Origin of the sequence: Paenibacillus ottowii (assembly GCF_006874425.1) — a bacterium.
Lineage (GTDB): Bacteria > Bacillota > Bacilli > Paenibacillales > Paenibacillaceae > Paenibacillus > Paenibacillus ottowii.
The window spans coordinates 460927-518597 of the sequence record NZ_VIJZ01000002.1 but is presented as its reverse complement, the minus strand read 5'-3'; the positions used below and the strand labels follow the sequence as shown (position 1 = coordinate 518597).

General features: G+C 44.9%; 49 protein-coding genes and 1 pseudogene (2 of these 50 only partly in view). 40 read left to right on the top strand and 10 right to left on the bottom strand.

Features of this window, described 5'->3' with window-relative positions; translation table 11 throughout:
* From fmt to spoVM, 8 genes are all read left to right on the top strand, one after another.
* On the top strand, positions 1-449 hold the 3' end of the coding sequence (gene fmt / locus FKV70_RS06660; RefSeq protein WP_063213623.1) for a methionyl-tRNA formyltransferase. 511 nt of this gene lie to the left of the window's left edge; 449 of the gene's 960 nt are visible here — the last part of the coding sequence; its start codon lies beyond the left edge, outside the window; the stop codon is at positions 447-449.
* Positions 446-1861, top strand: a complete 1416-nt coding sequence (gene rsmB / locus FKV70_RS06655) for a 16S rRNA (cytosine(967)-C(5))-methyltransferase RsmB (RefSeq protein WP_142612180.1) — start codon at positions 446-448, stop codon at positions 1859-1861. The genes fmt and rsmB overlap by 4 nt, the downstream gene beginning before the upstream one ends.
* A gap of 186 nt (positions 1862-2047) precedes the next feature.
* On the top strand, positions 2048-3088 hold the full coding sequence (gene rlmN / locus FKV70_RS06650; RefSeq protein WP_063213707.1) for a dual-specificity RNA methyltransferase RlmN: 1041 nt from the start codon (positions 2048-2050) through the stop codon (positions 3086-3088).
* Positions 3089-3094: 6 nt separating this feature from the next.
* On the top strand, positions 3095-3871 hold the full coding sequence (locus FKV70_RS06645; protein WP_063213621.1) for a Stp1/IreP family PP2C-type Ser/Thr phosphatase: 777 nt from the start codon (positions 3095-3097) through the stop codon (positions 3869-3871).
* A complete protein-coding gene (gene pknB / locus FKV70_RS06640; protein WP_064796313.1) occupies positions 3868-6147 on the top strand; it encodes a Stk1 family PASTA domain-containing Ser/Thr kinase in 2280 nt (759 codons plus the stop codon). The genes FKV70_RS06645 and pknB overlap by 4 nt, the downstream gene beginning before the upstream one ends.
* 73 nt (positions 6148-6220) lie before the next feature.
* Positions 6221-7138, top strand: a complete 918-nt coding sequence (gene rsgA / locus FKV70_RS06635) for a ribosome small subunit-dependent GTPase A (RefSeq protein ID WP_063213619.1) — start codon at positions 6221-6223, stop codon at positions 7136-7138.
* Positions 7139-7142: 4 nt separating this feature from the next.
* A complete protein-coding gene (rpe, locus tag FKV70_RS06630) occupies positions 7143-7811 on the top strand; it encodes a ribulose-phosphate 3-epimerase (protein ID WP_063213618.1) in 669 nt (222 codons plus the stop codon).
* A gap of 390 nt (positions 7812-8201) precedes the next feature.
* Positions 8202-8282 (top strand): stage V sporulation protein SpoVM, encoded by an 81-nt coding sequence (spoVM, locus tag FKV70_RS06620; RefSeq protein WP_010345573.1) that lies wholly within the window; start codon positions 8202-8204, stop codon positions 8280-8282.
* 223 nt (positions 8283-8505) lie between these two features.
* Here spoVM and rpmB read toward each other — a convergent pair whose 3' ends face one another.
* On the bottom strand, positions 8506-8694 hold the full coding sequence (gene rpmB, locus FKV70_RS06615; RefSeq protein WP_013310881.1) for a 50S ribosomal protein L28: 189 nt from the start codon (positions 8692-8694) through the stop codon (positions 8506-8508).
* A 499-nt stretch (positions 8695-9193) separates the two neighbouring features.
* On the opposite strand from rpmB, the gene FKV70_RS06610 reads away from it, so the two are divergent.
* From FKV70_RS06610 to FKV70_RS06595, 4 genes are all read left to right on the top strand, one after another.
* Positions 9194-10978 (top strand): DAK2 domain-containing protein, encoded by a 1785-nt coding sequence (locus FKV70_RS06610; protein ID WP_142612178.1) that lies wholly within the window; start codon positions 9194-9196, stop codon positions 10976-10978.
* Between the two features lie 49 nt (positions 10979-11027).
* Positions 11028-11897, top strand: coding sequence for a DegV family protein (locus tag FKV70_RS06605; protein WP_142612177.1), 870 nt, complete (start codon positions 11028-11030; stop codon positions 11895-11897).
* A 1-nt stretch (position 11898) separates the two neighbouring features.
* The gene (gene recG, locus FKV70_RS06600) at positions 11899-13947 is read left to right on the top strand and encodes an ATP-dependent DNA helicase RecG (RefSeq protein WP_142612176.1); all 2049 of its coding nucleotides are present in this window, start codon (positions 11899-11901) and stop codon (positions 13945-13947) included.
* 110 nt (positions 13948-14057) lie between these two features.
* Complete coding sequence (locus tag FKV70_RS06595; RefSeq protein ID WP_063213614.1) at positions 14058-14345, top strand: stage VI sporulation protein F; 288 nt, start codon at positions 14058-14060, stop codon at positions 14343-14345.
* Positions 14346-14598: 253 nt separating this feature from the next.
* Here FKV70_RS06595 and FKV70_RS06590 read toward each other — a convergent pair whose 3' ends face one another.
* Positions 14599-15963 carry a glycoside-pentoside-hexuronide (GPH):cation symporter gene (locus FKV70_RS06590; protein WP_142612175.1) on the bottom strand — a complete coding sequence of 455 codons (1365 nt, stop codon included), beginning with the start codon at positions 15961-15963 and terminating at the stop codon, positions 14599-14601.
* 280 nt (positions 15964-16243) lie between these two features.
* Here FKV70_RS06590 and FKV70_RS06585 point away from each other — a divergent pair, with 280 nt between their 5' ends.
* Positions 16244-17083: an AraC family transcriptional regulator gene (locus FKV70_RS06585; protein WP_142612174.1), complete on the top strand. Its 840-nt coding sequence runs from the start codon at positions 16244-16246 to the stop codon at positions 17081-17083.
* Between the two features lie 136 nt (positions 17084-17219).
* Positions 17220-18077 carry a GRP family sugar transporter gene (locus FKV70_RS06580; protein ID WP_142612173.1) on the top strand — a complete coding sequence of 286 codons (858 nt, stop codon included), beginning with the start codon at positions 17220-17222 and terminating at the stop codon, positions 18075-18077.
* Between the two features lie 112 nt (positions 18078-18189).
* On the opposite strand, the gene FKV70_RS06575 is transcribed toward FKV70_RS06580, so the two are convergent.
* Positions 18190-19494 carry a DNA polymerase IV gene (locus FKV70_RS06575; protein WP_142612172.1) on the bottom strand — a complete coding sequence of 435 codons (1305 nt, stop codon included), beginning with the start codon at positions 19492-19494 and terminating at the stop codon, positions 18190-18192.
* A gap of 181 nt (positions 19495-19675) precedes the next feature.
* Between FKV70_RS06575 and FKV70_RS06570 the strand changes: the two genes are divergently transcribed.
* Complete coding sequence (locus tag FKV70_RS06570) at positions 19676-22201, top strand: transglycosylase domain-containing protein (RefSeq protein ID WP_142612171.1); 2526 nt, start codon at positions 19676-19678, stop codon at positions 22199-22201.
* A 297-nt stretch (positions 22202-22498) separates the two neighbouring features.
* On the opposite strand, the gene FKV70_RS06565 is transcribed toward FKV70_RS06570, so the two are convergent.
* Positions 22499-22912, bottom strand: coding sequence for a YhjD family protein (locus FKV70_RS06565; RefSeq protein WP_142612170.1), 414 nt, complete (start codon positions 22910-22912; stop codon positions 22499-22501).
* A 305-nt stretch (positions 22913-23217) separates the two neighbouring features.
* Here FKV70_RS06565 and FKV70_RS06560 point away from each other — a divergent pair, with 305 nt between their 5' ends.
* Both FKV70_RS06560 and FKV70_RS06555 read left to right on the top strand, forming a co-directional pair.
* Positions 23218-24144: a DMT family transporter gene (locus tag FKV70_RS06560; RefSeq protein ID WP_142612169.1), complete on the top strand. Its 927-nt coding sequence runs from the start codon at positions 23218-23220 to the stop codon at positions 24142-24144.
* Between the two features lie 421 nt (positions 24145-24565).
* Entirely contained in the window at positions 24566-25270 is a 705-nt protein-coding gene (locus FKV70_RS06555) for a YitT family protein (RefSeq protein ID WP_064796321.1), read from the top strand.
* 91 nt (positions 25271-25361) lie between these two features.
* Here the strand turns inward: FKV70_RS06555 and FKV70_RS06550 are convergent, their stop codons facing one another.
* Positions 25362-25553 carry a DUF2188 domain-containing protein gene (locus tag FKV70_RS06550; RefSeq protein ID WP_142612168.1) on the bottom strand — a complete coding sequence of 64 codons (192 nt, stop codon included), beginning with the start codon at positions 25551-25553 and terminating at the stop codon, positions 25362-25364.
* A gap of 150 nt (positions 25554-25703) precedes the next feature.
* Here FKV70_RS06550 and FKV70_RS06545 point away from each other — a divergent pair, with 150 nt between their 5' ends.
* Positions 25704-26507 (top strand): lipid II flippase Amj family protein, encoded by an 804-nt coding sequence (locus tag FKV70_RS06545; RefSeq protein WP_142612167.1) that lies wholly within the window; start codon positions 25704-25706, stop codon positions 26505-26507.
* A 95-nt stretch (positions 26508-26602) separates the two neighbouring features.
* Here FKV70_RS06545 and msrA read toward each other — a convergent pair whose 3' ends face one another.
* Both msrA and FKV70_RS06535 read right to left on the bottom strand, forming a co-directional pair.
* Complete coding sequence (gene msrA / locus FKV70_RS06540) at positions 26603-27574, bottom strand: peptide-methionine (S)-S-oxide reductase MsrA (protein WP_064796324.1); 972 nt, start codon at positions 27572-27574, stop codon at positions 26603-26605.
* A gap of 187 nt (positions 27575-27761) precedes the next feature.
* Positions 27762-28373, bottom strand: a complete 612-nt coding sequence (locus tag FKV70_RS06535; RefSeq protein WP_142612166.1) for a TVP38/TMEM64 family protein — start codon at positions 28371-28373, stop codon at positions 27762-27764.
* Positions 28374-28720: 347 nt separating this feature from the next.
* Here FKV70_RS06535 and FKV70_RS06530 point away from each other — a divergent pair, with 347 nt between their 5' ends.
* The 5 genes from FKV70_RS06530 to FKV70_RS06510 all read left to right on the top strand — a co-directional run bounded on the left by FKV70_RS06530 (position 28721) and on the right by FKV70_RS06510 (position 33091).
* The gene (locus tag FKV70_RS06530; protein ID WP_142612165.1) at positions 28721-29410 is read left to right on the top strand and encodes a TerC family protein; all 690 of its coding nucleotides are present in this window, start codon (positions 28721-28723) and stop codon (positions 29408-29410) included.
* A gap of 168 nt (positions 29411-29578) precedes the next feature.
* Complete coding sequence (locus FKV70_RS06525; RefSeq protein ID WP_142612164.1) at positions 29579-30523, top strand: Gfo/Idh/MocA family protein; 945 nt, start codon at positions 29579-29581, stop codon at positions 30521-30523.
* 54 nt (positions 30524-30577) lie between these two features.
* Positions 30578-30898: a hypothetical protein gene (locus tag FKV70_RS06520; protein WP_142612163.1), complete on the top strand. Its 321-nt coding sequence runs from the start codon at positions 30578-30580 to the stop codon at positions 30896-30898.
* A 103-nt stretch (positions 30899-31001) separates the two neighbouring features.
* Complete coding sequence (locus FKV70_RS06515) at positions 31002-31280, top strand: DUF6171 family protein (protein ID WP_142612162.1); 279 nt, start codon at positions 31002-31004, stop codon at positions 31278-31280.
* A gap of 326 nt (positions 31281-31606) precedes the next feature.
* On the top strand, positions 31607-33091 hold the full coding sequence (locus FKV70_RS06510; RefSeq protein ID WP_142612161.1) for an alpha-N-arabinofuranosidase: 1485 nt from the start codon (positions 31607-31609) through the stop codon (positions 33089-33091).
* Between the two features lie 77 nt (positions 33092-33168).
* Here FKV70_RS06510 and FKV70_RS06505 read toward each other — a convergent pair whose 3' ends face one another.
* The gene (locus FKV70_RS06505) at positions 33169-33987 is read right to left on the bottom strand and encodes an AraC family transcriptional regulator (protein WP_142612160.1); all 819 of its coding nucleotides are present in this window, start codon (positions 33985-33987) and stop codon (positions 33169-33171) included.
* Between the two features lie 483 nt (positions 33988-34470).
* Here FKV70_RS06505 and FKV70_RS06495 point away from each other — a divergent pair, with 483 nt between their 5' ends.
* The 6 genes and pseudogenes from FKV70_RS06495 (at position 34471) to FKV70_RS06465 (ending at position 39922) form a co-directional block, all read left to right on the top strand.
* The gene (locus tag FKV70_RS06495) at positions 34471-35238 is read left to right on the top strand and encodes a sugar phosphate isomerase/epimerase family protein (protein ID WP_142612159.1); all 768 of its coding nucleotides are present in this window, start codon (positions 34471-34473) and stop codon (positions 35236-35238) included.
* Positions 35231-36313, top strand: coding sequence for a Gfo/Idh/MocA family protein (locus tag FKV70_RS06490; RefSeq protein ID WP_142612158.1), 1083 nt, complete (start codon positions 35231-35233; stop codon positions 36311-36313). The genes FKV70_RS06495 and FKV70_RS06490 overlap by 8 nt, the downstream gene beginning before the upstream one ends.
* Before the next feature lie 78 nt (positions 36314-36391).
* Entirely contained in the window at positions 36392-37360 is a 969-nt protein-coding gene (locus FKV70_RS06485) for a sugar phosphate isomerase/epimerase family protein (protein ID WP_064796332.1), read from the top strand.
* A 20-nt stretch (positions 37361-37380) separates the two neighbouring features.
* Positions 37381-38112, top strand: a complete 732-nt coding sequence (locus FKV70_RS06480; RefSeq protein WP_063213593.1) for a ThuA domain-containing protein — start codon at positions 37381-37383, stop codon at positions 38110-38112.
* A 241-nt stretch (positions 38113-38353) separates the two neighbouring features.
* Positions 38354-38698, top strand: coding sequence for a winged helix-turn-helix transcriptional regulator (locus FKV70_RS06475; protein WP_013371810.1), 345 nt, complete (start codon positions 38354-38356; stop codon positions 38696-38698).
* A 625-nt stretch (positions 38699-39323) separates the two neighbouring features.
* A pseudogene (locus FKV70_RS06465) lies at positions 39324-39922 on the top strand (DODA-type extradiol aromatic ring-opening family dioxygenase).
* A gap of 113 nt (positions 39923-40035) precedes the next feature.
* On the opposite strand, the gene FKV70_RS06460 reads toward FKV70_RS06465, so the two are convergent.
* A complete protein-coding gene (locus FKV70_RS06460; RefSeq protein WP_014599995.1) occupies positions 40036-40752 on the bottom strand; it encodes a Crp/Fnr family transcriptional regulator in 717 nt (238 codons plus the stop codon).
* Positions 40753-41010: 258 nt separating this feature from the next.
* Between FKV70_RS06460 and adhE the strand changes: the two genes are divergently transcribed.
* The 8 genes from adhE (at position 41011) to FKV70_RS06420 (ending at position 53841) form a co-directional block, all read left to right on the top strand.
* Positions 41011-43623, top strand: a complete 2613-nt coding sequence (gene adhE / locus FKV70_RS06455; protein ID WP_063213592.1) for a bifunctional acetaldehyde-CoA/alcohol dehydrogenase — start codon at positions 41011-41013, stop codon at positions 43621-43623.
* A gap of 345 nt (positions 43624-43968) precedes the next feature.
* Positions 43969-46230 (top strand): formate C-acetyltransferase, encoded by a 2262-nt coding sequence (gene pflB / locus FKV70_RS06450; protein WP_063213591.1) that lies wholly within the window; start codon positions 43969-43971, stop codon positions 46228-46230.
* 66 nt (positions 46231-46296) lie between these two features.
* Positions 46297-47043, top strand: a complete 747-nt coding sequence (gene pflA / locus FKV70_RS06445; protein WP_063213590.1) for a pyruvate formate-lyase-activating protein — start codon at positions 46297-46299, stop codon at positions 47041-47043.
* A gap of 230 nt (positions 47044-47273) precedes the next feature.
* A complete protein-coding gene (locus FKV70_RS06440) occupies positions 47274-49496 on the top strand; it encodes a copper amine oxidase N-terminal domain-containing protein (protein WP_142612157.1) in 2223 nt (740 codons plus the stop codon).
* Positions 49497-49751: 255 nt separating this feature from the next.
* The gene (locus FKV70_RS06435) at positions 49752-50243 is read left to right on the top strand and encodes a Fur family transcriptional regulator (RefSeq protein WP_142612156.1); all 492 of its coding nucleotides are present in this window, start codon (positions 49752-49754) and stop codon (positions 50241-50243) included.
* A 2-nt stretch (positions 50244-50245) separates the two neighbouring features.
* Positions 50246-50536 carry a membrane protein insertion efficiency factor YidD gene (yidD, locus tag FKV70_RS06430; protein ID WP_142612155.1) on the top strand — a complete coding sequence of 97 codons (291 nt, stop codon included), beginning with the start codon at positions 50246-50248 and terminating at the stop codon, positions 50534-50536.
* A gap of 411 nt (positions 50537-50947) precedes the next feature.
* Entirely contained in the window at positions 50948-52966 is a 2019-nt protein-coding gene (metG, locus tag FKV70_RS06425; RefSeq protein WP_142612154.1) for a methionine--tRNA ligase, read from the top strand.
* A 158-nt stretch (positions 52967-53124) separates the two neighbouring features.
* Positions 53125-53841, top strand: coding sequence for a cytochrome c biogenesis CcdA family protein (locus FKV70_RS06420; RefSeq protein ID WP_167669716.1), 717 nt, complete (start codon positions 53125-53127; stop codon positions 53839-53841).
* Here FKV70_RS06420 and splB read toward each other — a convergent pair.
* Positions 53834-54898, bottom strand: a complete 1065-nt coding sequence (gene splB, locus FKV70_RS06415; protein ID WP_142612152.1) for a spore photoproduct lyase — start codon at positions 54896-54898, stop codon at positions 53834-53836. The genes FKV70_RS06420 and splB overlap by 8 nt on opposite strands.
* Positions 54899-55150: 252 nt before the next feature.
* Here splB and mntR point away from each other — a divergent pair, with 252 nt between their 5' ends.
* The 3 genes from mntR to FKV70_RS06400 all read left to right on the top strand — a co-directional run.
* Positions 55151-55576 carry a transcriptional regulator MntR gene (mntR, locus tag FKV70_RS06410; RefSeq protein WP_007430946.1) on the top strand — a complete coding sequence of 142 codons (426 nt, stop codon included), beginning with the start codon at positions 55151-55153 and terminating at the stop codon, positions 55574-55576.
* Positions 55577-55712: 136 nt separating this feature from the next.
* Positions 55713-57461, top strand: coding sequence for a family 10 glycosylhydrolase (locus FKV70_RS06405; protein ID WP_142612151.1), 1749 nt, complete (start codon positions 55713-55715; stop codon positions 57459-57461).
* A 95-nt stretch (positions 57462-57556) separates the two neighbouring features.
* Positions 57557-57671: the 5' end (the start) of a patatin-like phospholipase family protein gene (locus tag FKV70_RS06400; protein WP_063213582.1), read on the top strand. It continues 875 nt past the right edge of the window; the window shows 115 of its 990 coding nt (coding positions 1-115); it begins with the start codon at positions 57557-57559; its stop codon lies beyond the right edge, outside the window.

Sequence of the window (57671 nt, the reverse complement as noted above, 5' to 3'; positions counted from 1 at the left end):
AGCTAAGCGTAGCCGGAGCTAGACTTTTGCAGGACGAACTGCCCAAGTTGCTGGCAGGGCAATCAGACCGGACGCCGCAAAATGAGGACGAGGCGACCTATGCCCCGAACCTGACCCGTGATGATGAGCGCATTACCTGGAGTGATCATGCGCAGCAAATATACAACCGGATTCGCGGCCTGGTTCCTTTCTCCGGCGCGTTTACACTCTGGGAGAATAATGTTTTTAAAATATGGGCTGCGGAGCAGCCTTCCATAAATAATGAAGCAAGTGGCTCAAATACTCCAGCACCCGGTACGGTTCTTCAATTAACTGCTCGTGGTATTGAGGTGCAGACAGGTGAAGGCACCCTCTGGCTGACTCAGGTTCAACCGGCAGGCAAAAAGGTTATGGAAGCTGGCACCTTTGCACGCGGCGGACAGATGAAGCCCGGCATGGTGCTCGGGTGAGCGGGGGACACTCCCGTCAGGGAGACCAACGCAAGGGTGTAGGGGCCAGATCCGGCAAGACTCGTAAACAGACGGCACGGGAAGTTGCACTTGATGTGTTGATCGGTGTAGAGCAAGAGGGCGCGTATAGCAATCTCGAGCTCAATCGTCGGCTTCAGCAGGCGGGCCTATCTGCAAGTGACGCTGGTTTGACGACAGAACTTGTATACGGTACAGTCGCACGCCGAAACACTCTGGATTATTTTCTGAATAAATTTGTTCAAAAAGGAACGGCCAAGCTTCAGCCATGGGTACGTTCATTGCTGCGGATGAGCGTATATCAGCTAGTGTATCTGGATCGGGTTCCGGACCATGCAGTGGTTAGTGAAGCAGTGACCATTGCCAAGCGGCGCGGACATCAGGGGATATCCGGTATGGTCAATGGCGTGCTTCGCAGCATGCTGCGTGAGCCGGACAAGCTGCGTATTCCTAATGATTTGTCGGCAGAGGAACGGATTTCGTTGGAACATTCCCATCCACAGTGGCTAGTTAAGCGCTGGATCAAGCAATACGGTGCGGAGACAGCTGAGGCTATATGCAGGGCTAATAACGAGCCCCCTGCGGTTAGCGTACGAGTGAATACGACGATGATCAGTCGTGACCAGCTGCTGGACGAGATGGTTGCAAAAGGGATTGATGCCGTTCCTTCGTCTGTTAGCCCCTATGGGATTGTTGTTCGTAGCGGCGGAAATATGGCGCTTACCTCTTGGTATACGGATGGATTATTATCTATACAGGATGAAAGCTCCATGCTTGTTGCCGAAGCGGTCGCTCCTGAGCCCGGCATGACAGTGCTGGATTGCTGCGCGGCTCCAGGCGGCAAAACATCTCATATGGCTGAGCTGATGAAGGATCGCGGCCGGATCGTTGCGAACGATCTGCATGCCCACAAGCATCAATTAATCCGTGAGCAAGCGAATCGGCTTGGTCTGGATGCCGTGGAGACGGTTACTGGCGATGCTTTGGACTTAAAGGAACGATATGCTCCCGCTTCTTTTGATCGTATTTTGCTCGATGCGCCTTGCTCTGGCTTTGGAGTGATTCGCCGTAAACCCGATCTGCGTTGGAGCAAAACTGCAGAGGATGTGCGCGACATTACTCAACTGCAGCATGAGTTGCTGGATAATGTGGCCGGACTGTTGAAGCCGGGTGGTATTCTGGTATACAGCACTTGCACGATTGAGCCTGACGAAAATGAAGGGCAATTGGCTCGGTTTTTAAGCGAACATCCAGAGTATGAGTTGGCAAAGGATCATTCTTTTCCAGACATGAGTCACGAGAAGGACAATATGCGGAAAGGCTCGGTACAGCTATTGCCGCAGGATTTCCATAGTGACGGATTTTATATCGCGCGTCTGCGCCGGGTAAAGTAGCTCGAAAGAGAATTTCAGGTAGCTGCCCACCAGTATTTCCACAATCCGCCGGATACCTCCGGCGGTTTTTTGCATGAAGACGAAAAATTTTTACCCCCTCGGGGATTTGTGCTAAAATAGGAAGAATGAAAAATACGATCTGCGATCAAACAGAACTTAACAAAGAAGGAACGGGTGCAAATATTGATGAAACCTTTTATATATGATTTAACACTGGAAGAGCTTCAGGACTGGGCCAAAAATAATGGCGAGCCTGCCTTTCGGGGAGGACAAATTTTTGACTGGCTGTATGTAAAGCGGGTCAATAACTTCAGTGAGATGACGAATTTGTCCAAGGCGCTGCGAGAGAAGCTGGAGGAGCAATTCAGTTTTGTGACACTGCACGAAATTACAAAGCTGGAATCGAAAGATGGTACTGTTAAATTTCTGTTTGGTTTACACGATGACCATGCGATTGAGACGGTTATCATGAGACACAATTACGGAAACAGTATTTGTGTAACGACTCAAGTGGGCTGCCGGATTGGCTGCACTTTTTGTGCCTCGACGCTGGGAGGTCTCAAACGAAACCTGACGGCTGGCGAAATTACGGCACAGGTGGTGCAGGCTCAGAAAATTTTGGATAAAACGAATGAACGAGTGAGCAGCATTGTGATTATGGGCTCAGGCGAGCCCTTTGAGAATTATGACGCGACGATGACATTTTTGCGGACAATGATTCATGAGAAGGGTCTGAATATTGGTCAACGTCATATTACGGTGTCAACCAGTGGCATTGTACCGAATATTTATAAATTTGCTGACGAGGATACACAAATTAATCTGGCCATATCCATTCATGCGCCTAATGATGCGCTTCGTTCGAAGCTGATGCCTGTCAATCGGCGTTATCCTTTTAAGGATGTTATGGATTCTCTTCGTTATTATCTTGCTAAGACAGGACGAAGAATTTCGTTTGAATATGCCTTGATCGGTGGGGTAAACGACCAGGCGGAACATGCTGAAGAGCTTGCGGATGTGTTGAAGGACATGCTGTGTCACGTCAATTTGATTCCAGTCAACCATGTGCCTGAGCGTAAATATGTACGCACATCGCGCAGCGATATTTTTAATTTTCAACGTATTCTTGCCGAAAAAGGCGTCAATGTGACGATCCGGCGTGAACAGGGTCACGATATTGCCGCTGCCTGCGGCCAGTTGCGTGCAAAGCATATGGAGTTGGGGTGAAACCATTTGATCAATACAGTTCATGTCAGCCATGTCGGACGCGTGCGTTCGGTAAATGAGGATTCTGCCTGGATCAGGCACTTGGAGCAAGGTTATATTCTGGGAATTGTTGCCGATGGTATGGGAGGGCATTTGGCCGGTGATACGGCCAGCCGCCTTGCGGTAGAGACACTTGCCGCTGATTTGGCGACGCTGGAGAGCGGATTATCCGCACATTCTTTGACGGCGGCGCTCAGCGACGCTATTTTGCATGCCAATGAAGTCATCTTCCAAACGGCTGCGAGCGATGAGCAGTATCATAACATGGGGACGACAGTTGTTGCTGTTTTGCTCAACAATGCATCTGGAATTATCGGACATATTGGTGACAGTCGCGCTTATGTTATATCCAAAGGGACGGTGCGTCAGCTTACAGAAGACCATACATTAGTTAATGAGTTGTTCAAGAACGGACAGATCAGTAAGGAAGAGCGGGAGAACCATCCCCGTCGCAATGTGTTGACACGGGCATTGGGCACTGATTCCGAGGTGAAGGTGGACATCGACACCGTTACGCTGGACAAAGGCGATGTGCTATTACTATGCAGCGACGGATTAAGCAATTTGGTAACAGAGGAACAGATCAGTAAGGTAGTAGGTGCCGCGGAAAATCCTTTGGAGGAACGTGCGGATCGTTTGCTGCATCTAGCGTTGCTTGCAGGTGGAGACGATAACATTACTGTGGCTTTGTTTGAATTGCCCGACAACACGGTTTCATTGAGTGAAAAGGGGTGTGAAGCATGATCGGGCACCTGCTTGGGGGAAGATACGAAATTATTGAGCGCATCGGCGGCGGTGGTATGGCGCTGGTGTATAAGGCTCAAGACATTTTGCTGAATCGCAACGTTGCGGTTAAGGTGTTGCGTCAGCAATTTGTTCATGATGAGGAATTTATTCGCCGGTTTCGGCGCGAAGCACAGTCAGCAGCTTCGCTTTCTCATTCGAATGTGGTCAGTATTTATGATGTCGGTCAAGAAGATGAAATCCATTATATTGTAATGGAGTGCGTCGAAGGCAAAAATTTGAATGAGATTATTAAAGAACGTGCACCATTGCAAGTGGATGAAGCAGTGCGGATTGCTTCCCAGATTTGTGATGCGCTGGAACATGCTCACCAAAACCAGATTATTCACCGGGACATTAAGCCACATAATATTTTAATTGGACGTAATGGACGGGTTAAGGTTACCGACTTTGGGATTGCTCGAGCTGTTACGTCAACGACAATTACACAGACAGGTTCTGTTGTGGGTTCTGTTCATTATTTTTCACCTGAGCATGCAAAGGGTGTCGTTACTGGCGAAAAATCGGACTTATATTCTTTAGGTATTGTCTTATATCAAATGCTGACAGCACAGCTGCCTTTTCTGGGAGAAAGCCCAATTAGTGTAGCACTTAAGCATTTACAAGAGGAATTCGAGGAACCACGTAAAATTAACCCGTTGATTCCGCAAAGTGTGGAAAATGTTATTTTAAAATCAATGCGAAAAAATCCGGAGGAACGTTACCAATCGGCAGACGAAATGCTAAGAGATTTGGAAACCTGTCTGCTACCCGGACGGCGTAATGAATCCAAGTTGGAGTTTGCACATTTGGATGATGAGGACCAAACGCGAGTGATCCCGGCAATTAAGCCTCAACAATTAGGGGTGTCTTCCAGTGGTGACGATGAGCCTGTCCAACCTCGGGAGTCTGAACAGCTTCCGGGCAAGCAATCGTCCAAGAAAAGTAGAAAAAAAGCGATCTTCTGGGTAACACTAGTGTTAGTGCTGCTTTTGTGCATGGGCGGCGTGGTGTATTATGTGCAAAGTGCACTTGTCGTGCCTGAGGTGAAAGTACCAAGTGTACTGACACAAACAGAAGACCAAGCGAAGCTCATTCTAAGTAAAGCAGGCCTCGTCATTGACGAGCCAATCCAGCATGAATATAAAGAGGGGATTGCACCGGGAGTTGTTTTTTATCAAAGCTACCCTGAAGGTTCCCAAGTCAAGGAAGGCACAGAGATTAGTCTGAAGGTCGGGATTGCCAAGCCGCTCACTCCGATGCCCGATGTCAAAGGACAAAGCTACGAGAATGCTGTCAAGCTACTGACTGCCCAACAAATTAAGGAAACGCAGATTCAGCAAAATGGGCAGTTCAGTGATCAACCCGAAGGGACCGTCCTTAGCCAAACACCCGCTGCCAATGAACCATTTGATAAGGATTCGGTTCAGGTAGTGCTCACAGTCAGCAAAGGCGCTGCCACTGTTAAAATGCCGAATCTGGTGGGGATGACGCAGAGCCAAGCGGAAAATGAGGTTAAAAAAGCAGGGCTTAAGGTTGGTTCGATCAAAGAGGAATCTAGCTATGAGCAGGAAAAAGGAAAAGTAACCAAGCAATGGCCGTCAGAGGCAGGCAGTGAATTGCCCCCAAATACGGAAATTACATTTTACGTAAGTACTGGTTACCCGCCAGAGGCGATTACGTTAGCGTTTAATGTACCTGTGGCGCCGAAGGAAGAGGGCAAGAACAGTAAGATTCGTATCACTTATACAGATGCACGTGGAGAAAATCAGGAATGGGGAAGCCGTACGATTAATACGACACAGGTGTTTACTATCAACCTGCTGATGGCTCCGAATAAAGATAGTGTCGTCTCCGTATATAGAGATGGTAAGTTTGTTGATACGTATCCTGTTTCTTATATTGATGCCAAAAATGGAACGGTGACGATGCCTCAAATCGCTCCACCCGCGGGAACAACACCGGCCGATACATCTGGTGGTACTTCCTCGCAGAATGGAAATGGAAATGGAAACGGCGAGGAAGGAAACAACGGGGAATCTTCTAATGATAGTGGTAATGGTGGAGGCGACTCTAATAACCAGGAGGGCACTGAAGGCAATGGTGACCCTTCTGCCTTCGCCCCAGGAACGGATGGAGCTGCGCGCAGTGAGTTGGCGGTTAGCAAAAAAAACACCCCAGGTCATGGTCCCCACAAAAAGAAAGACAAAGTGATCGAGGCTGTGCAGCATCAGTAAACTTACGAGAGAAAGAAGCTTAACCTGTTCCACACAATGAAACTTGAACTTTATGAAGGAGGACATCTTACACATGCCTGAAGGTCTGATCGTCAAGGCGCTCAGCGGATATTATTATGTCTCCAGCCTGGATCAGGATGGGCGTCCGGTATCCGGCGAAGCTACGGTACAATGCAGAGCACGCGGTCTGTTCAAGAAAAAAGAGATTACACCTCTTGTCGGTGATCGGGTCGTTTATGAACTGACTGAAAACGGAGAAGGTATGGTCAAGGAGATTAGAAAGCGTACGACGGAGCTGATTCGCCCTCCGGTTGCTAATACCACGCTGGCCGTGCTGCTGTTTTCCCTGCGTGAGCCGGATTTAAACCTGCCCTTACTGGACAAATTTTTAGTCCATATTGAGCACGCCGGGCTGGATACAATTATCTGTCTGACCAAGCGCGATCTGTATGAAGGCGATCCTTCGGAAGATGATACGGTGCTGATGGTTCAGGAAATGTATCGGAAGATCGGTTACGAGGTGCTGGTAACTAGTGCCCGTACCGGAGAGGGGACGGCTGAGCTTAAGAAACTGTTGGCCGGTCAAATCAGCGTGTTTTCCGGTCAGTCAGGTGTAGGAAAATCCTCCATGCTTAATGCTTTGGAGCCCGGGTTAACGCTAGAGACGAGCGCCATAAGCAATAAGCTGGGACGAGGAAGACATACAACTCGCCATGTGGAGCTGATTCCTCTAGACAACGGTGGGTTTGTAGCGGATACACCAGGGTTTAGCCAACTGGATTTTTTGGAGCTGGGTGTGGAAGAGTTATCTCCTTGTTTTCGAGAATTCCAACAGTATGCGGAAGGCTGCAAATTCCGAGGTTGCACGCATATTCACGAACCTGGCTGTAAAGTAAGAGAGGCTCTGGAAGAAGGACATATTTCACAGGGAAGATATGACAGTTATCTGCAATTTTATCAGGAATTAAAAGAAAAAAAGCGGAGGTATTGAGCATATGTTAAAAATAGCACCGTCGATTTTATCCGCTGATTTTGCTAGTTTGGGCAGTGAAGTAGCAGAAGCTCAGGCAGCGGGAGCAGATTGGATTCATGTGGATGTTATGGATGGTCATTTTGTACCCAATATTACACTGGGTCCCCCTATCGTTCAGGCTATTCGGCCGCATACGAATCTCCCATTGGACGTTCACCTTATGATTGAGCACCCTGAACGTTATATTGGCGATTTCATAAAAGCAGGAGCCGATATCATCACGGTTCATGCTGAGGCCTGTGTTCATTTGCATGGTGTCATTCACTTGATCAAACAGCAAGGAGCGTTGGCGGGAGTGGCTCTCAATCCGGGAACATCACCATACGTGATCAAGGAAGTACTGCCTAATGTGGATATGATTCTAGTGATGACGGTTAATCCTGGTTTTGGCGGTCAGTCCTTCATTCCAGAAACGTTGAATAAAATCAGACAAATCCGTGCTTGGTTGAACGAATTGGGTCGTCCAGACGTACATATCGAGGTGGACGGAGGTATTGCGGAGGAGACGGCACCAGCCGTATTTGAAGCGGGTGCCAACGTATTGGTGGCAGGTAGTGCGGTATACGGCAAAGCAGACCGCGCAGCGGCTATTACGACTATTCGGAATAGTGTTGCTCATTTGTCCCAGTGAAGCTAACTGAAGCACTATGGATGACCTTAGCGAGTATACTGACGGGGCTGACCCTCAGTTGTTTCTCGCTAGTAAAGGCGCCTTGGAATGCTATTCTTTCACTTTTGGCAATTCTTATTGTCATGTTTTATTTTCGTAAAAATGAACGGCGTGGTTTGCGTATCGGTTTTGTAGTGTTCAGTGTGCTTTATTATATTCTGTTTATTTTCATACTCTCAACATATCTCTATGTACGCGGACTTGTCTGATGGTATAGCCTGGGATGGTTGTGCATAAATATGGTTACATGAGCGGGATTCTCATGTAGCCTTTTTTTGTGGGGCAACAACCCTTGATAGGTTGCATAAACTACAGAGAACGGATGCAGGAGGATGATGGGGAGGGTGAGGCATGAAGTTTTACACAATCAAGCTGCCAAAATTTCTGGGTGGATTCGTCAAAGCCATTTTGAATACATTCCAGAAGAACTGAAATCAATGTAACGCTAACACAGAATGTAGGATGAAGGTCAAAGGTACACAGAAGGCATGCTTCCCGGGCATAGCAGAATAATAGCTCGGCAGTAAACGACAGGAACGCACGGGAAGGTGCCTGACAATTTATCCTCCTGAATCAGTGGGATATTATTCGAGCAACCAAAAAAGCACCCGTTTAAAACGAGGTGCCTTTTGTTTATAACGATATTTTTTTACGACTACACGCGAGTCACTTTACCGGCTTTCAATGCACGAGTGCTGACATAAACGCGTTTCGGTTTACCGTTAACGAGAATGCGAACTTTTTGTACGTTGACGCCCCAAGTACGGCGATTACGGTTGTTAGCGTGAGATACGTGGTTACCGCTGCCAGGCTTTTTGCCTGTTACAGAACATTTACGAGACATGATTCCACCTCCTATTCTGAAAATAACCAAACTCCATATGGAATGGGTCGCTCTTCAGGCCGACTGGCTCAGCCGGACTTTATAAGTCACTAACCTGAACAAAACAATACTTAAATATAATATCATAGTCAAAAAAGCTCCGTCAACTGATTCAAAAACTTTATTTATTTCTCTTTCGCATTATAGTACAATATGGGATAGCTATTGCTGCGACTATTTTGTTTTTTAATGAAATGTGAATTTTTATTCCAGTCATGCCGGGCAGTTCAGAGGCGGGACCATAATCATCATTCCGGCCAATGATTTTTTGTTGGGCAGTTGACTGGTTTTTCATATTATATGAGCTGTGGAAAGAAACCAGGGGATGGTGCGGAAGCTTGCTGAAAGGGTGACATTCGTATTCGTCGTCTGGCTTTAGTATAATTCAATTGAACCTTGAACAAGGTGTTGTGAAAATGAATTGCAAAACAATTGTATTAAGCTAGGAAGGGGAATTCTCTTGAGTAATCGTTCTTTGAATGGAACAGACTTTACCGCGATGGTTTTAGCCGGGGCGGAACAATTACAGCAGCATGCGGAACATGTCAATTCACTAAATGTATTCCCGGTGCCAGACGGTGATACGGGAACGAATATGAATCTGACGATGCGCGCGGGCGTAACGGAATTAAAGAGGGGAGATTCTTCCTCTATCGGTGTCATGTCCGGCATATTATCCAAAGGCTTGCTGATGGGGGCCCGCGGCAATTCAGGGGTTATCCTGTCTCAGTTGTTCCGTGGCTTCAGCCGTTACGCTGCCCCATACGAGGAATTGAATACCCTTCAGTTCGCATCGGCATTGCAGAGCGGGGTGGATGCGGCCTACAAGGCGGTGGTTAAGCCGGTGGAGGGTACAATTCTTACCGTGGCGAAGGAAGCAGCCAGACATGCTGTGTTTTTCTCGCGCCGGACGAACGACATCACAGAACTGATGGAAGAAGTGCTTGCCAAAGCAAAGGAAACGCTTGCCATGACGCAGGACATGCTCCCTGTACTGAAGCAAGTAGGAGTTGTAGACTCGGGTGGGCAAGGGCTTGTGTATATTTATGAAGGGTTTATGCAGCATCTGGGAAGCGGATTGGTAACCGCTCCAACTTCTAAAGGCAATAATGTACGTCCTACTTTTACTCCTTATGTGTCGGAGAGACCTACTGGTGCGCCGATTGCTCCTTCTCCAGATGCGCCTATTTCTGCGCAGGCGAAGCTCGAAACGGATAATATTGAGTTTTTGTATGATATGGAGTTTTTTATTAATCGACAATTGGGCGAAGCGCAAGGTACGAATTTTGATGAGGAAGTTTTCCGGAAAGCGTTGTCAGTAGATGGTGATTCGATTATCGTTATTTCGGACGATGATGTCATCAAGGTACATGTGCATTCTAAGGCTCCGGGTGAAGTATTGAATCTTGCGCTGCGTTACGGAGAAATTACTCAGATTCGAATTTTGAATATGCGTGAACAGCATCGTGATTTGTTGTCTGCGGGCATGGATGGTGCTCCTGAGCCTGAGTGGTTTGCTGAAATACCAGCAGAGCCTGCACGTGAGGAGGAGCCTTCTGAGCCTCCAGCTCATGAACTGGCCCCCTTTGGCTTTATAGCTGTGGCTCCTGGTGAAGGGATTGCTGATATTTTCAGAAGCTTGGGTGTTGATGTTGTCCTTTCTGGTGGTCAGACCATGAATCCAAGCACAGAGGACTTCGTTAATGCGGCCCGCTCGATTGCGGCTCAACATATTTTTATTCTGCCGAATAATTCCAATATAATCTTGGCGGCTGAACAAGCGCGTGAATTGCTAGAAGTGGAACGTTTGGTGTCGGTGATTCCGAGCAAAACAATCCCACAAGGCATTGCAGCTGCATTTGCCTTCCAAGAGGAAGAAGCCTTTGAGGTCAATCAAGATAATATGCGGGATGCGGTCACCCGTGTGAAGTCTGGACAAGTGACCTATGCGGTACGGGATACGACACTTGATGATCTGCATATTACGGCTGGCCACTATATTGGTATTCAGGATTCTAAAATTGTGGCGACCGAGGAGCAATTAATGGCAACTGCTCGTCTTTTGCTGGCGAAAATGTTGGTGAACGGCGATGAAATTGTTACGATTCTTACAGGATCGGACGCAAAACAAGAAGAGACAGACCAGCTTGTTGTGTGGCTTGAAGAAAATTATTCGGATGTTGAAGTGGAAGTCCATGAAGGTGGTCAGCCGATTTATCCTTATCTGTTCTCCGTGGAAACCTGATGAGGTGTAGTGCAGCCATAGTAGCCCACTACAAAAGGAGGACTGACCGATGAGCAGTACTATCATTTTGACGGACAGCACAGCTGATATTCCACAGGAATTAGTAGACCGTCTCGGTATAGTTGTCGTACCGCTGACGGTGATGTTCGGCAGCACAGCTTATCTGGACGGCATTGAGATGTCAGCTGCGCAGTTTTACAGTGAGTTGGTACGGGCTGATGAGCTGCCTACGACGTCACAGCCATCACCCGCCCGCTTTTTGGAGACGTATAGGACGTTGTTGGAGCAATATCCCGAGAGCCAGATTGTCTCTATCCATTTATCTTCGGGTGTGAGCGGAACGTATCAATCCGCCCTGCTGGGCAAGTCCATGTTGGAGAAACATGAAGATAGAGTGACCGTTGTGGATTCCAAGTCGGCCTCATATGGATATGGTATGCTCGTGGTTTATGCCGCAGAGCTGGCGGTTGCCGGGCAATCTCCAGCTGATATTGTTCAGGCTGTTAAACGTCTCGGGGAACGCCGTTGTTTGTATTTCCTGGTGGATACACTGGAATACTTGCAAAAAGGTGGACGAATTGGCAAGGCAGCGGCTATGGTTGGTACGTTGCTTAACATTAAGCCGATTCTTTCAATTGACAAAGAAGGCATTATTTATTCGGCTGATAAGGCGAGAGGGAATAAAAAAGCGACAGCGCGAATTATTGAACTACTGGAGCGGGATTTAAAAGGCCAAAAAATTAATATTGCTGTGGGTCATACAGCAGATCGCTCGACGGCAGAAGCGTTCGTCGCTCAGCTGGCAGAGCATTTTGAACTGGGAGATCAAATATATACTGAACTTGGTGCCGTGATCGGAACTCATGTGGGACCAGGAACGATTGGTATTTTTGCATGGCCGGCTGGAGATGAGAGATAATATGCTGCAATTGGATCAAATACCTTTAAAACAAATACACGGCGTGAGTGCTCTCAAAGAAGGAGAGCTTCACGCTTTTGGCATTTCTAATGTGCAAGACATGCTGGAATACTATCCGTTTCGGTATGAAGATTACCGACTGCGCTCGCTAAGCGAAGTGAAGGACGGAGATAAGGTTACAGTACAGGCAAAAATCATGGGCATTCCGGTGCTTCAACGTTATGGGCGCAAATCAAGGTTGACTTGTAAATTGATGGCTGAGGACTGGATGTTTACTGCAACATGGTTTAATCGGCATTTTCTAAAGGATCAGCTAACATCAGGCCGTGAAATTGTGGTGACGGGGAAATGGGATCTTAAGCGAATGCAGATGACTGTTGCAGACTCTGAGTTCCCTGATAAAGGAGTGGCCCGTTCGGGAACACTTCAACCAGTGTACTCTATAGGGGGCAAGATTACGCAGAGCTGGATGCGAAAAACAATGAATCAGACGCTCCAGCAGTTTGGTCAAATGATTCCCGAGATATTGCCGGATCAGCTGGTACGAAAGTATAGTATGATGCCGCGCAAGCAGGCGATTGCAGGCATACACCAACCTCAGGACAATCGAGAGGGACAAGAGGCACGGGGACGGATGGTGTATGAGGAACTATTTTTATTTCAGTTGAAAATGCAGGCATTCCGGGCGTTAAATCACGGTCGAGCGGACGGGGTGGTGCATACGGTGGATAACGCCACGATTCGTGAATTTGTGAGGGCTTTGCCCTTTGAGTTAACGGATGCACAAAAGAAGGTTGAGCTTGAAATACTCCATGATCTACGCTCGCCTTATTGCATGAACCGTCTGCTCCAAGGGGATGTGGGATCGGGGAAAACAGTGGTTGCCGCCATCGGTTTATTTGCAACAGTACGTTCCGGTTTTCAGGGAGCACTGATGGTGCCAACCGAAATTTTGGCCGAGCAGCATATGCGGTCGCTTCAAAAGCTGTTTGAACCCTTTGGGATCAGCGTGGGCTTACTGACAGGAAGTACAACGGGGAAGAAGCGTAAGGAGTTGCTTGCCGCTCTTCAGATGGGTCTGCTGGACATTGTGGTGGGCACGCATGCTCTTATTCAGGAGGATGTGTATTTCCGCCAGCTTGGACTAGTTGTAACGGATGAACAGCATAGATTCGGGGTAAATCAGCGTAGTGTATTGCGCCGCAAGGGTTACAATCCGGATGTACTGACCATGACAGCCACACCGATCCCGCGTACGCTGGCGATTACTGCTTTTGGTGATATGGATGTTTCTACGATATCAGAGCGTCCCAAAGGACGTATTCCGATTTCTACGTATTGGGTGAAGCACGAGCTGATGGATCGAGTGCTCGGTTTTATTTCCCGAGAGGTAGATCAGGGACGGCAGGCTTATCTGATTTGTCCGTTGATTGAAGAGTCGGAGAAGCTGGATGTACAGAATGCCATCGATCTGCATATTCAAATGCAGCAGGCCTTTCCACATTATCGTGTTGGGCTACTGCATGGGCGAATGACGCCTGCAGAAAAGGAAGAAGTTATGCGTTCTTTCTATGCAAACGAGGTTCAGTTACTCGTTTCAACCACGGTTGTAGAGGTGGGGGTAGATGTGCCCAACGCGACACTAATGGTTATTATGGATGCAGATCGCTTTGGGTTGTCCCAGTTACATCAGTTACGTGGACGTGTCGGACGGGGCGCACATGCCTCGTACTGTGTACTGATCGCTGATCCTAAGTCGGAGGTAGGTCAGGAGCGGATGAAGGTTATGACCGATACAGATGACGGTTTTGAGGTTGCTAGACGCGATCTGGATTTGAGAGGGCCGGGGGATTTTTTTGGCACCAAGCAGAGCGGGTTGCCCGAGTTTCGGTTAGCAGATATGGTAGCGGATTTTGAGGTGCTGGAAAAGGCACGTGAGGATGCAACAGATCTGATCAAGGACTCCTCTTTTTGGACATCTCCGCAATATGAAGCGCTTCGCGGTTATTTGCAAAAAGAGCAGATTTTTCAGGGAGATCTGATCGACTGACCTATCATGAATGATGAGGAATTTTAAACGTTTTTAACAGATAGGCACAATGGACAGGCTGGCCGTCATATATTTGGGAATGACCGAATGATATGGGAGGTGTGGCGACATTGAGCTATCAGCAATATGGAATTAGTCCGCAACTGGTGGAACGGATTAAGCTGAAAATGAAAAATCGTGCGCTCAAGGAGCGGGTTAAGCAGCAGATCGAGGGTGTGACCAAGGCGGATCTGCAGAACAAAGCCAAAGTACGTCATCTTGTGAAGTCCACTTCTGCTATTTTAAACGAACGATTGACGGCTGCACAGGAGGAGCAACTGGTCGCCTTCGTATTGGCACAAAAAATTGATCCGTCCAATACGTTCCATCTGATCAAGCTGTGGGGAATGTTCCGTTGATTGCTGTTTGTGGGGGGGCTCAAGGCGCTCCCCATGTATTTTGTGAAGCACAGATAAAAAAGGATTGCCTGATTTAGGCGATCCTTTTTTGTTTAGATTTGTATTTCATTCCCCGGGCAATAGCCTGTGAGCTTAATACAGGACTTTATTTATCATGATTGAAATCTTGATAGATGTTTCAGGGTCTGGCCAGCATGGTCTAGATACTCAATCACTTTGCCGCCCTCACCTTATCCGAAGAACTAGAATCCAGCTATTGTAAGGAGGGTTCAGCTTGTTCCCGTCTTGCCCGAACTTCCTGGACAATTTTACTGTTCATTGTTTCTGTCAGCTCATAATTCTTCATTGGACCTACGGCGAGGAATGTCAGAATACCCGGTATAATTGTAAATAGTAGCGAGAGCCAAGTAAGGGTTGTATTTGTTTGGACTATATTAGGCTGATAACCCGCCAACGCCAGCGCATAACCACCTACGGCGCTGCCGATTGCAGCCGCCAATTTGGCCCGAAAAACGTTAGCAGAGAAAACCATCCCCTCTGATCTGTTTCCTGTTTTCCACTCTCCATAATCGACGCAATCTGCTAGCATTGTGGACATCACTACGTAGTTCAGTCCCACGCCAAAAGAAATGATACAGCTGAGAATAAAGACAAGACTAATCGAGTTACCACAGAAATAGAGAGCTACCATGGATATGGAGGTGATTAGCACCCCTGCTATGCTCGTGCTCTTTTTGCCGATCCACTTGGCAGTGAACGGAACTGCGACGTTGCCTGCGATTTGAAAGCCCACAGTTAGCCCCTTAAACAATGGAATGAATGCTTCGGCACCTAGGTTATATTTAAAATAATACAGAGTAAATGCATTACGGATGTTGGCGGTCATTTCGATAATAAAAAACGAGATAATCAACAACCGCAATGGTCGGTTTTCAAAGAAGAATAGGCGGAGTACCCCTTTTAACGTTTGTTTTTCATGTCGAGGCACTACGTATCTCTCTTTTACGCCAAACACTGTAAACATCATGCAGACGAAGAATAGGCCACAGAGTACAGCAACCGCTCCAGCCCATCCGTTGAAGAAATAGACGAGGGGAAGCGCTACGACATTGACGGTCCACAAGCCGGCACTTGCAACCGTACGAGGAACAGTCACGACTTTGGTTCGTTCTGCAGCATCTTTGGTTATAGCGGCGGACAGTGACCAATACGGAATATCCAATATAGAATAGCTAATGCTCCAAGCGATATAGGTAACATAGGCATAAACCAGCTTTCCGGCGGAAGAAAGGTCCGGACTGAGGAAGAGCGCCAAGGTGGTCAGTGTTACCAAGAAAGCACCGATGAACATGTAAGGCCTAAATTTCCCCCAACGCGTATTCGTGTTGTCGACTGCGATGCCGATAAAGATGTCAACTACCGCGTCAATCACCCGTGCCACCATCAGCAAAGTCCCGACTGCAAGCGCATTCAACCCAAAGCTGTCAGTATAGAAAAACATGAGATAAACGGCGGTTAAATTGTAAATAACATTCATCCCATAACTACTCAGTGAGTAAGAGATTAGTGTTTTTAAACTGACTTTGTCGCTATTTTTTGCAGATGCAGAAGTAAGCATGTTTTAACCCCTTTCAAAAATTGACGATCATAACAGGCTGTTATGATGTATTGTCATGGAAGGTTGTAAGCGTTATCTTGTGATACAGAATAACAAAAGCTGTAGCAGGAGTACATGATTTTTCTAAAGCAAAAGATAGCAAAAACAAAGATTGTTACAAATATTTATAGATTAAGGTTCCATTTTAGGTCTTATGATATGCTTCTTAATTTATGCTATATTTGTTATGAAGGCACCGCCCCTTGGTTAACTATAAAATTCTGAAGCATGGAGGTTAGGGATGGGTGACAATATGATTCAATTTGTAGACACACGTACCAGTTCAAAACATAAAAATATTACAGATTTAATTTTGTATAATTGTGGCTCGGAGCCTTGTTCTCCCAACCAGGATTTCGGACCTATCGCCAGGGATTTCAATCTTATTCACTTTGTATTAAAGGGTAGAGGCAAGCTGATTTTAGATCAGGAAACATACAACATAGAGAAGGGACAGGCTTTTTTAATCCCTGCCAATAAGGCTGCTTATTATCAAGCTGATGAGCACGAGCCATGGGAGTATAGCTGGGTAGGTTTTATGGGGATTAAATCTGAGATGTATTTGCAAAATATCTCTCTTGTTCAGGATAATCCGTATGTGGTAAGTATCGAAGACATCACTTTTTTTCATTCGACTATTCTTGAAATGCTTCGTATAGGGAATAACACACTTTCTTCATCTTTGGCTATTCAGGGCTATTTGTGCCATATTCTCGCCAAGCTGGTGCATGAAACAGGTGAAACGATGCCTGTGAAAGAAGAGCTTCCCTATTCAGTTCAAGCTATTAACTACATGGAGAAAAACTATAACGGGGGCATTCAAATCAGTGAGGTGGCAGAGTATCTCGGGCTTCACCCTAATTACTTGACCTCTGTTTTTAAACAGGAAATAGGCGAAACACCAAAGCAGTATTTAATGAACATTCGGCTTAAAAAGGCATGCGAGCTATTACAGGATACCAGTTACTCTATTCAAGTAATCTCCAATTCTGTCGGTTACTCGGATCAACTGACCTTTTCGCGGGCATTTAAAAATATGATGGGCATATCTCCCAGCGCTTATCGCGAGAAAATTCTTTGATTTTGCTATATATATCTTATAAAAATACTGGTGCTTGGGGTAGGGGTATTTTGATATCGTAAAGATGTTGGTTTTTCCTGTATGGTATTTTAAAGGATTGCACGGAAGCACTCACTTTACGAGAGGGGAAATGCATGTGGATACACTCATTGCCTTTATTCCAGCCATAGGCTGGGGATTCATGCCGATTCTAGCACAAATGACAAAAGCTAATCCTCGCGAGCAACTGACGGGGACGGTCATCGGTGCCGTATTGTTCGCATTGTGCCTGTATTCGTACTCACCTGTTAGCTTGAAAATCACACCATTTATTGTGAGCTTTGTCTCCGGTGTGTTTTGGTCTATAGGACAGCTGCTTCAATTTCAAGCTTTCCAGAAAGTAAGCGTTTCAACGGCTATTCCTGTTATTTGCGGGCTGCAACTCATGGGAACGACGCTTTTTGCAGCACTAATCCTGGGCGAATGGACAACCGGATACCAAATTGGTATTGGATTAGCAGCGCTTATATTTATTTTGTCTGGAATCTTGCTGACGAGTTACCAGGGGAGATCAAGTGGTTTGTCCAAGCCTATGCCCCTTCACATTTTTGTCATGTTGGTTTGTTCGGCTATAGCCTTAACGCTGTATGTTATTATTAATCAAATCTTTCATGTTTCCGGTTTGTCGGTTATCTTGCCGCAATCACTTGGCATGCTGTGTTCAGCACTTTTAATGAACTGTAAGGGTGGGCAGAAGCTCCATCTGGTCCAGGTGCTGCGCAATTTGTCTACGGGTTTGTCGTGGAGCGTGGCGAATTTGGCGCTATTTATTTCGAATGGGCTTATTGGGGTCGCGGCCAGTTTTCCGATCTCTCAGGCGAGTATCGCCATCTCCTGCGTTGGCAGTATTCTAATTTTCAGGGAAAAGAAAAGTTCCCGAGAATGGCTTCGCCTACTGGCCGGCATTACGATAATAATGGTCGGAGTGGGATTGATTAGCCTGGTCAAGCTCTAAGAATATACAGAAGTAGGAGCTGCATGTGCAGTACGGCTACGGGTGTTCAGGATATATAATTGATGCTGTTGGGTTTGGGTGATTTAAGTCGAAAGCTGGGAAATTGATTATCTTACTTGTAATGACCTCCAATCTTCCTAGATCTTTCTAGAGCCTGGCCGACATGGGTGAGGGAGGAGGCTCTTACAATCGCCGCATTGCCGTAACGCTCCTTAATACTGTCAGTGACTTTTTCCAGGGAGCGTGCCCGTGTCTCGTCCTCAAAAAAGGACACCTGATACGTTTCCGCATCCATCAGACTGCTTAGGCTAACGCCCAACCGCCTTACCGGCATGCGGCCCCAAAATTTATAGAAAATTTCCTTGACGGCTTTATAAATTTTGTTCGTGTTGTTAGTTGGATCAGGCAGTTTCATTTGGCGCGAAAATCCGGTCGGCGATTCAAATGGGCTGCACATGCAACTGACGGTAACGACATCCCCCATATACCCTTTGCGCCGGCTGTCCCGACATACTTCCTCAGTGAGTTCGAGCAGAACGGTTTCCACTTCCGAAGGCCGGAGATAGTCTCTGGGAAGGGTCATCATATGGCCAATGGATTTGGGAGGTGTCTCAAATGTTTCCGGCTTCACGGGACTGTGATCAATCCCGTTTGCGGTTCGCCATAACACCTCTGCCTGAATGTTGGACTGTTTGCCGAAATGAGACCGGAATCTATCTTGAAGTCGGGGTAAGGGAGTTCGTGCAATGTCCCCAATGGTGTATAGTCCAAGCCTCTCCAAATGCCGTTCCATACGCGAACCGATGCCGAACATAAGACGTACTGGTTGAGGCCACAGCAAGGTTGCAATGTCGGACGCAGGCAGCAAGAAAATGCCGCTGTCATTTTTTTTAGCCCATATATCTGTTGCTGTTTTAGCCAGCATTTTATTAGGACCCATACCAATGCGAATCCATACTCCTGTTTGTGCCAGCACTTTCTGCTGAATTTCACTTGCAATACTCACCGGATCTCCGAACAGGGAGAGACTTCCGCTCATATCCAGAAACTGTTCATCAATGCTGAAAACCTCAACCAAATCCGTATATTCATTATAAATTTCTGTTATTTTTAATGAGACATCGATATAATGCTGCATGCGCGGGCGTACAATGATAAGGTCAGGACATTTTTTCACAGCTTCCCCCAGACGTTCTGCAGTGGATATACCAAGTTTTTTTGCCAGCGGACACGCAGCTAAAATAATGCCTGAACGAAGTGCAGGGTCACCGGCCACAACAAGCGGCTTATGTTGGTATGTGGGATTATCCGCTTTTTCGACGCTGGTATAAAAGCTTTGGCAGTCCGCTAGAAATATGGTTCTACTTCCACGCTCCTTCAAAACGTTGACCTCCTCTTCTGATATGTAACTGATCATATTCCCAAAATATTATTGAACGTATACTCTTATAGTAGTATTATATACAGAACAAGTGTTCCTAATACAAATGTATTTTTTGGAACATTACAGTTTACGGGAAACCTAGCATGGCGTATCATATTATCTTGAGCAAAAACAAGTGGAAATGAATGAATATTGAGGGGAGAAAACCATTTTTATGAACCCAAAACGTCGACCATCATCTCAAAAACGCAGTAGGTGGCGCATTTTTGGCAGAGTTTTACTGATAAATATCAAGTGGTTCTCGTTTGCGGGTGTACTTGGAGTGCTGTTTGCCGGAGGTCTTGTATCCGGTTATGTGGCGGCACTGGTTCATGATGAACCTGTACGATCACGTCAGTTGATATATGAAAAGGTAAATGAGAATGCTCTGACCAGCTTTGTATTTTTTAATGACCAGGTAACTCCGGTTGGAAGAATGCGCATGGAGGAGGACCGACAGCTCGTTGATCTGAAGGATGTCCCTCAGTCCATTGTGGATGCCCTCATTTCAACGGAAGACAGCCAATTTTATGAGCACCATGGTGTGGATTTCAAGGGAACAGCTCGTGCTGTCAAACAGAAGCTTTTGAATGAAAACCGCCAAACAGGCGGAAGCACATTAACACAGCAGGTGGCCCGAAGAGTCTTCCTCAGTCTGGATAAAACGGACAGCCGAAAGGTGAAGGAAATGCTGCTGGCACTACGTATGGAACGTTTTATGAGCAAAGATAAAATATTAACGGCTTATTTAAACAAAATGCCATTTGGTAATGGTTCTGCTGGTTACAATTTGTACGGGATCAAGTCTGCTTCGTTAGGGATTTTCAATGTAAGTGACTTACATAAGCTTCATATTGCACAAGCGGCTTATTTGGCAGGTCTTCCGCAGCTGCCATCTGTTTATTCCGCTTTTGATGGTAAAGGGAACTTTGATGAAGAGGGTTTCAACAAGGCGATGGAACGCCAACGCGTCGTATTGGGAAGAATGCTCGCAACAGGCAAACTTACGATGTCCGAATATAACGAGGCGCTTCAATTTGACGTGAAAGCGACTCTTGCACCACATCGCGAAAAAAGCTATAATACATTTCCTTATTTGATGCTGGAAACAGAGCGAGAGGCTGCTCAGTTGTTGGTACTTCAGCAAAATCCGAATCTCACAGCAGCCGACATTTCTAAGCCTGAGCATGCAGAACTTCTTCAAAATACACGTGAAGAGTTGCAACGTTCCGGGTATCGAATTTATACAACGATAAATAAAAAAATTTATAGCAACATGCGACAGATTGCAGCCAATCCACAAAACTTTTCTCCATACAGTAAGAAGAAGGGACTAGAACAGATTGCGGCAATCATGATTGATCATAAAACGGGGGCTATTCTCGGTATGATCGAGGGTCGGGATTTTAACACCGAGCAAATGAACTATGCAACTCAAATGACACGTCAGCCCGGTTCTGCCATGAAGCCTATTGCCGCTTATTTACCTGCTTTGGAAAAGGGCTACACGCAACCGGCCGGTCTTATTGATGATTCGCAAATCATATTGAAAGATGGACGTAAAGGCTATCATATTCCTAAAAATTATAACAGAAGGTATGAGGGGCTTATGACAGCCCGTGAAGCACTCAACCGATCAATCAACATCCCTGCATTAAGGCTGTTTTTATATGAGGTTAAAATTCCAAACGCTTGGAATTTTGTGCGTTCTCTCGGAATTACGACGATTCAACCACAGGATGAACATGCTCAAACGGGGGTTCTAGGTGGACTTAGTAAGGGAGTATCCGTTAAGGAGCTGACCGCAGCATATGGGACAATTCCCAATATGGGCGTGTATAATACGCCTCACTTGATCAGTAAAATTACAGATGCCAACGGTAAAATTGTATATGAATTTAAACCACAGACAAAGCGTGTATATTCGCAGCAAACCGCATTTTTGATGACCGATATGCTCAGAACCGTTATATCGGATTCGAGAGGAACTGGCAAACGTCTGCAAAAAGCTTTTAAAAGCTACGGTACCATTGATATCGCGGGTAAAACGGGTACGACACAGAACTTTGGTGATGTGTGGTTTATGGGATACACACCTGACGTTACGTTAGGTGTCTGGGCTGGTTATCGCCAACAGGTTAATACATTATCTCAAGAAGGTCACTCCAGAGCACAGTCGGTGTGGGCGCTAATCATGAATGAGGCGGTCAGGGACCAGCCTGAGCTTTTTAAGAATAAGCATTTTATACAGCCGGAAGGCGTTGTGAAAGTTACGGTTTCTAGTCTAACAGGTAAGCTGCCAGGGCGGTATTCCCGCCAATCGGGTCACCTCGTGACTGACTGGTTTAACCAAAAGTACGTGCCGACCGAAGTCGGAAGAGAACAGCTTCCACGTTCTGCTAGACCAGTGGTTCCGTCCAAACCAGATATCAAGAAAGAAGATGTCCCTGAGATTAAAGTACCTGCAACAGATCAAGAGGAGGTTCCGCCAGAGGAAACAGATCCTGCCGTTCCTGATACGGATGCAGAGCTAGAATCGCCTGATGAGAATAACAATGTGCCGTCAACAGATACTTCACAACCTTCTGTTGAAAACGAGCCGGAGACACCTTCTGAATCAGAAAACCAGAACAGTGCTCCAAAAACTCAGCCAGACGAGGTTATCGGTTCGGAACCAACAACTGATCAATCCAACAACTAAGCGACAGAGGCGAGCTAGTTAGAACACCGTTTTCAGCAATATTGACAGCGACCAATGGATGAAAATGGATTCTGGGATATTCCTCATTCCAACGCTATTCCATTACAATAGCTACCTTGACATGGGGTTGGATAGTCAGCAGCCTGTTGTAATGATGAGTAGAGCTAGCATTTTATGCGGCTCTGCTCTTTTTTTTCATATTAATATTTCTCCTTTTTAAAGATACGAGCCAAATTATTTGCTATGTAACCAATGGACTTAAAATCTTTTTTATTAAAGGAAGCAGGTAAGGCGAAATTATAAGGGGGCATAATCTTGGGTCAGATCAATTCCCAGGTAGTCTCCGAGTTTACGCCTAACCTCACTGCGAGCAAAGGAGGAGAGCATGAAAAATCGCCTTTGGTAACCGCGGCATACATACAAAACCTCTACGCCTTCATGATTTCGGATTTCGCTGTATATTTTCACTCCCTGTCTTCTCATTCGCGCCTTTGTTTCTGCTAATTGAACAGTTATGCGCTGTTGTACTTCAGTCAGGCTACGAATATATAAATCGGGCATTTTTAGAGGAGAGATATTCATAATACGAATGTCTCGTTCCAACACATCTAGCACAAGAGTTAGTAGTACACACATCTTAATCAGTCCTGCGTCTTCTTCAGAAGGCAAAGGAGCTTTATGCTTGTTATCAAGTACCTTTTTGTTTGCCATAAATATCTCCTTTACTTGGAGTAAAATTACAATATATAATAAGTATACAGAACACGCGTTCTATATATACCCCATCATAGAGATTTTTCTGTTGCCAAAGCAATCATCAATTATTGGAAAAGGGGCAGGGAGAGGCATTTCCATGTGTCCTTGTCAGAAGATTCTTGTGTACATCTCCAATGACAGCCAAACAGAGTTTATGTTAAGCTAATGGATAAAAAACTTACATAGAAGTGGATAGCGTTTTGACAGCGGTCGCTTTTCTACAATTTAAGTAAAGAAAGTCGGGAAAGAAGGTTTACATATTGTCACGTTCATTATATGCAGCTTTATTATTATTGAGCCTTATTTGGGGCGGTTCCTTTATGTTTATTAAGGTGTTATTGCTACATCAAGTAGGACCGTGGACTATTGTATTTCTACGATCCAGCTTTGGCCTTATTTTTATCGTCTTATTAATGCTTCTTATGCGCAAGCCGTTTAAAATCAAAAGCATTCCGTGGAAATCGGTTATTCTGGTAGCATGTGTAAATATGGTTTTACCATGGACGTTGATTGGTTTTAGTGAAACCAAAATAGCTAGCAGCATGGCTTCTGTATTAAATGCAACCACGCCAATATGGACAATGTTGGTGGGTCTTGTCTTTTTCGGAGCTATATTTCACCGCCTGCAGTGGTTAGGAATGGGTCTCGCTTTTATTGGAATTGTTATTTTATTGGGTATTAATCCTGCATCTATTATTTCAGTTGATCCTGTAGGTTTTGGATGTATGCTGCTTGCGACTCTCTGCTACGGATTTGGAACACAGCTCTCCAAACGTTTTCTCTCCAATCTTTCCATGTATCAGGCTACCTTTGCGACACTGTTTGGTGCGGCAGCAGGGGGTGGGATTATGATGGCGATTGTAGAGAGACCAGATTTGTCGATCGTTATTGTTCCAAGCGTATTAGGTTCTCTAGTAGGACTAGGAGTTTTAGGATCAGGAGTAGCATATATTTTGTTCAACTATATGATTTTGCGGGGGAGTGCGGAATTCGCTTCTTCTGTAACATATTTTGTACCGGTGAGTGCTATCGTATGGGGCTTTTTGCTTCTGAATGAGCATATCGGTTGGAACGTGTTGACCGGTCTGGTTCTTATACTCGGGGGCGTATTTATGGCCAACCAGCGCAGAACAGCCAAATTAAGGGGGAATAATCTAAGTGGAAGCAAAACACACTCAAACCATTAAGTGTGTATTCGCTAAATCTTTGGTATAATACGTTAACTCGCACATACAATAAAGCATGCTCACACATAAAATAAAGTATGGTGCAGCAAAAAAGCAAGCTGTTTAGCAAGTGACAAGGTGTGGTATAATAAATTATAGAAATGATATGCACCACAGAAATGTCGGAATTTTATTCCACAAAAGAAAGGATCAGGATACCATGTGTCCCCGAAGGATACTTCCCCAAAGGACGATTTGGAAACGATTTGATCTGTCTTATACTTAGCTTTTCCGCGGAGTAACGTCAAGTTGCGAAAGCCAACTCTGCGGAAGAGGGGATTGTACATGCGAAGGACCAAGTCCTCCAGGCATATCTTACCAGGTTACTTCCGTAAGAGTGGGTTCATCCACATCAAACTTACGAGAAACCGAGGGAGCCTGTATGAGGAAAACTTACGAATCTATCGTGAACAATGGAGCACTGAGACAGATTGCTGTCATGTTGCTCGGAACATGCATTTTAGCTTTTACTTACTATCACATTAATGCCCAGAACCATTTGTCAGAGGGCGGCTTTGCAGGCCTAGCTCTGCTGGGTCATTATGCGTTTGGTATATCTCCAGCATGGAGTATGCTGATGCTTGATGTCCCCGTCATATTGCTGGCATGGGTACTGAAGGGCAAAAGATTTATGATGCTAGCATTAATCGGAGCCGTCGCCTTTTCACTGTTTTATGCAGGATTTGAGAAATACTCGACTCTGGTTATAGATCTGCATGGAAATCTGCTGATAGCAGCTCTACTCTGTGGAGTGCTCACAGGTTTAGGAGCCGGAATTGTATTGCGATTCGGCGGAGCAACTGGGGGCGACGATATTTTGTCTCTGCTGATCAGCGAGTGGCGCGGATGGAAAATCGGCAACGTGTTTATCGTTAGTGACATTATCGTACTAGGATTATCGCTGTTATATCTGCCTGTGAAGGAAACAATGTTTACTATACTGGCTGTGTGGCTTGCCGGAAAAATAATTACCTGGACGACTACGTTCCAATTGCACCGACCTGTGAAAAAAGTACTGCCAGCGGCTATTTCCGCTAAAAAGGTGGTTGCCAAAACAGTGCCGGTCGTCCACAGCCTTCGTCGATAAGGAAAGGGTGTTACGTCAGGAGAGAAATCTTCTTACGTAACACCCTTTCGCTGTATTCAAGCTTCGTCAGGAAAGTTTTAAATTACTTTTTCTACTGCTTCTTATCTTGTCCCACTGGATGATTATTATTCCATTCCTCAGCCTGAGCAGTGGCAATCGCAATAGAGCGCCCTTCTTCATAGCCTTCGCGGAGTAGAGCATTAGCAATATCAACGGCTTTTTCTCGCACACGAGGTTCTAGATTTTTCATGGATGGCGGGTAATCATGTTTGTTCCAAGGCATAGTAGCACACTCCTTTTTAGCAGGTGATGTATTATGTATTACCCGTTATATGCTTAGGCAAACAAAATTAAAATATGAATAAATTGTAAAAAAAATTTTATAAAAAAGCGTATAATGGTGTGCAGAATACCGGAAAAAGGAGTGAAGCATTTGCTTGCCTGGGGTTTCGTTTTTTTACTAACTATCATCATTCATACGACCGATAGCCTGTCCTATGCTCTTCGACTTGGTGGTTTGCGAGCACGTCGGATTGGATTGGCATTAACCGTTGCCGGAATGCTGCTGTTGGTTTCACGCACATCCAATATGGCACAGGGACCTTTACTTGGAGGGATGGTCGATCAGGCTAAAACGGCGGCACTATCGGGCGGAACGGATATGAGACTGGAATTGTATATGCACGGGGTACTGCTGGCGGCCACTGTTGGAACTATGCTTGCTATATTACTGTATCCAACCGTGGTACGTATGTCAGCCAGATGGATTGTGCATTTGGAGCATACTGGATCTATTCCGGCTTTAGTGCGTCATTTAATGAAGCGAAATCGCTGGAGGTATGCAGGCTACTACATAAAGCGTCCTACCTGGTCCATGCTTACCTCGCTGATCAGTGGAGTAATCCCCAAGCGTCTAATTATTTTGAATATAGCCGTGACCGCAATTTATACAACCGGAGTGGTATCTGCCTTATATGCGTCATTTCTGTGGCCTGCTCAAGGGACGGCAATGTCAATGTCGTCAGGCTTAATCAATGGCGTCGCAACGGTGTTGTTGACCCTGTTAATTGATCCAAGATTAGCGGTGCTGTCAGAAAAAACGCTACGAGGGGAGCTGCCTTTAGTCCGAATGAACAGCGTGTATGGTTGGATGATCATCTCGCGTTTGACAGGTACTTTATTAGCCCAGCTATTGCTGGTACCGCTAGCTATTTGGCTTGGGTGGGTGATGAGCTAGATCAATAAGGATGTGCTGACATATTCAAAAAAAGGCTGACCCGTCATCATCTAATAAAGATAATGACAGGTCAGCCCTAATGATTTTACAGCTGCTTACTTTTCAAATAATGATTTATATGCTCCATATCCTTCACGCTCCAAGTCTTCTTGAGGCACAAAGCGGAGCGCAGCAGAATTGATACAATAACGCAGACCGTCTGGACCTGGACCATCATCAAATACGTGCCCCAAATGGGAATCTGCTTCGCGACTTCGCACCTCGGTACGGATCATAAAATGACTGAGATCGGTCTTTTCTTTGACATTGTAACTGCGCAGCGGACGGGTAAAGCTAGGCCAGCCACAGCCTGCATCATATTTGTCAAGTGAACTAAACAAAGGTTCTCCTGATACGATATCGACGTAAATGCCTTCAGCTTCATGATCCCAAAACTCATTTTGAAATGGGCGCTCAGTTGCGTTATTTTGTGTTACTTCGTATTGAATAGGCGTCAACCTATCTTTGAGAGCGGATTTATCAATCTTGGCAGACCAATTTTTCTCAATAAAATCTTCACGTCCTGAGCCTTTGCGGTAGCGTTTGTAGTGAGCGGGGTTCTTTTTATGGTAGTCCTGATGGTATTCTTCTGCTTCATAAAAAGTTGCCGCAGGCAGAATAGAGGTAGCAATGGGCTTGTCAAAGCGGCCGCTTTGAGCCAGAGCTTCTTTGGAAGCCTCTGCCTTGATGCGTTGCTCTTCATTATGATAGAAAATAGCCGTTTGGTAGGATGAACCTCTATCGTGAAACTGTCCACCTTCATCCGTTGGATCAATCTGTTGCCAAAATAACTCCAATAGTTTTTCATACGGGAACACTTGAGGGTCAAATGTAATCTGTACAGCTTCCAGATGTCCTGTTGTTTCAGAGCATACCTCCTCATAGGTAGGATTTTCAGTATGTCCCCCTGTATATCCAGATCTAACCTTCAAAATACCGGGCATTTCCTCAAAAGGGGAGACCATGCACCAGAAGCAGCCCCCCGCAAAAGTTGCCTTTTCTACCGTGTTTGGATTGTTGGTGCTCATATTTTATCACTCCAATCTGAGAATGTTTAATTACTTGCAATTTAAATAGCTTACAATTAAATTATATACGAGTTTTTTGCAAAATCCAATGAAGCATTATAAAGTACTCAGTTGCGTAGCTGTAGTGTGTCCCAAAAACTGCAACGAAACATTCTATAGAAAAGATACAAACGCATTGGTGCTATGTTTAGTTGGCGCGCCGGGCTCTTTTTCGGTAAAGTACAAATCCGCCCCCTACCAGTACAGTATATAGCAGCAAAATAAGCAAACCTGTGATTGGATGCTCTGCAAAGGTGCCTCCTGCATAAGCATACACTGCAATTGCGGGAAGCTTGCCGATCGCTGTACCTAGCATAAAGCTCCAGAACGGAAATCCTGCTACTCCCGCATATACATTGACAGCAGCCTGAGGGATGACTGGAATCAGGCGAGCCAGTAGCACGGCAGTAAAAGGCTCTCTCTGCATGACCTGATTAAAGCGCTCCAGTGCGGGAACACGCTCCAAATAGGCACGTCCTTTATCACGGAACAGGGTGCGTACGGCGCTGTATACGACCAATGCAGCCAAAGTAGTGCCAAGCCAGCAGATCAGAGCACCTTGCCAGGCACCCGCAGCATAAGCAATGGACGCGATAATCAGCTTGTAAGGGATAAACGGAATTAACGCAAATAAAAATGCGAGCAGTAGCAAACCCGGAAAGGAGGTTTGCTTGTTTGCCCAGGCGAGCCAATCATATCTGTAGATAAACGCGATGCAGAGCAGCGAAACATAAGCCGCGGGGAGTAACCATTTTTTCATTTACATACCTCTTTCAATATCCCTGTTCGGCTTAATGCTTATACAAAAAATAGGGTTCACATTCCCAAAAATGTATGCTATACTGCCAGTAACAGAATAGTTCCCAAAGGGGAGTAGCTCAGCGAGTAAAGTCGTCATTACGGGATTTTTAATCCCCGGCTTTATTGGCAACGTAATGTTGTAAGCGAGACCTTTGCCAGGATTTTAGGAATCCGGGTAAATGGTCTTTTTTGATGCTCAAATTGGGTCAAGCGCCGTTTCCGGATTCCGTGAAATGGCGCTTTTTTAGTATAAAGCGCTGAACTACGTACAGTATAACAAATAAATAAAGAAGGTGGGAGAAACGTATGGATTTTTTGTCAATCGAGTTTTTAACCGCATTATTGTCTATCATTATCATTGATTTGGTGCTAGCAGGTGACAATGCGATCGTAATCGGGTTGGCGGCACGGAACGTTGATAAGGCTAACCAGAAGAAGGTCATTATCTGGGGAACGGTCGGAGCAGTCATCATTCGTGTAATTGCTACCGTGCTGGTCACATACTTACTGCAAATATATGGATTGCGTTTGATTGGGGGACTTGCCCTGATCTATATCGCTTATAAGTTGTTGGTCGAAGAGAAAAAACATGAAATTTCAGCCACAAATCAAATGTGGGCAGCAATCCGCACTATCATTATTGCCGATACGATGATGGGGCTCGATAATGTGCTTGCTGTTGCGGGAGCAGCTCATGGGAATATGTTACTTGTTATTCTTGGTCTGGCAATCTCCGTTCCAATCATGGTATGGGGAAGCACAATTATTCTGAAACTGACAGAACGTTATCCTATAGTCATTACGATTGGCGCCGCAGTATTAGCATATACCGCTGCTAAAATGGTGGTGGCCGAGCCATTGATTGCACACTGGTTCGCAAGTGGAGTCGTTAAGTACGGTTTTGAAGCCTTGATTGTCGTTCTGGTTGTAGCCATCGGGATGCGTGTTAAAAAAGTAAAAGGTGAGAAAACAAAAAAGGAAGCACTGCACGCATAAGCTAACTTATTTTGAATTTTGAAGTAGTCTGGCTGAAGCTGGATACTCAAGTCTTCGAGACTGTTCCTCAATCCAACTGGATCGGGAGCAGTCTCTTTTCTTTGCTTGTCAGCGGACTTCCATGTAAACTAGACAACAGATGAATTGATTGATCAGAGGTGGAACGATATGGACAAGCAAATCAAGACAAGAGTAGCTATAGCAGGATTGGGTGGAATCGCACGCAAAGTGTATCTGCCGTTACTGGCTGCACACCAAGGCGTGGACATCGTAGGTGTGATGAACCGTTCACAGGAGCCAGTCAGCACTACTTTGGAACAGTATAGGCTACCAAGAGGGACAACGGATGTCAAGGAAATGCTGGCATGGGAGCCGGAAGCTGTGTTTATACATGCAGCCACCGAAGCTCATTTTGACCTAGTCATGGCGTGTATTGAAAAAGGGATAGCGGTGTACGTGGATAAACCATTGTCCTATGATGTTCGTCAGAATCTGGAAATGACTGCTTTCGCGGAAGCACAGGCTGTACTGCTGGCGGTAGGTTTTAATCGACGTTTTGCTCCGCACTATGTGGCGGCAAAAGCTTGGCTAGACGAAGTGGGAGGGATCAGTCAATGTGCGGCGATAAAACATCGAACTGGATATGATCGTAGACCAGCGGCACAGACGGTTTATGATGATTTAATTCATATGCTTGATTTGCTATTGTGGCTCGGTGGCGATGATTATGAGGTACTTCATAGTAGTCTGAATACAACGATTGATGGGTATATGGAATCTGCCCTCGGGACTTTGCGCCTGGGGAATGCTGCCGGTACATACAGTATGAGCAGACAGGCAGGGGCAGACATAGAGAAGCTGGAGCTTCACGGAGCAGGACGGTCTGTTGAAGTAACGAATATGGAACAGGCAGTGTTCATGCAAAAAAATAGTTTATCACGAACGCAAACATTTGGAAGCTGGGATACAATATTGGAAAGACGGGGATTCACCGGCGTGGTGAATCATTTTCTGGAACATATTCATCGTCCGGAGGAGTGTGCTATACAAGCTGGAAAGGTTTTGGAAAGCCATATGCTGGCGGAAGAACTGATTAGTCGTTTGGGTGATTAATACTGAATCATGACGATCCAGACATCAAGAATTAGGTTAAGGAGAAATGAAACAATGGAAGAAGACAACCGCGGTAAACAGCTAGAAGAGGCCATTATTGAAAATTATAAGCAAGAAGAAGATATGATGATCCTTGTGTTTGCTCAATGGTGCATCAATAACGGCTTGGAGCCAGAGGAACTATATCGTAAAGCGTATCCACAACAGGATAGCAACGAGCGTCTGCTACGAATACGCAAGCTAACTGTATCGCGCGAAGAAGCAGGTGATATTCCCTTGGATACGGTATTAGGAGTGCTGTCCATGTTCGGAAATGAGGATTTGGCGATGATCGTATCCGAGGCGGCCGCCGAGCTACCGTCGGAACAGAAATAAGTCCAGCTAAAATGAAGTGGCATCTGGCAAAACATTCATGACATCGTGGAAATAAACTATTTTTTTAACTGATTATATTGTTGATCAGGAGGGTACGCTGACGATGGGAGATATACCTGTGCCAAGTACTTGCAAAGGCTGCGAAAGAGATATCGCTTTGTCGGAAGAACAAATCACCAGAATTCTAAACAATATGAGACCCAAAATGGAATGTGTAAACGATGAAGTGTACGAAGCCAGACTGTTGGCCTGTGCACAATGCGATGAGTTAATGTCTGGTCACACATGTGGCATTAGCGGAAGTATTGTCCGTATACGTGCCTTGGCAGCAACTCAAAATTGTCCCAGTTACCACGGTTCACGTTGGCAAGGATCAGCTTGAAAAAATGCAATGCCCAGACTCAGTTAAACCTGAGATTACAGGCTAAAGTAGTCACAACCTGGTCTGCCTTAATGGCAGATCTTTTTGGTTTGCTTGGACTTTGTTGCTAGCAATTGACAAATTGTAGACAATAAAATATATTAAACACGTAAAATGTTTTTGTTTAATTGTTAATATTTATATTAACTAAATGATTATTAGGTGTGACAATGTGTAACATTAGGGTCCGTAAAAAAATGATAGTGTAAATGTGGTTTATACTGTTGTGAAAGCGCAAACATGTGTGTGAATGCTCCAACAATCTTAATGTTTTGGGAGGGTTTGTTGTGAAGGGTTCTATTATTGTAAATACCGATTGGGAACAAGGCGTTATTAATAAAAATATTTATGGGCAATTTGCCGAGCATCTTGGACGATGCATTTATGAAGGCTTATGGGTGGGACAGGACTCTCCAATCCCTAACACGGACGGAATTCGAAATGATGTGGTGGAAGTGCTGAAGCAGCTGAACATTCCTGTGCTGCGCTGGCCTGGAGGCTGTTTTGCCGATGAATATCATTGGAAAGATGGTATTGGACCGAAAGCAAACCGTAAGAGAATGGTAAATACGCACTGGGGCGGTGTGGTTGAAAATAACCATTTTGGTACACATGAGTTTTTCCAGTTGTGTGAGCTATTGAATGCAGAGCCGTATATTTGTGGAAATGTAGGCAGTGGTACAGTGCAGGAAATGTCGGAGTGGGTAGAGTACATGACATTTGACGGGGAGTCTCCTATGGCTGCATGGCGTCAGGAAAACGGCCGTGAGAAACCATGGAAGCTCAAATATTTTGGAGTCGGTAATGAAAACTGGGGTTGTGGCGGTAACATGCGCCCGGAATATTATGCCGACCTGTACCGTCGCTATCAGACATATGTCCGTAACTATGGAGAGAATCGTATTTATCGAATAGCAGGCGGGGCGAATGTGGATGATTATCGTTGGACCGAAGTGCTGATGCGCGAAGCAGGGCACCTTATGGACGGTTTGAGTCTGCACAACTACACAATCCCGGGGAGCTGGGAAGGGAAACGGCACGCAGTCGGTTTTGATGAAGCGCAATGGTTTGAGACGATGAAAAAATCATTGCACATGGATGAATTGATTACTCGCCACTCTGCCATTATGGATCAATATGATCCTGACAAACGGGTCGGGTTGATCGTCGATGAGTGGGGAACTTGGTTTCTGACCGAGCCGGGTACTAATCCTGGCTTCCTGTATCAGCAAAATACGATGCGGGATGCGCTGGTAGCCGGATTACACCTGCACATATTCCAAAATCATCATGATCGAGTGCAAATGACGAATATTGCTCAAATGGTCAATGTTTTGCAAGCGATGGTTCTGACAGAAGGACCAGCTATACTATTAACGCCGACATACCATGTATTTGAAATGTTCAAAGTGCATCAGGATGCACAAGCACTGGATATTCATGCGAAGGTAGGCAATTATGAATACGACGGGGATTCCATCCCTCAAGTAAGTGTGTCCGCCTCTAAGGCGCAAGATGGCTCTATTCATATAAGTCTATGTAACGTCCATCCGGGCGAATCGGCAGATTTGAGCCTTGAGCTAAGAGGACTCGAAGAGGGTAAGAAAATTAATGGTGCTGTCTTAGGCAGTGACGAGATGCAGGCGCATAATACATTTGACCAGCCAGAGCGTGTGAAGAAGGAAGCTTTTACATCTTATCAGCTGCAAGGTCAGCATTTGGATGTTACACTGCCACCGATGTCGGTTGTGATGCTGAGAATCGCTCCATAAAAATTAAATTGTTTAGCATCACTCGTTAAATCATTTGTTAGAAAAAGAGAGCGTTCGCCTGAACGCTCTCCTTTTTTCTACAATTGCTCGCGGTGAATCAGTCTGAATTCTTTAGGCGACATACCGAAGCGGGAACGAAACACACGGTGAAAGTATGTGTAGTTTGCAAATCCTGACGATTCTGCAGCTTGTTCCAATGACATGGGACTGAAAATGATACGTTCCCTTGCCATGTTGAGCCTGATATCCAGTGTGTACTGCATAATGCTCGTATCGAACGTTTCCTTAAACAGGTGTACTGCTCGGGATATGCTGATTCCGACGTGTGAAGATACATCCTCCAGCTTAAAATTAGAGGATGCATTTTCTTCAATATAATTTTTTATTTGATAAGCAAGATAATTATGATGAGTAGCAATGGGCTGCTCCGATAATATACGGTCAAACTCCAAGCATAAAATGCGTATGTAATAGCTTGATATTTCCGGGTAAGGATTAGAAATACGTCGTTGCTCCAGCACTAGCTGACGAAATAAGCCAAGCAGGGCTTCTGTGAGCTGGACCTTAATTCGGTTGGGTCGTTTGTGATGATTCCACCACTCATCTACCCAGGGACCACCGAAAAAAATATGATAATCCCCACTTTCTACAACCTGCTCTCCCATGGGGTTCAGCTCACTGTGAATATCCAGTTCATAAGGCTCGGTAGGATTAAATAGCAGCAGGTCCCCTGCCTCAATCCGTGTCATTTTCCCGTCAATGCGTGCTTGGCAGCGTCCATCTGTTTGCAGTCGGAATAAATAATTTTTGATTCCATCAGGCTGGTTTGAATAAAAGGGCTTACGGTGGAAGGAATAGCCTGCGGTAAGAACCTGGCAAGGCTCAACAATAGACATGATGATGACTCCTTTGGCACTTGGCTGTTTCAAATATTGACCAGATTGTTCATGTTTTAATCATATTATTCATTTTAAACGAAAGCAAAATAGAATACCATGTGAACTGTAAAGCTTACATGTTAGATGAGAAAGCACATGTTAGAGGCCAAGGAGTGTGAAGACTGTAGAGCGAATCGATCCTGAATATCGACTGTGGTAACATTAGCTTGGTACATCCTAAAATTCTCCAACCAAATCGCTCATTGGAGTGTATAGCCTTCGCTAATCTATGAAGTGAGAGGGCCAAGAAGAGGCCGATGAATGGAGTGTTGAAAACGTATACAAGGCGAATGGGTTGCTGCACTATCCTGAGAGGGAGCTTACATTTTTCTGCCGGTGCCTGGCAGCCATGCACCGCAGATGTGTGATACCGAAGGCGGGCAAGTATGTGTAATGGAACAGATATGGCAGAAATTCATCCTAACGAAGAGGTGAAGGAGATTGACTAAAGTAGGATTGCAATTATACACAGTTAGGGAAGAGCTTGAGCAGGATTTTGAAGGTACATTACGCAAGGTGGCTGAGCTGGGCTATAAAGGGGTTGAATTTCATAACTTCTTCGGACGCAGTGCCAAGGATGTCAGAGCGCTTTTGGATGAACTGGATCTGGAGGTTGTCGGAACCCATATACAATACACCCGCTTACTGGATCATTTGGATGAAGAAATTGCATATCATAAAGAATTGGGCAACAAGTACCTAATTATTCCTTATTTAACCGAAGAAGAGCGGAAGTGGGATGACCTTTTTGTTAATCTGAACCGTATTGGTAAAAAAGTAAAAGAACATGGATTGGTACTGGCTTATCATAATCATGATTTTGAACTAACGGAGAAAATCAATGATCGACCGGTATTCGATACCTTATATGATGCGGTTTCTGATGATTTGTTACAGGTCGAAATGGATACTTGTTGGGTATACTATGGTGGCTATGATCCAGTGGAATACATCGGACGATATCGTGGACGCCTGCCTATCATTCACTTGAAGGATATGGCGCGCGACGAGCAGCAAAAAGCAGTTACTGTAGAGTTAGGCAAAGGAGAAGTGCAGCTTCAGGCCATAACAGACGCCGCTATTGAAGCAGGTGTGGATTGGGTTGTAGTGGAACAGGATTTCAGCTCCAATCCTCCAATCGAAAGCATTGAAACCAGTATAAAGTGGCTCCAACAATACGCAGCTCAAGGAGGAAATATTCATGTCTAAAACACTCAAGATCGGGATTATCGGTTGTGGGGGCATTGCCAACGGCAAACATTTGCCGAGTCTCGCCAAGCAAAAAAGAGCGGAAATCATTGCTTTCTGTGACATTATACAGGAACGTGCTGAAGAAGCTGCTGCAAAGTATGGTGCTGAAGGATCACAAGTTTATAGCGATTATCGTCAGTTACTAGAAAATAAAGATATTGAAGTCGTACATGTATGTACCCCTAACGATTCGCACTCGGAAATTACGGTAGCAGCGCTTGAGGCAGGTAAGCATGTACTATGTGAAAAGCCGATGGCTAAAACTGCTGAGCAAGCAAGGGAAATGCTTGATGCAGCCAACCGTACAGGCAAAAAGTTATCCATTGCTTATCAAAACCGTTATCGTGATGACAGTCTGTATCTAAAGCAATTGGTTGAGCAAGGAGAGCTTGGTGAGATTTATCTCGGAAAAGCCATTGCTCTGCGCCGCCGTGCGGTTCCGACCTGGGGAGTATTTTTGGATGAAGAGAAACAGGGCGGTGGTCCGCTGATTGATATCGGCACACATGCACTCGACTTGACACTCTGGCTGATGGATAATTACAAGCCTAAAAGCGTGCTAGGCTCAACCTTCCATAAACTAGGGGAACGGAAAAATGCAGCAAACGCTTTTGGACCGTGGAATCCTGAGGAATTTAAAGTAGAAGACTCGGCTTTTGGGTTCATCACTATGCAAAATGGAGCTACGATTGTATTAGAATCCAGCTGGGCATTAAATGTTGTCGAGTTTGGTGAAGCCAAGACGTTGTTATGCGGTACCGAAGGCGGAGCAGATATGCAGGATGGATTACGCATTAATGGGGAAAAGAACAGCCGCTTGTTTGATACGAAAATAGATCTGGATGCAGGAGGGGTGGCCTTTTACTCCGGTGAAACGGAAAATGAAGCAGACCGCGAAGCCCGCCTGTGGATTGAATCTATTCTGGACGATAAAGAACTCCTTGTGAAGCCGGAGCAGGCACTGGTGGTTACGGAGATTTTGGAAGCCATCTATGAATCGGCCCGCACGGGAAAAGCAGTCTACTTTGACTAAGCCTTGTAATGATGCCGAATAGACGATCACTATAATGAAAGCAGCTTATTTCACATATGATACAGGGAGGGATTTCTTTTGAAACTTGGAGTATTTATGGTGTTGTTCGGTGGACGTTCGCTGGAGGAGGCGCTGGATTATGTGGCTTCTCAAGGATTGGATGCTGTAGAAATCGGAACAGGCGGAAACCCGGGAGATAAGCATTGTAAGCCGGATGAGCTGCTGGAGAACGATACGGCACTCAAAAATTTTAAAAAGGCAGTAGAATCCCGGGGACTGACGATTAGCGCGCTTAGTTGTCATGGTAATGCGCTTCATCCGCAAAAGCATTTGGCACAGGCTGATCATGATGCATTTTTGAAAACCGTCCGATTGGCAGAAAAGCTGGAAGTTCCTGTCGTGAACACTTTCTCAGGCTGCCCGGGGGATCACGAGGACGCGAAGTATCCAAACTGGCCCGTGGCTCCGTGGCCAAATGATTTTCAGGAAGTGTTAAAGTGGCAATGGGAGAATAAAATTATTCCTTACTGGACTGAAATGGGTAAATTTGCAGCAGATCATCATGTTAAAATAGGACTGGAGTTACACGGGGGCTTCTCCGTTCATACACCAGCAACCTTGCTTCGTTTGCGTGAAGCGGTGGGAGAGGTCATTGGTGCTAACCTGGATCCGAGCCATATGTGGTGGCAGGGGATTGATCCCGTACAGGCGGTTCAAATTTTAGGCCGAGAGGGTGCCATTCACCATTTCCACGCTAAGGATACGACGATTGATCCGATCAATGTTAATAAATACGGACTTACCGATATGCAGGAATATACGAATATGTTAGATCGAGCATGGCAGTTCCGTACCGTGGGCTATGGGCATGATGTAAAAACTTGGGCAGATATTATCAGTGCTCTGCGTCTGGTGGGGTACGATTATGTAGTGAGTATTGAGCATGAAGATGGTTTGATGTCTGTGGAAGAAGGCTTTACTAAGGCTGTCCATAATCTTCGCCAGGTCCTGATTGAAGAACCGCTGAGCGAGATGTGGTGGGTCTAACCTAATAGGGGGAACTATGGATGATTAACGTCACCATTTGGAATGAATTTCTAAATGAAAAGTTAAATGATGAAGCCAAACGGATTTATCCTAACGGTATACACCAGGCGTTGGCTGACGGCTTAGCAGATGAGGGGTTTACCATCCGAACAGCCACCCTGCGTGATGATGCCGAGCATGGTTTGGGAGAAGAAATCCTCAATTCCACAGATGTGCTGCTGTGGTGGGGACATAAAGCCCACGATCAGGTGAGCGATGAAGTTACAGCGCGTGTTGTCAAGCGTGTGCAGGAAGGAATGGGCCTCATCGTTCTGCATTCAGGTCATTTTTCCAAGCCATTTAAAGCTCTGATGGGCACCAGTTGTGATTTAAAATGGAGAGTTGCAGGCGAGCAGGAGATTATTTGGTCGGTAAATCCATCACATCCCATTGTGGAAGGAATAGACGCTAAAATTCTCCTAGCGCAAGAAGAGATGTATGGTGAGTTCTTTGATATTCCAACGCCGGATGAACTGGTCTTTATCAGTAACTTTGAAGGCGGCGAAGTATTTAGAACTGGCTGTACCTTCTATCGAGGGAATGGTAAAATATTCTACTTTAGACCAGGCCATGAAACCTATCCGACTTATTACCAGCCTGATATTTTGAAGGTCATTGCTAACAGCATCCGTTGGGCTTCTCCGACAAAAAATAAAAAACCAATATATGGTAGAAGTGAGCCGGTAAGGCCACTAGGTGGAGTGTTGGTATAGTTAATGGTCACATATTTATGACTTTCTATAAATAGGGTTTACAGGCGGAATCTCTGGGGATTCCGCTTTTTTTGTATTTAACGATTTAGACATATACCTGTCGTGTTGGTTTGTTGTATAATCAGTTTTGGTCACGGCAACTTTATCAGCGCAGGTATTAAATTTAAGAAAGTGTTTTCTTTCGGGATAAAGTATGCTAAAATGATATATACTAACAAAAGGAAAGCTTTATCAAACCGAAATGCAAAAGAAGGTGAAAAATTTGGAGAGTCAACCGCAATTTACAAAAATGTGTCCGCGTTTTGAAACCGCCTTTTCATGTCTGGGTAAGCGTTGGAATGGATTGATTATTCAATCCATGATGAGCGGTCCCAAGCGGTTTAAGGATATTTCCAATCTGATTCCCACAATGAGTGACAAGATGTTATCAGAGCGGATGAAGGATCTGGAAAATGAGGGAATCCTTACACGCCATGTATACCCGGAAACTCCTGTCCGCATTGAATATGAACTAACGACCAAAGGTCGTGCGCTTCAGCCAGTTATGGAACAGATTCAATTTTGGGCTGAGGAATGGATTAGATGATCACCAAACTCATTAAGTGTTTCTTATAGCAAAACAGCCTTTTCCAAGGAAAAAGGCTGTTTTTATTTTTTGTAATAGTTGGGTACGGCTTAATAGCTTTTGGCACGCCCTGCAACTGAGAATGTTCCGGCTGTTGTACGGCGGGAGACACGGGATTGAATATCCAGTGCAGCTGAACGAAATGTACCTAGGCACGAGTGGCAAAGTCTTCCCGCATATATAGGAGAACGGCAGGACTCACAAGGATAATCAAGCTGACTATATGTGGAGGGAAATTTGCCTGTTCTTACCCAATCTATGAGCAAATCCATTGGTGTGCCGGTCACATCACTGAGCTGGCGAGTATGAGTAGAAGGATGCTTCCATAGATAGTTAGAACAGCGGTCAAAGAATATATTTTCTTCCTGGATACAAGTAGTGCACAGGTTTCTAAGATTTTGACGGAAAACGGAACCGCATTTTGGGCAATTGGAAGTATGTATCTCCATAGAAACCAGTCCTTTATATCGAAAATGTTATAACATTTTTAAATTTATTAGTTACATATTACTATGACTTTATACCTATATCAATCTTTATTTAGAGAATTGCTGATCATTAAGTATATGTTGAGATTTGTATTGACATTACTCAATCTTTATTTTTAACTTACGGATCACCTATGCTTGTTAGTGAACAGACAGACTGTACCGCATTTTTAAAGCGGTTGGGAAAAGTGTTCGCCCTAAGACAATTGTTCTCTTTACAGCTCATTGGGAGACACAAGTGTTAACGATCAGTTCAATGGATGGTGTGTACGAAATAATTTATGACTTTGGAGGCTTTCCGCCCGAACTGTACAAAGTGAAATATCCAGCACATGGTTCTGTTGAACTAGTTAACAAACTAAAAAAAGTTATATGAGCAAAAAGGGATCGATGTACAAACGGATCGGGTGAGGGGCTGAATCATGGCTCGTGGACATTGTTGTATCGTATGTATTCTAAAGCAGACATTCCGATAGTTCTGATTTCCGTAAATTCATACCTTCGACCTAAGCACAGTTTGCCTTGGAGAAGTACTGTTTGGGTTGGGGGAACAATATATTCTGGTCATTGGCAGTAGCGTGATTGTTCATAATCTGCGTATTGTCAAATGTGGAGTGGCAATCCTGCAAATAAAGCTAAGGTTATCCGTAGAAGCTATGAGCTGGGGGATTTAAGTTATCTATGCTTGCAGTTTTAAGGAGTGCGGGGCAGAAGAAGTTCTCTAAAAGTGGGGGAGTGGAATTAATTTAGGGAGTGTTATAAGCTAATAAAGGCTTATAACACTCCCTTTTACATAAAAAAATGATTTTATTATATCCGGCAAATCTCACGTGGGCATAATTCACAGTGGCAGACGCCTTGCAGCATTTCCAAATCCTTAACAACGATCATACCATTATCGTACTCTACTGCATTTTTCTTACGCAGATCACTGAGCATCCGATTTACGCTTTCCCGAGTAGCACCAATCATATTAGATAAGTCAGTATGAGTAATTTTTTTATGAATTAGGATATAGTCGCCGTGAGGCTCACCATAGGTATTGCATAGTCGGATGAGTGTTGAGCATAGAGCGCCAGGCTTACCGTACATCATCAAATCGCGGAACTTGGTCTGAGTAATGCGGTGATGCGAACCCATCCATTTCATAAAGTCAATCGCAAAATCACAATGCTGACAAATAAGCAGCTCCAAATCGGTATGATCGATTACGCCAATATCACTATCCTCCAGTACCTCAGCAGAAAAGGAATGCTTGGTACCGAAAAATGGATCGGCTTGACCCACAAGATCGCCGCTTTGATACATATATAGAATAAGTTCCTTACCTTCATCCGTTGTTTTGGTTACTTTTACGCGTCCTCGCTTAATATAAAACAGCTTATCTGCTGTATCTCCTTCCCAGAACAAATGCGAGCTTTCTGGCATAACTCGATCTTTCATCATCACTTGCAACCGGTTGAAGCTGGCCTCCGAGAAGCAACAGGTGTTGCCGCGGGCTTCCATTACATTTGTAGGGTTTCTCATCGTCCATTTCCCCTTTGTATCCTATGTTTTTTATCTGCAACTTGATCAATTCAAATTCATTATATACCTGTGCAATGAGTTTTTGGGGCAAGAAGAGGGGGTAAAAGTGGCAGAATTCCAAACTTTGTGATTAAATTCACGTCATAAAATAAAATTTTAAATAGATTGTGAAAAAAATCACAAAATATCTTGGAAAGCTGTGTTACGATCAGTGCGTAGACAAGAGATAGTACACGAGATAACAGGAGGATGAGGGAAATGGCTGTTAAAAACGAGGTTATCCAAAAAGAGCAAAGCGCAGAGCAGTATATTCAAACGCTGATTGACCGGGCGAACCGGGCACAGCAAGCTTTCATGAGTATGAATCAGGAACAGATTGACGAAATCGTACAAGCTATGGCACTCGCAGGGATGGATAAACATATGCATCTGGCGAAGCTGGCTGTTGAAGAAACAGGACGCGGTGTGTACGAGGACAAAATCACCAAAAACATGTTTGCAACAGAATATATCTATCACAGCATCAAAAATGAGAAGACTGTTGGTGTCATTGAAGATAATGATTTCGATAGCTTCCAAAAGATTGCAGAGCCAGTCGGCATCATCATGGGGATCACTCCAGTGACAAACCCGACTTCGACTACAATGTTCAAAGCGTTAATTGCCATTAAAACACGTAACCCAATCATTTTCGGCTTCCACCCATCTGCCCAATCGTGTAGTGCGGAAGCAGCCCGTATCCTGCTTGAAGCAGCTGTTAAACATGGTGCTCCAGCTGATTGCATCCAATGGATTGAAGCACCTTCGATGGATAAAACAAATGTATTGATGAACCACCCTGATGTAGCATTGATTTTGGCAACTGGTGGATCAGGCATGGTTAAGGCAGCATATAGTTGTGGTAAACCTGCATTAGGCGTAGGTCCTGGTAACGTACCTTGCTTTATTGAAAAAACAGCCGACATCAAGCAAGCTGTGAACGATCTTATCCTTTCTAAATCTTTTGATAACGGTATGATCTGTGCTTCGGAGCAAGCTGTAATTATCGAAGAGCCAATCTTTGAGCAAGTGAAAAAATTGATGATTGCTAACGGTTGCTACTTTGTAAATAAAGAAGAGGCAGCTAAGCTCACTCAAGGAGCTATGAATGTAGAAAAATGCGCAGTGAACCCGGCCATCGTCGGACAATCTGCTGTGAAAATTGCTGAAATGAGCGGCATTACAGTACCGGCAGGAACAAAAATTTTGGTCGCAGAGATTGAAGGGGTAGGAACCAAATACCCATTGTCTGCGGAAAAATTGAGTCCAGTATTGGCTTGCTACAAAGTAAAAAATGCAGAGCAAGGTATCCAACGTGCTGCTGAAGTCGTAGAATTCGGCGGTATGGGTCACTCGTCAGCTATCCATTCGCAAGATGAGGACGTTATTGCTCGGTTTGCAAACCGTCTGCAAACAGGACGTATCATTGTAAATGCACCTTCCACACATGGTGCAATCGGTGATATTTACAACACCAACCTTCCTTCGTTGACACTTGGTTGCGGTTCGTACGGTCGTAACTCGACTTCGTCGAACGTATCGGCAGTTAACTTGATTAATGTGAAAAGGGTGGCGAAACGGACGGTGAATATGCAATGGTTCAAAGTACCTTCCAAAATCTATTTTGAGAAAAATTCGACACAATATCTTGCTAAAATGCCTGATATCACACGTGTAGCCATTATTACTGACCCTATGATGGTGAAACTTGGATATGTGGATCGCGTTATTCATTATTTGCATCAGCGTCAAACACCAGTAGCGATTGAAGTGTTCTCTGAAGTTGAACCAGATCCATCGACAGTTACCGTAGAACGTGGTACTGACATGATGAGACGCTTCCAACCGGATTGCATCATAGCACTCGGTGGCGGTTCGCCAATGGATGCAGCTAAAGGCATGTGGTTGTTCTATGAATATCCAGATACTGATTTCAATAACTTGAAACAAAAATTCATGGATATCCGTAAACGGATTTACAAGTACCCACGTCTGGGACAAAAAGCACAATTTGTAGCCATCCCTACAACCTCGGGTACAGGTTCGGAAGTTACTTCGTTCGCAGTAATTACAGACAAAAACCTGGGCAACACCAAATACCCACTGGCTGACTATGAGTTGACTCCTGATGTGGCAATTATTGACCCTGAATTTGTATATTCGCTGCCTAAAACAGCTGTAGCAGATACTGGTATGGACGTTCTGACACATGCAATCGAGGCTTACGTGTCTGTAATGGCTAATGATTACACAGACGGCCTGGCGATTAAAGCCATTCAACTGGTATTCCAGTACCTGGAGCAATCGGCTCTGGTCGGCGACAAGTTGGCTCGCGAAAAAATGCATAATGCTTCCACACTCGCAGGTATGGCGTTTGCTAATGCATTCTTGGGTATTAACCACAGTCTTGCACACAAGTGGGGCGGACAATACCATACGGCTCACGGTCGCACAAATGCGATCTTGCTGCCACACGTTATTCGCTACAATGCGAAAAAACCGACAAAATTTGCTTCGTTCCCTAAATATTCGCACTTTGTTGCAGATGAGCGTTATGCAGAAATTGCACGCATACTGGGACTGCCTGCACGTACTACTGAAGAAGGGGTTAACAGCCTGATTGATGCGATTCGTAAGTTGAACAAAACACTCGGTATCGAGGAATCGTTCCAACAACTTGGTTTCGATCCAAAAGATTTTGAATCACGTGTAGATTATCTGGCTGACCGTGCTTTTGAGGATCAATGTACAACTGCGAATCCAAAGCTGCCGCTGGTTACTGAATTGGCTGATGTATACCGCAACGCCTTCTACGGACGCTTCGACCAATAATGTAATTCGACCAATAATATAATAGGTAAGAAGAGGCTTGTAACAGAGCGTTTTCCCGTACAAAACCGATGCAGGCTCTCTATATAGAGAGCCTCTTGGTTTGGGAAGGGAGGTGAACGGCTAGGCTATAGATATACGCGTGAAGCTAGGGAAAATAAAGTGATAAAAATCACTCATAATGTGATCTTTATCACATACTACACTCTATCATTATTCTACAATAAGAGTGTAAGAAAGGTCCCGACACTGAGCGTAAGGCATCGGTGAAAAGGCCGGGCTCAAGAAATAGTTTCAACGTGAAAAAAATCACAAGTCCGGAAGACCAAACAATTTGGAGGGATTTACATGTCGGTGATTGAGAGAGAATTACAAGAGCAACAATCTGGCTGGAGAGGTTTTAAAAAAGGAAAATGGACTAGAGAAGTTAACGTCAACGATTTTATTGAAACCAATATCTCACCTTATGTTGGCAATGAAGAATTTTTGGTTGGTCCTACTGCCAACACAACTGCACTGTGGGAAATTGTATCTGATCTTACTAAAAAAGAGTTGGCAAACGGCGGTGTACTTGATGTAGACGTAAATACGCCATCCACCATTATTTCACATAAACCAGGCTACTTGGACAAGGACAAAGAACAAATTGTCGGTGTACAAACAGATGCTCCATTCAAACGTTCTTTGCAACCGTTCGGTGGAATCCGGATGATGATCGATGCTTGCAAAGCCTATGGTTTTGAAGTGCCACAAAGCATTGTAGACATCTTCACTCATATTCGTAAAACGCACAACCAAGGTGTATTTGACGCTTATACAGATGAAATGAGAGCAGCTCGTAGAGCTGGTATCATTACTGGTCTGCCAGATGCATACGGTCGTGGTCGTATCATCGGTGACTATCGTCGTGTTGCTCTGTATGGTGCAGACTTCTTGATCCAAGATAAAAAACTTCAATTGAAAAGCCTTGAAGTTGACTCCATGGAAGAAGACGTAATTCGTCTGCGTGAGGAAATTTCCGAACAAATTCGTGCTTTGAATGAATTGAAACAAATGGCTGCTGAGCATGGTTTCGATATCTCCAAACCAGCTAACAATGCAAAAGAAGCTTTCCAATGGGTATATTTCGGATATCTGGCAGCGATTAAAGAGCAAAACGGTGCAGCAATGTCCTTGGGACGTGTATCTTCATTCCTTGATATTTATACACAACGTGATCTTGAGGAAGGTGCACTGAACGAAGAACAAGCTCAGGAACTGGTCGACCATTTTGTTATGAAACTGCGTATTGTTAAGTTCCTGCGTACACCTGATTACAACGAACTGTTCAGTGGTGACCCAACTTGGGTAACAGAATCCATCGGTGGTATGTCTGTCACTGGAGAAACTCGTGTTACCAAAAACAGCTTCCGCTTCTTACACACACTGTACAACTTAGGGCCTGCTCCAGAACCTAACTTGACTGTACTGTGGTCAGAAAAGTTGCCTGAGGGCTTTAAGAAATATTGTGCAAAAGTTTCTATTGAAACTAGCTCCATTCAATATGAAAATGACGATCTGATGCGTCCAATCTATGGCGATGATTATGGTATTGCTTGCTGTGTATCTGCCATGAGAATCGGTAAACAAATGCAATTCTTTGGTGCTCGTGCCAACTTGGCAAAAGCTCTGTTGTACGCTATTAATGGCGGTAAAGATGAAAAATCCGGCGTTCAAGTAGGACCTGAGTTCCCTGCTATTACAAGCGAAGTGCTGGACTACGAAGAAGTGTTGAGCCGTTTCAAACCTATGATGGAATGGCTGGCAAAACTGTACATGAACACTTTGAACGTTATTCACTATATGCATGATAAATATAGCTACGAACGCATTGAAATGGCGTTGCATGACCGTGATATTCTTCGTACCATGGCTTGTGGTATTGCGGGTCTATCAGTTGCAACTGACTCCTTGAGTGCCATTAAATATGCAAAAGTTAAACCAATCCGTAACGAAAAAGGAATTGCTGTCGACTTTGAAATCGAAGGCGAATATCCTTGCTACGGTAACAACGATGACCGCGTAGATACTATCGCTGTAGAATTGGTAGAAACTTTCATGAGCATGATTCGCAAACATAAAGCTTATCGTAATGCGGTTCCTACTCAATCCGTACTGACCATTACTTCCAACGTGGTGTACGGTAAGAAAACAGGTACAACACCTGATGGACGTAAAGCAGGCGAACCGTTTGCACCGGGCGCAAACCCAATGCATGGTCGTGATAAAAAAGGCGCTTTGGCATCTCTGAGTTCCGTAGCCAAATTGCCATATGAACACAGCTTGGATGGTATTTCGAACACCTTCTCCATTGTGCCTAAAGCACTGGGGAAAGAAGAAGAAACACGCAAAACAAACCTTGTTTCAATGATGGATGGCTACTTTGGAAGCCACGCACATCATCTGAATGTCAATGTGTTTGCTCGTGAACAACTATTGGATGCAATGGAACACCCAGAAAACTATCCACAACTTACGATTCGTGTTTCTGGCTATGCCGTTAACTTTATTAAGCTGACTCGTGAGCAACAAATGGATGTTATTAACCGTACTTTCCACGGTACAATGTAAACAAGTTTTACAATACCCAATATTACAATGACGCACGCATAGCGGATGCGGGAAGGATGATACAACATGTTGAAAGGTCACATACACTCATTGGAAACCTTCGGGACCGTCGATGGTCCCGGCATCCGCTTCGTGCTCTTTATGCAAGGATGCTTGTTGAAATGTCAATATTGTCATAATCCAGACACTTGGGCCTTGAATGAAGGTAATCCGATGACGCTAGAAGAGGTATTGGCTGAGATTGAGCCGTATTTAGCCTATTACCGCTCTTCGGGAGGCGGATTAACCGTATCCGGTGGAGAACCGACACTGCAAGCTCATTTTGTAGCAGAGCTGTTCAGGGAAGTGAAGCGTCGCTGGAATTTGCACACGACATTGGACAGTAACGGCTTTAATGATGCGGCCCGTATCCATGATCTACTGGATGTAACTGATTTGGTGTTACTGGATATTAAGCACATCGATAACGATAAGCATATTAAGCTTACAGGCAAATCCAACGACCGTATGCTAAGTACGGCTCGCTGGTTGTCGGAGCAAGGGCGCAAAATGTGGATTAGACACGTATTTGTACCAGGTATTCATGACGACGAGCAAGATCTACTCAATTTGGGACGGTTCATTGGAACGTTGAACGGAGTCGAGAAATTCGAAATTTTACCTTACCATCAAATGGGTGTTTATAAATGGGAAATGCTCGGTAAGGCATATCCGCTGGAGGGAGTTCCGTCTCCAACAGATGAAGAAGTTCAACGTGCTTACCGACTTATTGAGGAAGGTCGTCTAGAGACTGCAGGAACAAATGCTACCTAGCGTCCATCAAAATGTAAATGGGTCAGAACTACTTTCAGATTGTGAAGCCGCCGCCACATCAGATCAGATGGTCGGCGGTTTTTTTGTTGTTGAATTTTTGCAGTCACAGGAGAAAGTTCCCTTTTTTTCATGATCGTCAAAATTTCCTGAAACTTTTTAGCAACTGTCGCGTCTAATAGTATGACTTTTCACGGGAATGATAATAATTTGGGGATAGAAGGAGACAGACAATGAATTTCAAGAAATGGACCATGCTCACCGCCCTGGCGGTAGCTCAGGTGGCCGCAGTAGCCCCTGTAGGAGCAGAAGCAGCATCAACAACTGTTCAATCCACCGATTCGGTTAACGCACAGCAGGCTCAGACCAATGTTGCTGATTCCGGCGGTCAGAATAGTACTGGAGATCAAGGTGGAACAAGCACAACCAATAATACTGTAACATCTGGTAACACAGGTGTATCCAATGATCCAATGACTGGTCTGCCTACAGATACCACTAACGGATCGAACGTAACCAATGATGTATACAGTGGGGACGGAACAATCACCAATCCTGGTGGAGCTCCTACTTCCATGAATGCGAATCAACTGATTTTGTATTTGAACAGTGCTAAAATGGAACAAAACGGACAGGTATATACGGCAACTCAGCCGATGACCGTCAAGGACGGAGTTTCCTATGTAGCTATTCGTTCTCTTGTCAGCCGTGTCGGATTGCAGTTTAGTTATGACACAGCCACCAAAGAAACTGTAATCACCCAAGGTACAAATGTTCTGCGCTTCAAAACAGACAGCAAGGTTTATACGGTTAATGGTGAAGCTAGACAAATGAAGGGACCGGCTTTCCAGCAAAAGAACGTATTTATGGTGCCGTTGACCTCGATTACACAGGCCTTAAATATTCCTTATACTGTGAATAATACGACTAAACAAGTTATCATGGATTTGAATCAGAAACCAAAAGCTTCTTTTACGGTTCAACAAAAGGATATCTATGCGGGTGAAACCCAAGTTACGTATTTGACTAAGGAATCTTCTCCTACAGGTCTTCCGATTGTGAATCAACGTTGGGAAGGGAAGCAGGACGTATTTCAGGAGCCGGGTACATATGTAGTTACCTATTCCGTTCTTGACTCTGCTGGGAACTGGAGTGATCCTTACTCAGTAACAATTACAGTAAGACCACCAAACCAGCCGCCAGTGGCTCTGTTTACAACGGATAAAAAAGAGTACAAGATGGGTGAAAAAATCACTATTACCGACCTGAGTACTGATGATGAGAATGCTATCACTAAGCGTGATTGGGTGAATAAAAAACTTGCCTTCTTCCAACCAGGAGATGTAACAATTACACTGACTGTGACTGATAAGCACGGCGCAACAAATAGCATAAATCAAACAATTAAAATTACGAACGAATTGCTATACAACGAAGATGATTTCAACAAAATTTTCACGCCATATGGCGATAAATACAGTGTAGATGGCAGCCAGGTGCCTACTATGGCCACTATTCCGGTGACAAGCACTTCTTCACCACGTCTTCTGATTCGTGCTAACAGCCCAGAGCGTGTGTTCCAGGATGGTATCGTGTACCAGGAAACAGGCTCAGGTAGTACGCGTATTCTTGTCCATCATGTCAATGAAACAGGTCGAGATGTGAAGATGTATGTGATTGCGACAAACAACAATCTTGCTCCAACCAACATAAATGTCGAAAATTCTGGTTTTGCTGGTCCATCTGAATTTGCAACGGCTGCGGGTAAAGTATCGATTCAACGGTATTTTCAATCTATGCTGGATGGAAGCAAACGTTCCAGCACGGTTCTGAACCCAGGCGAAAGTCGTGTTATTCTGGAGGATTTGAACGCGCAAAAAATCAAGCAAAAACAAGTTATTTCTTTGTTATCTGATTTGTATACGGATCAACCTATTCAATATACGGTAGTGGTGCTGGATGCAAATGTAGATCCGTTGACTGCGTTGCCTACTCTGGCAAAACTGCCTAAGGACGGTATTCATAACCGTGGAACATACGCGAATTCAGATATCTCGCTTAATTATACCGAAGAGGTTGGGAAAACAGCTCAACGTATCGTTCTTGGTGATAATAAGGTAGACCCGAACCTGATTGGTACCGACGGTCTGGACGGCTCTTCTGCTTCCAATGCCGGTAACTTTGGTGTCGTGTATAAAGTTAAATTGGACCACGTAGCACCATATTCACTAATTACATTTAACCCGCGTGGAGGCGAATATGCTGGCTATGCGATGGTGAATAATCAAGTTGTGGGAATCCCAACCAATGGTTCTGTGCAAGCTCCGAATGAAATGAGTGTACTGTATCGCACAGGTCATATTGAAGAAAGTGTAGAAATGTATTTCACTGCAGCTGCTGGTAGTAATCTGCCGGTTTCCGTAGTAGTTATGCCTATGCCAGCTATTAAAAATTAATTTGAAATAATCGGTGTTTTTTACCGGCTTAGACCATTTTGAGTCTCATCATTCACCGTTTTAAAAGTCGATGTCATTACAGAATATAGACGTTCTCCTGTTGCGAACTTAGTTGCAGCACTGGAGAACGTCTTTTTCTTATGAGTAGTGCGAATATCTCTTATAATATTGACTTTAATCGTGGTATAATGAATAGATGCAAGCCTAAGCCTGCATCAGAAAACCTGAAACTATAGACAGGGGAGGGTGAAACGCATGCTGACAAAGGATGAGATTATCGCAACGATGTCCGCCCAAGGGTTGCGTATTACAGATCAGCGCAAGACGTTGGCCACGTTATTTTCCGAGAATGAAGGGTATCTGTCCCCCAAAGACGTTTATGAATATATGGGTAAGAAATACAGCGGACTTAGCTTTGACACAGTTTATCGCAATCTGCGTGTAATGCAGGATTTGGGTGTGCTGGAGCAGGTATCTTTTGAGGATGGAATGAAGTTCAAGGTGAGCTGTAATGAACATCATCATCATCATCATATGATTTGCTTGAGCTGTCAGAAAACATTACCGATTTCTTTTTGTCCAATGCAAATGACAGATCCGACAGATCAATTCCAAATCGTCGAGCATAAATTTGAAATTTTTGGTTATTGTAAAGATTGCCAACAGAAGAATGGGCATACTGAGAGCAAGTCGGATGGGGGATTCAGACAGACGAGCAGTCACACTCACAGCCACGGAGGCTACTAAAAATGAAAATCACCACACGCAGAGTGGTACAGGCCCCGATTCAGTTTTATCGTGCTTACATTTCACCATTAAAGCCGGCTACCTGCAGGTTTTATCCAACGTGTTCGGCGTACGCGCTGGAGGCGGTAGAAGTACATGGTGCGCTCAGAGGCTCATGGCTGGCTGCAAAGCGGATAGCTAAATGTCATCCATTTCATCCAGGTGGCGTAGATCTGGTCCCTCCTGCCCAAAAAGGGATTGATCAGTCTGACAAAGATCGTGTGCCTATCCATACCGAGAAGGGTCTGACTTGACAGCACCATGCCGATTTGGTTATATTTTGGTTAATATTGTTTTCCTGTGAAGGGATGAGTAGGGTAAATCGTCCAGTGCAGAGAGCCGGAGTGAGCTGAGAACCGGTCTGGAGTGAAGCCTGAATATGGTCCTGGAGGAACCTTTTTCGAGCGTTATTGCCACAGTTAGGCTGTGCTTAAGAGGCAATTGTAAGGAGGAGGCGTGATCCAGCGTTAATGGGCGGTCAGAAGTGACTGGTGAAGCTTGTATTCCGTGAGGGTACAGGGAATTTGGGTGGTAACGCGTGAGGTGACTCTCGTCCCATAGGGGCGGGGGTCTTTTTTGTGCCCAATTGTGTCGAATTCATGAATTGGAGTACTTATCATGGCAATAGATCTTTTGCTGCTATGAACAAAACAGGAGGAACACATATGTCTAGAGAGAACACATTTTACATTACAACACCAATCTATTATCCCAGTGACAAGCTCCATATTGGTCATGCCTACACAACTGTAGCGGGGGATGCAATGGCTCGCTACAAGCGGCTACGGGGTTATGAGGTTCGTTATTTGACAGGAACGGACGAGCATGGTCAGAAGATTGAGCAGAAAGCAAATGCAGCTGGCAAAACGCCGCAACGTTTCGTAGATGATATTGTGGCAGGTATCCAAGATCTGTGGCGGAAGCTCGACATCTCAAATGACGATTTTATCCGTACTACGGAGGAGCGTCATAAGGCTGTCGTACAAGAAATCTTTGATCGTTTGTTAAAACAAGGGGATATCTATAAGGGAGAATACGAAGGTTGGTACAGCATTCCTGATGAGACTTACTATACAGAAACTCAGCTCGTTGATGTAGTGAAGGATGCTGAAGGCCATGTGATTGGAGGTAAGAGCCCGGATAGTGGACACCCTGTTGAACTGGTCAAGGAAGAGAGTTACTTTTTCCGCATGAGCAAGTATGCTGATCGGTTGCTGCAATTTTATGAAGAGAACCCGCAGTTTATCCAACCGGAATCCCGGAAAAAAGAAATGATTAACAACTTCATCAAGCCAGGGCTAGAGGATCTGGCTGTTTCCCGTACCACTTTTGAATGGGGTGTTAAGGTCAAAGGGGACCCGAAGCATGTCGTATACGTGTGGATTGACGCACTTTCCAATTATATCACAGCCTTGGGCTATGGCTCTTCCAATACCGAGCTGTACGATAAATTCTGGCCAGCAAATGTGCATATCGTAGGTAAAGAGATTGTACGTTTCCATACGATATATTGGCCGATCATGCTAATGGCACTGGATCTTCCGTTGCCTAAAAAAGTATTTGCACATGGCTGGTTACTCATGAAAGATGGAAAAATGTCGAAATCTAAAGGCAATGTGGTAGATCCAGTAACTTTGATTGACCGTTATGGTTTGGATCAACTTCGGTACTACTTGCTGCGCGAGGTGCCTTTTGGAGCAGACGGAACATTTACACCTGAAAGTTTTGTAGATCGTGTTAATTCGGATTTAGCCAATGATCTAGGCAACTTGTTGAATCGAACCGTAGCGATGGTAGACAAATATTTTGATGGCAAAGTTCCCGCTTATGAAGCCAATGTAACTTCGTTCGACGCAGCTTTGGTAGACATGGCTACATCGACTTATAGCAAAGTAGAAGAAGCTATGGAGAACATGGAATTTTCCGTAGCTTTAACAGCGATTAGCCAATTTATTAGCCGCAGCAACAAGTATATTGACGAGACTCAGCCATGGAATCTGGCTAAGGATGAGGCAAAACGTCGCGAATTGGCTTCTGTTATGGTGCATTTGGTAGAAAGCTTGCGTATTGCTTCCATTTTACTTCAGCCTTTCTTGACGCGTGCACCTCACCAGATTTGGGAACAGCTTGGTATTCGTCAAGGGGAGCTGACTACATGGGATAGCGGAAAGCAGTTTGGACGTATCCCGGAAGGAACACAACTGGTTAAAGGGAATCCAATCTTCCCGCGTCTGGATTCGGAGCAAGAAGTTGCTTTTATCGTGGAAGCAATGACGGGAGGTAAGAAACCGGAGGAAGCTGCGACACAAGCTCAACCGAAGAATGCCTCTGAGGCGAGCCAAGAAGCACCTGAGGCGAAGGAAGAGATTGGCATTGAGGATTTTGCCAAGGTAGAACTCCGTGTTGCTCAGGTTGTCGCCTGTGAGCCTGTGAAGAAGGCTGACAAACTGTTGAAGCTCCAGCTTGATCTTGGTTATGAACAACGGCAGGTGGTATCGGGAATCGCGAAGTTTTATACACCTGAAGATATGATTGGACGCAAGGTGATCTGTGTCACAAATCTTAAGCCAGTAAAACTTCGTGGTGAGCTGTCGCAGGGTATGATTTTGGCAGCATCACATGGGGATCAGCTTACATTAGCTACTGTACCGGATGGTATGCCAAATGGCGCTATTGTAAAGTAAGAGAGTATGCAATAAAAAATGTAATGAGCGTATGTTTGGGTATCATCCCCAGGCATACGCTTTTTGGCTTGCATCATATTTTTCTCTGCCTATACGTATGTTTTAGTAGGTAGGGCTTGTATCTGCGTGTTCACTAAGACAGGTGGGAGGAAATAATGATGTCAGATGTCAACGCAGGGTTGGCCATCGTTGCTGGGCTAGTTTCTTTTTTTTCACCGTGCTGCTTACCACTATATCCATCATATTTATCGTATATTACAGGGATGTCAGCGCGTGAACTGGCTGAAGGGCGCCACAAGGCGGAGGTCCGCTATCGGACGATGGGACATACACTTGCTTTTGTATTAGGCTTTTCGGTTGTTTTCTACTCACTAGGGGCAAGTGTCGGGCTGCTTGGAGAATGGTTTTCCAATTATGGGGATACGCTAAGAGTCGTAGCGGGGCTGCTCATTATACTCATGGGTCTGATATCTCTTGGTTTCGTGCGTCCTTTGTTTCTAATGAGAGAGCATAAACTACGGTGGACATGGAAACCTGCCGGATACGCCGGTTCCTTTGTAATCGGAATTGGGTTCGCGGCAGGCTGGTCGCCCTGTATCGGTCCTATGCTAACAGCTATTATCGCTTTGGCGGCAGTAGAGCATCACATTTGGTTCAAGTTGATTACTGGCTACGCGCTTGGTTTTGCGATTCCGTTTTTTGTCTTAGCTTTGCTGGCAGGCAGTGTTAGGTTATCATCCCGTTATACTTCCATCCTTATCCAAATAGGTGGTCTGCTGCTTGTAACCACTGGCGTTTTGCTGGTAACAGATCATATGACAGATGTAACGCTTTATTTACAACGGATTACCCCCGATTGGATGCTGGTTATGTGAAATATTCAATACGACTTAAAGGGAAATGTTCAAAAATGCGTTCTGTAATAAACTCCCGCAATGCATTTTGTTGTTCATCAGGATAAACATATTTATTTTGGCCCCAGCGGCCCCATTTTTTCTTGCGTTTCTCTATGTCCATCTCTAGTTTGGTTTTTGGGTAACGTTTCTCGATAACAGCTTTGGATGTTTTGGTGAAGCGATGCTGAATTAGTTCGAATGTCAGATCCTTCGTAGCATGCTGGGGCAAGGTTTCTCCCAATCTACGCAGTAACTCCCCGTAACCTTTTTCCCAGCCGTCATACCAAATGATAGGAGCAATGATGAATCCCAGCGGATAACCAGCCCGTGCAATTTTGCCTGCTGCTTCGATACGTTCCTCGAAGCGTGAAGTTGCAGGTTCAAACTGTTTGATAACATAATCGGAATTAATGCTAAAGCGGATGCGGGTATGACCGTTATGCTTAATATCCAGCAATGGATCGACATGATGATATTTAGTCACAAAACGAAGTCGGCCAAATTCCTCATCTGCCATGAAACGAATCAAGTCTCCAAGCGATCCGGTGATATGCTCCAAACCAACTGGATCGGAGGTACAAGCTGCTTCAAACCGAGTAATTTCAGGCTTACGCTCCTCAATATAGGTTTTAGCTGCTGATATAATATCGTCAGTGTTGACATATATGCGAATATACGGCTTTGCCCCCAAGGTTGTCTGTAAATAGCAATAGTGACAGTGCCCCATGCAACCGGTCGAAATAGGAATGGCATATTCGGCGGAGGGCTTGGATTGGTCAAAAGTTAGTGTTTTACGGATACCGACAACCAGTGTCTTTTTTGCCATTCTGTACTTTTCAACCTCAGTTTCACCTGGTAAATTGGTAATTCGGTTGTGAGAGGTAGTCATCCGATACGGAATATCCTTGGCTTTGACCCAATCCATAATACGCTGGCCTTTGGGATAATTCAGTGCGTCTGGCTCAAAAAACACCAGATCAGGCATAAATGGCTTGGTTCCTCTGGTTTGGACAGGAGTATGCTCAAGCGTAGACATGGCCAACGCTCCTTTCGAAATAAATCGTCTGTGCTCTGGTATCCAACGCTAACGCATCTTCGTAGAAATTAACGATACAGGGGCGACAACATTAGTGTGTCCGGCTTAAATTGAACAAATCGTGGCAATAGATGTGAGTGGAGGGACGAGACTTGCCAATGGGCGATGATAACATGTATCATTACATAGTAGGTTTAGTGCAGGAAATGAAGGCGGTAAGCGCCCGTTCAATAACAGAAAAGAGGGAAACAAGTGCCAACGCCAAGCATGGAAGATTATTTGGAGCGCATTTACCAACTGATCGATGAGAAGGGATATGCTCGTGTCTCGGATATCGCAGAGGGTTTGGAGGTGCACCCTTCGTCCGTCACCAAGATGATTCAGAAGTTGGATAAGGACGATTATCTTGTATATGAGAAATATCGGGGACTGATTTTGACACCGAAAGGGAAAAAGGTCGGAAAACGGTTGGTTGACCGCCACCAGTTACTAGAGCAATTTCTGGATATGATTGGGGTTGACAAGGACCTGATATATAAAGATGTGGAGGGTATTGAACACCATTTGAGCTGGGATTCCATTACCCGTATCGAGACATTGGTGGAATATTTCCGCCGAGATGAAGATCGCTTGCGCCAGCTTCATGACATACACAAGGAATTGAGTGGGGATTCCTAAAAGCATCAGTCCTTATGGACGATGCTTTTTTTATTTGTCCTTACCGCAACAAAACCCGGTTATTAGCGTCTATCCATTATATAGCAGGACAAGATAGGGGTTAAAATTAACAGGGTTAGTGGAGGATAATAAAGATATGAATCGGAAGAAAATAGGGCTCATGGCTGCAGGTCTGCTTTTAGCAGTACAGACTGCCATTGTGCCTGGAGTTCAAGCAGCACCAACTGGCGAAATTGAGATTATATTGGACGGACAAACCCTGCAAAGTGATGCGTCACCATATATTGTGCAGGGAGCGAATGTCACAATGGTCCCTTTGCGAGTAATTAGTGAGGGCTTAGGCGCTCAGGTCAACTGGTCGGCGTCATCCGGTACGGTAACGATTACAGCACAGAACAAAAATATATCTATGGAAAATGGTGCACAAAGCGCTACAGTGAATGGGAAGTCGGTTCGATTAGATGCATCTGCACGCATGTCAAGTGGCAGAGTCATGGTACCACTGCGTTTTGTTGGCGAAGAGTTGGGCTTAAAAGTAGACTGGCAAGCCTCGGAACGGGTCATTACGCTAAGCAGTGGTAAAGAAGGTACCTCTACTAGTGGGAACACTTCTTCTGTGGGAAGCAGTAGCTCAACATCTAATTCGTCAGCATCTGGCAACCAGGAGACTGTAAGTACAGATCAGGGAACCACAGCCAATGATGAACAGGACGTTGTCAACACACCGTCCACCTCTACTAAGGAGGACAGTTCAAGTTCCTCCCAGGGGAATATGGCTCAGGTAAAGGCTACAACCTCTATGCGCGGAGCATGGATTTCCACTATAAATGGAGATTGGCCTTCTTCTGCTGCTCGAAGCAGCTCGGAGAAGCAAAAGCAGGAATTTACAAAAATGCTTGATGATTTGCAAGGCATGGGAATTAATGCAGTATTCGTTCAGGTTCGTGCCAGTGGTGATGCGCTCTATCCGTCTGACCTTGTGCCATGGAGCAAATATTTGACCAATACCCAAGGCAAGAATCCAGGTTATGATCCCTTGAAATTTATGATTAGTGAATCACATAAGCGGGGGATGGAATTCCATGCCTGGTTTAATCCTTTCCGTGCTAATTCTACAGGAACAACTAGCGGTTTAGCAGCTAACCATGTGGCTAATCAACACCCGGATTGGATTGTTAAGAATGGTAGCCAGTTGTACATTAACCCAGGAATCCCGGCTGCACGTCAGCATGTCATTGATGCGATTATGGAAGTCGTAAACGGATATGATATTGACGGTGTCCATTTGGACGATTATTTTTATCCTTACAGCGGGACTTTTGATGATGATGCGACTTTTAAAACATATAACGCCAACAAAATCTCTAACAAGGGTGACTGGCGGAGAGATAATGTGAATAGTTTTGTTCGCGATTTGGGCAAAAGTATTCATGCCAGCAAGTCAAAAGTTCAATTCGGGATCAGTCCTTTTGGGGTATGGCGCAACAAGTCTCAGGACTTGACGGGTTCAGACACCAAGGCAGGCGTTACAGCTTATGATACGACATTTGCGGATGTAAGAACCTGGATTAACAAAGGATGGATTGATTATGTAGCTCCACAAATTTACTGGAGTATCGGTTTCCCGGCAGCTGGATATGACAAGCTCGTCGCATGGTGGTCTAATGAGGTCAAAAATTCAGATGTTAAGCTATATATCGGTCATTCACCTTATAAAATCGGTACTCCTGAAAAAGGATGGCAATCAGCGCAAGAGCTAATTAAGCAGCTTGAACTAAACGAGAATTATAAGCAGGTTAAAGGGGATATTTATTTTAGTGCACAGCATTTGCGCAAAAATCCATACGGACTCATTCAACTTCTTCAAAATTATTATCAATTATGATATAAATTGGATCATTTAGGTTCTATATGGACCTCCGTTCTCATACATAAGCAGTAGAACTGCTTACTCCCAAGAGAACGGAGGTTTTTTGATCTATGCTGATCAATGCTGTGTTCCAGGGTGGAGGGGTTAAGGGAATTTCGCTGGCGGGTGCAGTTAAGGCTGCGGAGGAGCATGATATTGTATTCAATCGTTTGGCAGGTACATCAT

Excerpts from the sequence above, each read along its gene's own strand:
- FKV70_RS06605 (WP_142612177.1), top strand. The coding sequence starts at position 11,028 with ATGAGCAGTACTATCATTTTGACGGACAGCACAGCTGATATTCCACAG.
- FKV70_RS06590 (WP_142612175.1), bottom strand. The coding sequence starts at position 15,963 with ATGCTTACTTCTGCATCTGCAAAAAATAGCGACAAAGTCAGTTTAAAA.
- FKV70_RS06555 (WP_064796321.1), top strand. The coding sequence starts at position 24,566 with ATGAGGAAAACTTACGAATCTATCGTGAACAATGGAGCACTGAGACAG.
- msrA (WP_064796324.1), bottom strand. The coding sequence starts at position 27,574 with ATGAGCACCAACAATCCAAACACGGTAGAAAAGGCAACTTTTGCGGGG.
- FKV70_RS06535 (WP_142612166.1), bottom strand. The coding sequence starts at position 28,373 with ATGAAAAAATGGTTACTCCCCGCGGCTTATGTTTCGCTGCTCTGCATC.
- adhE (WP_063213592.1), top strand. The coding sequence starts at position 41,011 with ATGGCTGTTAAAAACGAGGTTATCCAAAAAGAGCAAAGCGCAGAGCAG.
- FKV70_RS06405 (WP_142612151.1), top strand. The coding sequence starts at position 55,713 with ATGAATCGGAAGAAAATAGGGCTCATGGCTGCAGGTCTGCTTTTAGCA.
- FKV70_RS06420 (WP_167669716.1), top strand. The coding sequence starts at position 53,125 with ATGTCAGATGTCAACGCAGGGTTGGCCATCGTTGCTGGGCTAGTTTCT.
- spoVM (WP_010345573.1), top strand. The coding sequence starts at position 8,202 with ATGAAGTTTTACACAATCAAGCTGCCAAAATTTCTGGGTGGATTCGTC.
- pflB (WP_063213591.1), top strand. The coding sequence starts at position 43,969 with ATGTCGGTGATTGAGAGAGAATTACAAGAGCAACAATCTGGCTGGAGA.
- FKV70_RS06475 (WP_013371810.1), top strand. The coding sequence starts at position 38,354 with ATGCAAAAGAAGGTGAAAAATTTGGAGAGTCAACCGCAATTTACAAAA.
- FKV70_RS06440 (WP_142612157.1), top strand. The coding sequence starts at position 47,274 with ATGAATTTCAAGAAATGGACCATGCTCACCGCCCTGGCGGTAGCTCAG.
- rpmB (WP_013310881.1), bottom strand. The coding sequence starts at position 8,694 with ATGTCTCGTAAATGTTCTGTAACAGGCAAAAAGCCTGGCAGCGGTAAC.
- FKV70_RS06490 (WP_142612158.1), top strand. The coding sequence starts at position 35,231 with ATGTCTAAAACACTCAAGATCGGGATTATCGGTTGTGGGGGCATTGCC.
- FKV70_RS06550 (WP_142612168.1), bottom strand. The coding sequence starts at position 25,553 with ATGCCTTGGAACAAACATGATTACCCGCCATCCATGAAAAATCTAGAA.
- recG (WP_142612176.1), top strand. The coding sequence starts at position 11,899 with ATGCTGCAATTGGATCAAATACCTTTAAAACAAATACACGGCGTGAGT.
- FKV70_RS06480 (WP_063213593.1), top strand. The coding sequence starts at position 37,381 with ATGATTAACGTCACCATTTGGAATGAATTTCTAAATGAAAAGTTAAAT.
- metG (WP_142612154.1), top strand. The coding sequence starts at position 50,948 with ATGTCTAGAGAGAACACATTTTACATTACAACACCAATCTATTATCCC.
- FKV70_RS06585 (WP_142612174.1), top strand. The coding sequence starts at position 16,244 with ATGGGTGACAATATGATTCAATTTGTAGACACACGTACCAGTTCAAAA.
- FKV70_RS06460 (WP_014599995.1), bottom strand. The coding sequence starts at position 40,752 with ATGAGAAACCCTACAAATGTAATGGAAGCCCGCGGCAACACCTGTTGC.
- FKV70_RS06525 (WP_142612164.1), top strand. The coding sequence starts at position 29,579 with ATGGACAAGCAAATCAAGACAAGAGTAGCTATAGCAGGATTGGGTGGA.
- FKV70_RS06435 (WP_142612156.1), top strand. The coding sequence starts at position 49,752 with ATGCTGACAAAGGATGAGATTATCGCAACGATGTCCGCCCAAGGGTTG.
- FKV70_RS06575 (WP_142612172.1), bottom strand. The coding sequence starts at position 19,494 with ATGATCAGTTACATATCAGAAGAGGAGGTCAACGTTTTGAAGGAGCGT.
- FKV70_RS06530 (WP_142612165.1), top strand. The coding sequence starts at position 28,721 with ATGGATTTTTTGTCAATCGAGTTTTTAACCGCATTATTGTCTATCATT.
- pknB (WP_064796313.1), top strand. The coding sequence starts at position 3,868 with ATGATCGGGCACCTGCTTGGGGGAAGATACGAAATTATTGAGCGCATC.
- pflA (WP_063213590.1), top strand. The coding sequence starts at position 46,297 with ATGTTGAAAGGTCACATACACTCATTGGAAACCTTCGGGACCGTCGAT.
- rlmN (WP_063213707.1), top strand. The coding sequence starts at position 2,048 with ATGAAACCTTTTATATATGATTTAACACTGGAAGAGCTTCAGGACTGG.
- FKV70_RS06570 (WP_142612171.1), top strand. The coding sequence starts at position 19,676 with ATGAACCCAAAACGTCGACCATCATCTCAAAAACGCAGTAGGTGGCGC.
- yidD (WP_142612155.1), top strand. The coding sequence starts at position 50,246 with ATGAAAATCACCACACGCAGAGTGGTACAGGCCCCGATTCAGTTTTAT.
- FKV70_RS06565 (WP_142612170.1), bottom strand. The coding sequence starts at position 22,912 with ATGGCAAACAAAAAGGTACTTGATAACAAGCATAAAGCTCCTTTGCCT.
- splB (WP_142612152.1), bottom strand. The coding sequence starts at position 54,898 with ATGTCTACGCTTGAGCATACTCCTGTCCAAACCAGAGGAACCAAGCCA.
- rsgA (WP_063213619.1), top strand. The coding sequence starts at position 6,221 with ATGCCTGAAGGTCTGATCGTCAAGGCGCTCAGCGGATATTATTATGTC.
- FKV70_RS06520 (WP_142612163.1), top strand. The coding sequence starts at position 30,578 with ATGGAAGAAGACAACCGCGGTAAACAGCTAGAAGAGGCCATTATTGAA.
- rpe (WP_063213618.1), top strand. The coding sequence starts at position 7,143 with ATGTTAAAAATAGCACCGTCGATTTTATCCGCTGATTTTGCTAGTTTG.
- FKV70_RS06515 (WP_142612162.1), top strand. The coding sequence starts at position 31,002 with ATGGGAGATATACCTGTGCCAAGTACTTGCAAAGGCTGCGAAAGAGAT.
- FKV70_RS06505 (WP_142612160.1), bottom strand. The coding sequence starts at position 33,987 with ATGTCTATTGTTGAGCCTTGCCAGGTTCTTACCGCAGGCTATTCCTTC.